Source organism: Porphyrobacter sp. HT-58-2 (assembly GCF_002952215.1).
Lineage (GTDB): Bacteria > Pseudomonadota > Alphaproteobacteria > Sphingomonadales > Sphingomonadaceae > Erythrobacter.
In genome coordinates, this window is sequence record NZ_CP022600.1 from 672,443 (window position 1) to 729,426 (window position 56,984).

Consider the following 56,984-nt stretch of genomic DNA (forward strand, 5'->3'; position numbering starts at 1 on the left):
CGCCGGGCGATCAGCCCACACCGCGTCGATCGGGTTGCTGTCGGCAGGCACCAGGGTGATGCCCCTGGGTTCGACCTTTTTCTCGACCGCCTCGACCCAGGCCCAGGTGTGGAGCCACGGATCATAGGCGATGCGCGCGCCGCGCTCGCACACTTCGGCCAGCCAGCCCGCGAGGGTATCGGCGGGGACGCTCTTGTAATCGAACAGGTTCCCGTCGACCTGCTCGCGCACCTGCACGGTATAGCGCCCGTCGACGAAGATCGCCGCGTGGGTCAGCGTGACGGCAGCAAACCCCGCCGAACCGCCGAACCCGGTCAGCCACTTGAGCCGCTGGGCATAGTCGCCGACATATTCGCTCGTGTGTTCATCGGAAATGGGGATGATGAAGCCGTCCACGCCCCGGCGCTTCAGTTCCTCGCGCAGGGCGGCAAGGCGGGCCTCATGGGTTTGCATCAGCATTTCGTCGATCCTCGGGTGAAGGCACAGGCACTTGCCGTGCAACAATGTCTCATTAGAACAAGCATCATAGGCCCAAGCACCGCGACTTTCCACCCGCAGGCGGCTTGGACGCCATCAGGAAGGGATCGCTTACGATGACCAGACTTGTCAGCGCCATGGCACTTGCTACCGCACTTGCCGCCACCAGTTTGGCGCCCGCCGCCGCGCTAGCCACCACCCGAGAGGATTCGACCCGCGTGACCACGTCTTCCGCATCCGAGATCAAGCCCCCCGTCGCTGCAAAGCGTCCGCACACCTACACCCATCACGGGATCACCATCGAAGACCCCTATGACTGGCTCTACGACAAGTCCTACCCGGTGGTGGACGACGAGGATGTGCTGAATCACGTCAAGGCCGAGAACGCCTATTTCGAAGCGCATATGGCCGCACAGGCCCCCTTCACCGAGGCGCTGTTCACCGAGATGCGGGCGCGCATCAAGGAAGACGATTCCACCGTTCCGCAAAAGGATGGCGATTACCTCTACTGGTCAGAGTTCGAGGAAGGCGCGCAATATCGCAAGCACTGGCGCAAGCCTGTCGCGGGCGGCGAGCCGCAGCTGCTGATCGACGAGAACGAACTGGCGAAGGATCTCGAATATTTCCGCCTCGGCGCGGCCTCGATCAGCCAGAACGGGCGCTATCTCGCCTTTTCGACCGACACCAACGGGTCGGAACGCTACACCGGGCGAATCAAGGACTTGCAGACCGGCGAGCTGCTGCCCGACGTGCTCGAAAACCTGCGCGGCGATCTGGTGTGGGTCGCGAATGATACCGCGCTGGTCTATGGCCCTTCGACCGAGGAATGGCGCACGCTGGAGGCGAAGCTCCATGTGATCGGCACCCCGAACGAACAGGACGTTACGCTCTACAAGGAGGAAGACCAGTCCTTCGGCGTCGGCACCGGGCTGACGGCGCAGGAAGACTGGCTGATCATCGCCACCGGCGACAACGAGACGAGCGAGGTGCGCCTTGTCCCCGCCGCCAACCCGACCGCCAAGCCGATCCTTGTGAAGGCGCGCAAGAAGGGCGTCGAATATGGCGTCGACGTGCGTGATGGCGAGCTGTGGGTGTGGACCAATGACGATCACATCAACTTCCGCCTCGCCAAGGCGAAGCTGGAAACGCCGGGCGATTGGCAGACTGTCATCCCCGGTTCGGACGATTTCTATCTGACGGGTTTCGACCTGTTCAAGGACTTCTTCGTGACGGAAGGTCGGCTGAACGGCCTCGATCAGATCCAGCTGCGGCAATACAGCGATCCGGCGAAGATCACGCCGATCACCTTCCCCGAGCCGAGCTATACCGCGGGCCTTTCGAACAACCCCGAATATGACATGAAGGTGCTGCGCCTGTCCTATCAGTCGATGGTGACGCCCAGCACGGTCTATGATTACGACGTTGCGACCGGCAAGCTCGCCACGCTGAAGACGCAGGAAATCCCGAGCGGTTATGACCCCTCGCTCTATGTCGCAGAGCGTCTGACGGTGCAGGCGCGCGACGGGACGATGGTGCCGGTCAGCATCATGATGCGCAAGGACCGCGCCGAACTGCTGAAGAAAGCGGGCATCGAGGGGCCGGGGCCACTCCATCTCTATGCCTATGGCGCCTATGGCTATGCCGTGCCGCCGAGCTTCTCGACCACGCGTTTGAGCCTCGTGGACCGCGGCTTTGCCTATGCCATCGCCCACATCCGCGGCGGCGACGATCTCGGGCGGCGCTGGTATCTGCAGGGCAAGCTGTTCGAGCGGATGAACACCTTCAACGATTTCGTCGATGTCGGCCGGGGGCTGATCGCCAAGGGCTATACCGCCGAGGGCAAGGTGACCGCCAGCGGCGGTTCGGCGGGCGGCGAGTTGATGGGGGCGATCATCAATCAGGACCCCAAGCAATATGGCGCGATCGTTGCCCATGTGCCGTTCGTCGACGTGGTCAACACCATGCTCAACGAAAAGCTGCCGCTGACCCCGGGCGAATGGCAGGAATGGGGCAACCCGATCACCGACAAGGCGGCGTTTGCCTATATGCTGGCCTATTCGCCCTATGATCAGGTGACCGCCAAGGCCTACCCGCCGATGCTGGTGACCGCAGGCCTCAACGATCCGCGCGTGACCTATTGGGAACCGGCCAAGTGGGTCGCCAAGCTGCGCGAGCTCAAGACCGACGACAACCTGCTGCTGATGAAGACCAACATGGGCGCAGGCCACGGCGGGCAGTCGGGCCGCTGGAACAGCCTCAAGGAGACGGCGGAGGAATACGCCTTCATCCTGTGGCAGATGGGCATGGCGCCGAAAGAGTGACCCACCGCTTCACCCGCACCTTCGTGGCCTCCCGTGAGCACATCGACGAACTCGGCCACGTCAACAACACCGTGTGGGTGCAGTGGATTCAGGATATGGCCACCGCCCACTGGGACGCGGTTGCGCGGCCCGAGGATCGTGCCGCGTTCTTCTGGGTCGTGGTGCGGCACGAGATCGACTATCGCGGCAACGTGTCCGAGGGCGCGGAAGTCCGCGCCGAGACATGGATCGAAGGCCCGGCGCAGGGCGCGAAATCGCTCCGCCGGGTGGAGTTCACCGACGCTTCCGGCAAGCGCCTCGTCAGCGCGGCGACGACATGGGCGATGCTCGACCGCGCGACCGGACGGCTGGCGCGGGTGCGACCCGAGGTGCTTGAGCCTTTCACCGCCGGTCAGGCGGCCTGATCTTCCTGCCGGCGGCGTTCCGGGGCCATGCCGAACACGGTCAGGCGTTCATAGGCGAGCCGGTTGCGCCCGCTCGCCTTGGCTTCGTACATCAGCGCATCGGCGCGGGCGTAGAATTCGGTGAAGGTCATCTTGTGATGGCCTGCATCCCCCAGCATCACCACGCCCATGCTCGCCGTTACCGGCAGATCGAGCCCCGGCACTTCCTTGGCGATGCGGATCGGGATCGCCTGCCGCAAGGCCTCGGCCCGCTCCAGCGTGCGCTGACCGCGCAGCAACACCACGAATTCCTCGCCGCCCAGCCGCACCGCCACCGCGTCGCGATCTCCGGTTGCGCGGATCGCGCTCGCGCAGGCAACCAGCGCGGCATCGCCGACCTGGTGGCCGTGAAGATCGTTGATCGCCTTGAACCGGTCGAGATCGACCAGCGCAAAGGTATCGAAGCCCTGCGCCAGCAGCTCCTCGAAACGCGCCTCGATGGCACGGCGGTTCATCAGCCCGGTGAGCGAATCGCGGGTCGATATCTGTTCCAGCATCCGCGCTTCCGTCAGCGCCGCATCGCGCTCGCGCCGCAGGGCAAGGAAGCGGTCTGCTATCGCGAGGCTGATCACCACCACTTCGATCCCGACCGCGATGTAGATCATCTGGTCGAGGCTGGCCGGGCCGACATGCCAGCCCAACCCGCGCAGCAGCCGTTCGACCGAAGCGATAATGATCGGCAGCCACGCCAGCGTGATGAAACGCGCCGACCGGCTGCCGCGCAGCACGGCTTCGAGCACCGCGGCAGAGATCACCGCGATATAGGGCAGGAACGTCACGAAATAGCCGATGTCGTCGAACGGCTGGGTCGCATCGAGCTGGAGCGCGAAGAAGCCCGGCACCAGCATGGTGAACCAGGCCGTGGCAAAGGTCATGCGCCGCATCACGCGTGACTGCGCGCCGCGTTCGAGGAAAGCGATCAGGAACAGGGCCGACAGCCCTGCGCCCATCGCATAGGACAGCGGCCCCAATACTGCCATCAGCGCAACCGGCAGAGTGACGAAGGCCGAAGCCAGCCCTCCGGCGGTCAGGACATAGACCATCATCGCCGCCACCATTGCGGCGTGCAGAACCACGAAGCGTTCGCGCAGCACCATGAAGAAGCTGATGTCGAACAGCATCGGTAGCACCAGCATCCCCATCACGAAGGCGAGCAGCATCAAGTCGATCTGGGGCCATGCTGCGGCTGCGGGGTCTTGGGCGATGCGCGCCTCGGTCAGCAGCGGCACCGAATGGGGCGCTTCGATCCGCACCAGCAGCAGGCGGGTGTCATCGGTGATCGCGGGCAAGGGCAGGCGGAACACCGGGCCGGAGGCGAAGGGTTCGGCGTCGGCCTCGGTATGGCGTGCGCTGCGAACCGTGCCATCGGCATCAATGGCGTGGAAGCTGATCGACTGGAACCGGGCGATGCGGGAGAAGAACTGGCGCGGCGGTGCCTCGTCACCCCGCCATCCGTCCGCCTCGAAGCGCAGCCACACCGCCGGCACGTTTGATCGCCAGTCGGTATTGCTGCACGTCCATCCGGCGCGGTCGTTCAGGTCGGTGGCGGAGCGATCAAGCGGCGTTGCGGCATGGCAGGTCGGGGCCTGTGCCGGGGGCAGGGCCGGCACGGCACCTGCATCCGTTTGCGCGCCAGCATAGGCCGGCCGCGCGGCGGACAGCGCCAGCAGCACAGCGGCCATGCAGAGCCGGATCATAAGGCGCATTCGTCCCATGGGCGGGGGCTACCATGAAAGCCCTTACGATGCTGTTAAGCCAGTTATCTCCACTATGGATGAAATGATGTGCGATCTCATGGTGTTACCTGCAAATGACCAAAGTGTTGCAGGAAGTTGGTGCGCACAGGCTTCCCTTTTTTTGCGTAACCTGCTTGTCACGAAAGCCGCCTAGCGCGCAAAGGCTGGGAATCCGCTGTTCCGGCCGATCAGGAATATTCATGCCACACCGTTTCACCGCCATTGCCCGGCTCGGCGCCATTTCTGCGCTGGCTGTTACCACGCTGACCGCCTGCGACCTTGGCGGCAGCACGCGCAGTTCGGTGCACGCGGTCGGTTCCTCGACCGTCTATCCCTTTGCCAAGCTGGTGGCGGAGAACTTCGCGCGCTCCAACCCCGGCAGCCGTTCGCCGCTGATCGAATCCACCGGCACCGGCAACGGGATCAAGCTGTTCTGTTCGGGCCTCGGCTCGCACACGCCCGATGTCGCCAATGCTTCGCGCCGGATGAAGGTTTCGGAATTCGAGGATTGCCTCAAGAACCGCGTGGACGAGGTGATCGAGGTGCAGGTCGGGCTTGACGGGATCGCCTTTGCCGCAAGGCGGGGCGGGATCATGCTGAACCTGTCGCCCAAGATCGTCTATGAGGCGCTGGCCGCGCGGCCCTACGGCAAGCCCCAGACGGCGAAGACATGGCAGGATGTCGATCCTGCGCTGCCGGATGATCCGATCCTCGTCTATGGCCCGCCCAGCACCTCCGGCACCCGCGATGCGCTCAAGGAACTGGTGCTGGAGGCGGGTTGCACCACCGATCCGGCGATGAAGGCGCTGAAGGACGCAGACGAGGCGAAATACAAGCAGATCTGCACCGAAGTGCGCGATGATGGCGGCTATGTCGATCAGGGCGAACAGGACAATCTGATCGTGCAGAAGATCGTCGGCAATCCGCGCGCCGTGGGCGTTTTCGGCTTTTCCTACATGGAAGAAAACGCCGACCGGGTGCAGGGCCTGCCGATGAACGGGGTTGAGCCGACCTACCAGAACATCGCCAGTTTCAAGTATCCCGGCGCACGGCCGCTCTACATCTACGTCAAGAAGGCGCACATGCGCGCGATCCCCGGCCTCAGGGATTTCATGCAGGAATGGGCCGACAGCTGGTCGCCCGGCGGGCCGCTGGCGCGGGTCGGGATGGTGACGATGCCGGCTGAAACGATGCGCGAAAATGCCGACCGGGTGGAAAAGCTGCGCCTGCTGACCGCCGAGGATCTCGCCGCGAAATAGCCCGCGCTGTCAGCGATTGCCGCAGCCTGCCGGGGCGGTTAGATTTGCGGCATGAGCGCGCGCAAGATCGCCGAATGGCACGATGCCGGATTGATCGACACGGCAACGCGTGATCGCCTTGTCGCCTATGAGGCCGATCACGCCCGCCCGCTGCTGTTGTGGGCGGTTTTCGGGATCGGGGCGCTGGCGATCGGGCTGGGGTTGGTGTCGGTGGTAGCCGCGAACTGGGAAGACATTCCCGGGCTGCTGCGCCTTACAATCCATCTGGCGTTGATTGCGGGGCTGCTGGCGGTGCTGTTCGCGCGCGAGGAACGGCTGGCGGAGAAATCCCCGTGGGCGATCGAGGCGCTGGTCTTCACCCTCGCCGCGCTGGGCCTCACCTTCTTTGGGCATATCGGGCAGGTCTATCAGACCTCATCGCCGCTGTGGCAGCCGCTGGCTGTGTGGCTGGCGCTGTTCGCGCCGCTGCTGTTGCTGACGGGCCGAAGCTGGCCCACCGCGCTGGCGCTGATGGGCGGGGCGGTATGGTGCGCGTGGGAATATGCTGGGGCAATGACCGACTATGGCAACGGCGGGCCGGGGCTGGGGCTGTTGTTGTGGCTGGCCTTCGTCACCGCGCTGCCGGTTGCCTTCGCGCCCCTCGCCGCGTGGATGCGCGCCCGTTCTGCCCGGCCCGATTTCTGGCGTCGGCTGGAGCAATTGGCGCTCGCCTATGCCGTTGCCGGGGCCTCGCTGGCGACCGCGCTCGCCGCTGTCGGAGCCTTTGGCGATGGCGGGCTGACAAAGGAATGGGCGAGCATGGCGACAAGCGGCGCGGTGGCGCTGGCGGCGGGGCTCGGCGTGGTGCTGGCGCGGCCCGGCACATCGGGCGCGATGGCGGGGGCGATCATCGCGGGCGCGGGGCTGGTGCTGCCGCTGGCCTATGCCGCCGACAACCTCACGCTGCCGCCCGCGCTGCTGTTCTTTGCGCTGTGGGGCGGTATCGGCGCCGCTGCGCTTGCGGCCCATTGGCGCGGCGTGTTCCAGCTGAGCGTCGGCGTGATTGCGCTGCGGCTCATCATCCTCAGCTTCGAACTGGCGGGTGATCTGTTGATGAGCGGCTTCGGGTTGATCCTGTCAGGCGTGATGATCCTCGGCGTGGCATGGGGCGCGGTGCGGGTGTCGAAGACCTTTGCTCCGGTAAAGGAGGACGCAGCATGAAGCGGCTCGCCCGTCTTGCTGCTCTCGCTTTGCCGGTTGCGGGGCTTGCCGCCCTGTGGCTCCAGAGCGACCGCACCTACCACTCCGGCACCGAATGGGAGGTGCCGATCATGGGCTACGACCCGCGCGATTACCTGCGCGGTCACTATGTCGAGTTCAGCTATGATTGGCCGGGCAGCGAGAGACTGGGCGATATCATTTACGATGCCCTGTGCCTTGAAGGCGAAGCTCCCGTGGTTGCCAATGTGGTATGGCTGAACGACGGGCAAAAGTGCGACCACCCGGTGCGTGCCGATGCAAGCGGGGTTTATCAAGGTGATGCGTTGTGGCGTGGCCGCCTCTACATCGGGCAGGACCGCGCGCGGACGCTTGAGGAGCAGCTTCAGAACCGCGACCAGCGCGGGATCGTTACCATCCGCCAGCGCGAGGACGGCAGCTTCACTCCCATCGGCATCCGCTTCCGCCCGCTCACCCCCGAGGAAATCGCCGCACGTGATCCGCCGGCGAACGAAGAGGCGGAGGACCAGCGCCCCCCGCCCCCGATCATGTCCGAATAACCGAACCTGCCTCAGAACTTGGCGGTTAGCTCCACCCCGAAGAAGCGCGGTTCGCCCGGGATGAAGGTGGGGATGGTGAAGGCCCCGCCGGTATTGCCCGCGTCCAGCAGGAAGTCCTTGCCAAAGGCATTGCGGATGAAGCCCGCGATTTCGTAGCGCCCGTCGGCAAAACTCACCCCGGCACGTGCGTTGACCAGCGTGATCGGGCCTTGCGAAATCAGCGGGTTGTTCGGAACCTCGAAAAAGATCGTGCTGCGGTGCGTCACGCTCGGCGTGGCGAAGAAGCGCATTCCATCGCCAAATTCGTGATCCACCGTGAACCCGCCCGAGGCCTGCCATTCCGGTTGCAGACGGAAGCGCGCACCCGAAAAGGCGGGCGAGAACGCGCCGTCACGGTCGATCCCGCCGTCGATAAAGCCGACATTGCCGAACACATTCAGCCAGTCGTTCACCTGAACCGCCAGTTCCGCCTCGACCCCGAGGTTGCTGGCGCGCCCGGCGCTCGCAGTGACGAAGGCCCCGGTCGGATTGCCATTGGCATCGAGCTGGGCGATCGACACCTGGAAGTCGTCATAGATCTGGTAATAGACCCCGATCGAGCCCGACACCCCGCCAGAGGCCAGCTTGAGCCCGCCTTCGTAGTTCCAGACGGTTTCTTCCGCGATGTTCTGGACATTGGGGACGACCTGCCCCGCGCTGCGCGCCGCGGCCACCTGCACCACCGGCGAACGGCGGCCCTTGGACACAGTGGCGAAGACGTTGAGATCATCGTTGATGCGGTAGAGCACGTTGAAGCGCGGCAGCCAGGCATCGAAGCTGCGCTGAGCGGTGAAGGTGCGCCCGCCGGTGTCGATCTGGCCGGGGATCAGGGGTGCGCCGCTGATCTGGCTGTTCGGCACATCGGCAAGGAAACCCGAACGGCGCGATTCGTTGAGGAAGCGGATGCCTGCGGTCAGCTCGAGCGCGTCGGTCGCGATCCAGGTGACATCGGCGAACACCGAATAGGCCTCGTTGCGGCCCTGGTTCTCGAACACCGAGGCATAGGGGATCGCCGCTGCCGCGCCGCCGGTGATCAGCCCGGTCGCGCCCGCTGCCGGAACGCTGCCATCGGGCGCAACGCAGGGAAGGCCGGGGATCAGCGGCGCGCCGAACAGGCTGGTAAGGCACTGCAGGAAGGTGCCTTCCTCGGTCGCGAAGGGGACGTTCTGGCGGCCATCCTCGATGAAGATGTTCCAACCCGCGCTCGCCCGCAGACGGTCACCGGCATAGGCAAAACGGCCTTCGTGGCTGAACTGCCAGCCATCGGCGATTTCGCTGAATTCGAGGAAGGGCGCCGCGCTGCCGTCTGCATCGAACACTTCGCGGCTGTCGAATTCGCGGTAGCCGTTGACGGTGGTGAAGCTCCAGCCATCACCGAAGCTGTATTCGGCAGTGAGGTTGAGGTCATAGACCTCGCGGTTGAGGCCAAGCTGATCATCACCCAGCGCCGCGGCCCCTGCCGGATTGCCGCCGAGATTGGCGTTCTCGAAGGCATTGGCCGGGCCGCCCGGTGCGCCCGCGAAGGCCGGGAAGCGGCCCGAGATGAAGGGCGTCCCGCCGTTCCTCTGCTGGTCATAGGTGGCGACCAGATCGAGCGTGAAATCGGCGCTCGGCGTGTAGCGCAGCGAACCGCGCAGGCCGAGCTGGTTCTGGGCGTAGAGATCCTTGTCCTGATTGGGGCTGAGGTTCCTGACATAGCCATCGCGCGTGCGCCATTCGCCCGCAAGGCGCGCCGCTATCACGTCCGAACCGATATTGATGTGGCCGCCCAGCATGGTCTGGTTGAAATTGCCGTAGCTGCCGCGCACTTCGCCCGAAAAGCCTTCGCGCGGTTTCGCCGAGACAAGGCTGATCGCGCCGATCGCGCTGGCGGTGCCGAACAGGGTCGCCTGCGGCCCCTTGATCACTTCGACACGCTCAAGGTCGTAGATCGCCTGATAGCTCCCGCGCGATCGCGAGATGTCGACGCCGTTGTAATAGAGTGTGACGCGCGGGCCTTGCTGTGCCGAGCCGCTGTCCGAGGTGATGCCGCGGATGACGATGCCGGGGTTGTTGGCGCTCTGCTCCTGAATCAGCAGGCCGGGGGTGTAGTAGGACAGCTCGTCGAGATCGGTGACGCCCAGCTCGCGGATGCGCTGCCCGCCAAGCGCCGAAATGGTGATCGGCACATCGAGCGCACGCTGTTCGATCTTCTGCGAGGTGACGATGATTTCGTTGCCGGAGAATTTCTCGTCCTCGGTGGCCGGGGCGGTGGTGTCCTGCGCGAAGGCGGCCTGCGGCACGGCGGCAAGGGTGCCTGAAAGAACGGTGGCGAGCGCGATCAGCGACACGCGGGTGAAAGGGGTGTGGGTCATCTCTGGGCTTCCCTGTTGCATGGAGAGAGGCCTTGCCCGTGGCACCGACAAGTGACGGGGAAACGACGATTGGATGAACCCTGCGTTACGGCGGATTTACAGTTTCGGGACGTTGCAGAAATGTATCTTTGTTGGCGGCCACCTCCGGTGGCGCAGACCACCCGCCGGCGGGTGGTCTGCATCGCGCGTTAGCGCGATCGCAAAGCTAAAGCGGATTCCCGTCCTTGTCTCGGTAGATCTCGCGCCGCCCGACGTGGTTGGCGGGGCCGACAAAGCCGTCTTCCTCCATCCGTTCGATCCACTTGGCGGCGGTGTTGTAGCCCACGCCCATCTGGCGCTGGAGCCAGCTTCCGGAGGCCTTCTGGTTCTCGAACACGATCTGGCAGGCCTGCCGGTACTTGCGTTCTTCCGGGTTGTCCGAGGCGGTGAGATCGTCATCGAAGCCGAAGCCGCCGAAGCCTTCTTCCGGCTCCTCGGTGACGGCATCGACATATTCGGGGCTGCCCTGGCCGCGCCAGAAATCGGCCACCGCCTCGACTTCCTCGTCCGAAACGAACGGGCCGTGGACACGCACCATCGCGCCGGTGTTGGGCTTGTAGAGCATGTCGCCCTTGCCCAGCAGCTGTTCGGCGCCCTGTTCGCCAAGGATGGTGCGGCTGTCGATCCGGCTCGTCACCTTGAAGCTGATGCGGGTGGGGAGGTTGGCCTTGATCACGCCGGTGATGACATCGACCGAAGGGCGCTGGGTCGCCATGATCAGGTGAATGCCCGCCGCGCGGCTCTTCTGCGAAAGGCGCTGGATCAGCACTTCGATTTCCTTGCCCACCGTCACCATCAGGTCAGCAAGTTCGTCGACGATCAGCACGATCTGCGGCAGGGGTTCGTAATCGAGCTGTTCCTCCTCGAACAATTGCTCGCCGGTTTCGGGATCGAAGCCGGTCTGCACCCGGCGGCCCAGTGGCTTGCCCTTGGCAATCGCGGCGGCGACCTTTTCGTTGAAGGAGTTGATGTTGCGCGAGCTGATGGCGCTCATCATCCGGTAGCGGCGCTCCATTTCCTCGACCGCCCATTTCAGGGCGCGCACCGACTTGGCAGGTTCGGTCACCACTGGCGAGAGCAGGTGGGGGATGTCGTCATAGGTCTTCAGTTCCAGCACCTTGGGATCGATCAGGATCAGGCGCAATTCGGCGGGCGTGAAGCGATAGAGCAGGCTCAGCAGGATCACGTTGAGCCCGACCGACTTGCCCGAACCTGTCGTCCCCGCCACCAGCAGGTGGGGCATGGCGGCAAGGTCAGCGATGATCGGCTCGCCCGCGATATCCTTGCCGAGGATGATCGGCAGGTTGCCCTTGGCCTCGGCAAAGGCGGCGCAGGCGGCGAGTTCCTTGAGCGCCACCATCTGGCGATCCTGATTGGGCAGTTCGATGCCCATCACCGTGCGCCCCGGAATGGGGGAGACGCGGGCGCTGATGGCGCTCATGTTGCGGGCGATGTCTTCGGCGAGGCCGATGACACGGCTGGCCTTGATACCGGGGGCGGGCTCAAGCTCGTACATCGTCACCACCGGGCCGGTACGCACGGCGGTGATTTCGCCCTTCACATTGAAATCGTCGAGCACGTTTTCGAGCAGCCGCGCGTTGCGTTCCAAAGCCAACTTGTCGAGCTTGGGCGCCTTGTCCTGCGGCGGTTCGGCGAGCAGGTCGAGGCTCGGCAGGTTGAAGGCGGCGAACATGTCGCGCTGGGCCGTCTTGACACTGGCCGCGCGCTTGGGCGGGGCGGAAGGGTCGGAGATTTCAGGCGCGCGGCGCGGGCGTTCATCCAGAGGAGCAGGAGCAGCCGTTCGGCGTGGTCGCGGCGTGAGGCTGTTGTCCTCGTCATCCTCGTCCTCCGCAAAGGCCATCGCAGGAGCGGATTTGCGCCCGACAAAGGGCAGCCGCCGCGCCAGACCCGCAAGCGAGCCGCCGCCGAGGAAATCGGGCAGGCTCATCAGCACCCGCCAGTCGATCGCGAAGATGCGCGTCAGCAGGCCCACGCTCACGGCGAGGCAGACCGTGCCGATGCCAAGGATCACCCAGCCCTGCGCATCGCCCGCGATCCACGCCGCCAACGACCGCACCGCACCAGCCCCGAGCAGCCCGGATAGCCCGCCTGCCTGCGCTGGCAACGTCCAGCCCGACCCTTCGAAGGCGAGGCTCAGCACTGTCGCGATCAATGTCATGGCGATCAGCAGCAGCGCGGTCGGCATCCACCAGGCGGTGGTCTCCGGCGCGTCACCGTTTTCCACATCGCGCCACAGCTTGCGCGCCGAGACATAGAGCAACGGCAGCAGCAGGGCGCCGGGCAGACCGAAGATCAGCAGCACACGGTCAGCCACCCAAGCGCCGCTCGCGCCCATCCAGTTTCGCACCATTGCCGGATCGGCTGCGGTCGATGGGCTGGGATCGGTCTGGGTATAGCTCATCAGCGCAAGCGCGAGGAACACGGCCGCACCCAGCAACGCCGCCGCGCCGGTCATCTGGGCGAGACGGCGCAAGCTGCGGCGCAGGCCTGCGCGCCACTCGGCATCGGTCTTGCGACCGGTCTTGACGGGGGTGACCGCGCGGCTGGCCATGTTCGTGTCTCCTAGGCGGAACACATCATGAATCCTCTACGGACTCCGGTCAAGGAAAGAGCGACGAGGCGTGAGTTCAGCTCAACCCGTCGATGGCGGCCCAGCGGGGCCAATCGAGCATGCGGGCGCGTTCCGCCGTCATGCCGCCCAGCGCGATGACCGGAATTGCGGAAAGCGCCGCAAGTCCGCGAAAGCGTTCCGCCCCAAGCGTCTCGGCACCCGGATGCGAGCGGGTCGGGAACACCGGGGAGAGCATCACCGCGCTGGCGCCGTTTGCATTGGCATCGGCGATCTCGGCTTCGTTGTGCGCGGTGGCGATCCAGTGAAACCCGGCCGGGGCGATCAAGCCACGTACCCCATAGACCCCGTCTGCCCCCCATGCTTCGGCAGTCCGCAAGCCGTCCGAGACAATCGCCCAATGCCCGGCACTTCGCAGCAGCGGCAGGAGTTGCGCGAACCGCGCCGCGCGCGCATCGACGTCGAGGTGGTAGTGCCTGAAAACGAAGCCAGACCCCGGCGGCAAGCGCCTGATTGCGTCTTCCAGCACCGCATCATTGCGTTGGTCGCTCAGCAACCACAAGGCAGGGAGGGTCTTTGCGTGCGTCACGCAGCCGCTATAGAGCGCGGCGATGGTAAATGCAGCAAGCCGCCTCGCCGAAGTCCGCAGCAACATCGCCCGCGTTTGCAAGCCCGCGCGGCGCGGGCCTGAGGATGTGACCCTGATTGCGGTCAGCAAGACCCACGCCGCCGACGTGATCCAGCCCTTGATCGACGTCGGCCAGCGGGTGTTCGGCGAAAACCGCGTGCAGGAAGCGCAGGGCAAGTGGCCCGCCCTGAAGGCCGCGCATCCCGATATCGAGCTCCACCTCATCGGCCAGCTGCAATCGAACAAGGCCGAGGAAGCGGTGGCGCTGTTCGACTGCATCCACTCGCTCGACCGCCCCAGCCTGCTGACGGCGCTGGCCAGGGCGATGGACAAGGCAGGGCGGCGTGTGCCGTGCTTCGTGCAGGTCAATATTGGCGACGAGGCGCAGAAGGGCGGCTGCCCGATTGGCGACTTGCCCGCGTTTCTGGAACAGGTGCGCGCTACCGATATTCCGCTTGCCGGGCTGATGTGCATTCCCCCCGCCGACATCGAGCCCGCGCCGTTCTTCGCGCTGCTCGCCAAGCTGGCGGCGGATCATGGCCTCACCGGCCTCAGCATGGGCATGAGCGGGGATTACGAGACCGCCGTGATGCTCGGCGCGACCCATGTCAGGGTTGGCACCGCGCTGTTTGGAACGCGGGGATAGGCCCGCCCGGCCTCAAGCAGCGAAGCGGTAGGCCAGCAAAAAGGGCGCCCCGTTGCCGGAGCGCCCCCTTTCTATCCTTGCTGTCCTCGGTCGCGTAGCGACCGCAAGCGCGACTGCGCGCCCGCAGCGACGCGACCTTCAGGTCGCGTGAGCGAGGAAATCGCACCCCGGATGGGGTGCGAAATCCAAACACTCATCAAAACTCAAACATCGCCTCGATGCCGACGTTCCGGCCGCGCATCAGCGGCGAGAAGGTGCCGAGACCCGGCTGGGCCTGGAACGGACGCTGCACGCCGGTCGAATTCGGACCGCGCGGACCGGTGGTCGGCGCGCCGCTGCCGAACGGCACCTGCGTATCGCCGCCTTCCTGCACCTGATCGAGCAGGTTGCGCCCGTAGATCGACAGCGACAGGCCGCGGATCGGGGTGTTCCAGGTGATGTTGGCTTCCAGATTGCTGAGGTCGTTCAGCCAGCCGAAGTTGTCGTCGGTATAGGCTGCACGGTCACGATACTGGTAGTTCACGCGGGTCAGGATGTTGCTGCTGCCCAGATCCCAGTCGTGGATCAGGCCCGCGCCCACGGTGATCGGGGGAACGCGCGGCAGGCTCAGCGCCAGGTCGGCATCGTTGATCTGGCCATCGCCGGAGATGTCGAACAGCACTTCATCATAACCGGCATCGATGATCCCGATGTTCGCGGTGAAGGCGAGCGAGGGCGAAACGCGCATCCGTGCTTCGGCTTCGACGCCCTTGATCGTGGCGTCGGCGGTATTGAGGATGTTCTGCACCACGCCTTCGCCAACGCCTGCGAGGTTCACTTCGCGCTGCATGTTGCCGACCTTGGTCACATAGCCTGCAACATTGAGCGTGAACGAGGCGTCGGCAGTCTGGAACTTGCCGCCGATCTCGAAGTTGTCGACCTGCTCTTCATCGAAGCCGAGCAGACCGGTTTCAGCGACCGCACGGTTGAAGATCCCGACGTTGGTGATGCGGAAGTTGTAACCGCCCGAACGGAAGCCGCGGCTCCAGTGGCCATAAAGCTGGCTGTCCGCGAATTCATATTGCAGACCCAGCTTGGGCGACAGGTTGCGGAACCGGATACGGTCTTCAAAGCCGTTGGGCTCGATCCCGGTCGGGAAGGGGATCGGGTTGTTGCCGGTGGTCGGGCAGGTGCCCTGCACCACGGAACAGGCCTGCAGACGCGGACGCACGAAGGTGACGGCTGCATCCTTGGTTTCCTGGTTCCAGCGGATCCCCGCGATCAGCGACAGGCTGTCGATGAATTCCCACTGGGCATTGGCGAACAGGCCGAGCACTTCGTGATCCTGACGGCCGCCGCCAAAGAAGGTCAGCGGCGTCGCGCGCGGCAGCTGGCGCACTTCGGTATAGGCGAGATCCTGATTGAAGTAGAACCCGCCGACCGTCAGATCGAGCTTGTCGAACGAGATCGCGTAACGCAGTTCGTTCGAGAACTGCTCCTGCGCGGTTTCCGTGGTCGAGTGGAACAGGAATTCCGGGGTCGCATCGATGTCGCCATCGGTGGTGGCGTCATACTTGCGCCAGCCGAACACGTTGGTCAGCGTGCCGCGGCCGATATCGACCGTTGCGGTCAGCGAGCCGGTCCAGATTTCGTTGGAATAGCCGCCGGGATTGTCGATCGCGATGTCGAAGCTGTTGCGGTCGAAGAACGCGCGGTTCTGCGCCGAGGGGCCATCGCCGTCGCTTTCGAAATAGTCGAGCTTGCCGAGCAGGGTGAGCCCGCCAAGACGAGCCTCAAGCGCACCGCGCAGGATCTTGGTTTCGGCCTTGCCGTGGTTTTCCGACAGGTTGGGGATGGTCTCAGCCGCAAGGTTGCGGAAGTAGCCTTCGTCCTTGTTGTAATAGGCGCCGACCTTGAACAGCAGCACGTCTTCGATGATCGGCCCGGAGACCACGCCGCTGACGGTGTAGTTGGCGCCGCCGCGGCCGCCATCCACCGGGCCGTCGACCGCAGCGCGGAACTTGCCGCGGAAGTCTTCGGTCGGGTTGCCGGTGTTGATCACCACCGCGCCGCCAGTCACGTTGCGGCCGAACAGCACGCCCTGCGGGCCGCGCAGGATTTCCACGCTGTCGAGGTCGAACAGGTCGAACACCACGCCGCCGTTGATGCCGAGATACACGCCGTCGACGAACACGCCGACGGTCGGGTCGATCGACGGGATCGAGGAGTTGATGCCAAGGCCGCGGACAGTGAAGTTGGCGGTGCCGCGGCTGGTGCCAACCTGATCGAGGCTGACCGTCGGCGCCTGGAACGACAGGCCGGAGATGTCGCGGATCTTGAAGGCTTCAAGCGTGCCGGCGTTGAACGCAGTCACGGCCAGCGGAATGTCCTGAACGTTCTCGGCATCCTTCTTCTTGGTGCCGGTAACGAGGATTTCGTTGATGTCGTCAAGCGCGCTGGCACGGACGTCGTCCTGCGGCTGCTCGGTGTCCTGCGCCTGCGCGGCGAAGGGGGCGAGGGTGGCGGCTGACACAAGCAGCGCCAGCTTGCCGAGCCGGAGGGGGCTGGCAGCGGGGGTTTTGGTGGTCATTATCGAACTCTCCCTGAGTTGAGGGCAGCCCCCCTAGGCAATACGTTCATGGATTGCAACCGATCGCGCCAGGGGCGCCGCAACCTTCACTTCTGCGATTCTTCAGCGGCTTGCAGCTATGCCTTTTCCAGCTGCTGCTGCCGCCGGTCGCTCGCCGCGTCGAGCAGTGCCGCTTCGATTTCCGCCAGACGGTCGGGCGCCTTGACCTTCGCGCTGGTCAGGTCGGTGACATAGAAGGTGTCCGCCGCCGCCTCGCCATAAGCTGTGATATGCGCCGAATGGACGATCAGGTTGGCCTTGTAGAGCGCATGGGCAAGGCGGTTGAGCAGCGCAGGCCGGTCGCGCGCGGTGACTTCGATAACGGTAAAATGGTTCGACGCGTCATTGTCGAAGCCGACCCGGGGGGCTACATCGAAGGCGCGGGCGCGGGAGTGCGCCAGCGGGCGGGCGGCCAGCTTCGGCACCAGTTCGACCTTGGCCAGCAAGGCGTCGCGGATGCCCTTTTCGATGCGCGCCATCTGCGCTTCTTCGCGGAAGGGCTGGGCGTTGTGATCCTGCACCAGAAAATTGTCGACCGCATAACCGCTCTTGGCGGTGTGGATGCGGGCATCAATGATGTTTGCGCCGGCAAGATGGATCCCGCCTGCCATGCGGTAGAACAGTCCGGGGTGATCCTGTGCGATCACGCTGACCCGCGTGGCGCCGCGGGTGTCGTCGACCTCGCAGTGGATCGAAAGCGCCTCGCCAGCGGCCTGGGCCTCGTCATATTGGGCAAGATTGCTGGCGATCACGTCTTCGGGCTCGGCAATCCAGTAGGCATCGCCCAGCAGCGCGCCGAGGCTGTCGACGAGATGTTCCTGATCGCCGAGCAGCCGCTGCACCGCATCCTTGCGCGCGGTGACGCGGGCCTTGCGCCCATTGCCCTTGTGACCGAGCCTTAGGCGTTCCTGCGCGGCATCGTAAAGCTCGCCGAGCAGCTGGCCCTTCCACGAATTCCACGTCCCCGGCCCGACCGCGCGGATATCGACCGCGGTCAGGATCGCAAGGTTGCGCAGGCGTTCCAGACTTTGCACCTCGGCGACGAAATCCTCGATCGTCTTGGGATCGGTGAGATCGCGCTTCTGCGCGGTGCGGCTCATGAGCAGGTGATGCAGCACCAGCCAGGCGACCAGATCGGTCTCCTTCTCGTCAAGCCCGAAGCGCGGCCCCAGCCGGTGCGCCACCTCTGCGCCCAGCACCGAATGGTCGCCCCCGCGGCCCTTGGCGATATCATGCAGCAGCACCGCCACGAACAGCGCGCGGCGCGAGCCGAGCTTGGGGAATTCGCGCGTGGCGCGCGGGTGATCGGCGACCAGCAACCCGCGCTCGATCTGGCTGAGCAGGCCGATCGCGCGGATGGTGTGTTCGTCGACCGTGTAGTGGTGATACATGTCGAACTGCATTTGCGCATTGACCCGGCCGAAGTCCGGCACAAAGCGCCCGAACACGCCCGCCTCGTTCATCCAGCGCAGGGCCGTTTCCGGGTCTTTGCGCCCTGCCAGCAGATCGAGGAACAGCGCGTTGGCGCGCTTGTCGCGGCGCAACTTGCCATCGATCAGCCGCGCATCGCGCCCCGCCTGACGCATGGTTTCGGGATGGACTTCCAGCCCCTCGGCCTCAGCCAGCTGGAACACCTCGATCAGGCGGACGGGGTCCTGTCGGAACCACTCGTCCCCCGGCGCGCGGATGCGACCGCCTTCGACGCTGTAGCCCTTGAACATCCGCGGACGCTGCGTCCATCCCGCGAAAAAGCCGGTGCGCGGGCGCTTGCGGGCAAATTCCTCGTCGAGGTGGGCAAGGAACACGCCGGTCAGGCTGCCGACGCGTTTCACCTGCAGGAAGTAATATTGCATGAACCGCTCGACCGCGCTCTTGCCCGGCCGGTCGGCGAACAGCATCCGTTCGGCCACCTGCCGTTGCAGATCGAAGGTCAGGCGGTCCTCGGCCCGCTCGGCGATCAGGTGCATGTGGCAGCGCGCTGCCAACAGGAACCCTTCAGCGCGGCGGAAGCTGCGATATTCGCTCGCCGTCAGCAGCCCGACATCCACCAGCTCGCTGGCGCTGCCGACGCGGTGGACATATTTGCCGATCCAGTAAAGCGTCTGGAGATCGCGCAAGCCCCCCTTGCCGTCCTTGATATTGGGTTCAACGACATAGCGGCTATCGCCCATGCGCTTGTGCCGCGCGTCGCGTTCGGCGAGCTTCTGCGTGAGGAACTGGCGCTCGCTGCCCTTGGCGACCTCGTTCCAGAACCGCGCCCGCAGCTCGTCGTAAAGCGCCTGTTCGCCCCAAACCAAGCGGCTTTCGAGCAGCGCGGTGCGGATCGTCAGATCCTCCCTGGCCATGCGGACCGTGTCGGACACGGTGCGGCTGGAATGGCCGACTTTCAGGCCAAGATCCCACAGCAGATAAAGCATCGCCTCGATCACCTGCTCGCACCACGGCGCGCGGCGCATCGGGGTGAGAAAGGCAATATCGACGTCCGAATGGGGCGCCATCTCCGCCCGCCCGTAACCGCCGACCGCAAGGATCGCGAGCCGTTCTGCCTGGGTGCGGTTGGGGACGGGATAGAGGTGCGTGGTGACGTGTTCGTGGATCACCCGCAGCAGCTGATCCATCAGGAAGCTGAAGCCGCTGGTGACGTCATGGCCAGCGGATGGCGTTTCGGCCAGCCTGTGCGCCAGCTCCGCGCGCCCGGCGTCGAGCGCATCGCGCAACGCCCTGACGATCGCAGGGCGCGCACGCTCCCCGCTTTCGTCATGCAGCGCGGCAATCCGCTCTGCCAGCGCGCGACGATCAATGATCGCGCGCTGGCCGGGGACGCGGCGTGGGCTCATGCGCCGTTCACGCGGCAACCGCCTCGCTGCCGAACTGCGCCTTGACGCTGCGCTTGTCGATCTTCTGGGTGCCGAGCCGCGGGAGCGGTTCCTCGGTGATCCAGATCTGGTGTTCCAGCGGCACCTTGAACGGCGCGATGCGCTCAAGCAGGAAGGCGCGCAGTTCGGCAGGGGTGATCGCCGCGCGGCCATCCTTCATGCGATACACCGCCGCCGGCACTTCGCCGAAACGTTCGTCGGCAAGGCCGAAGACCGAGCATTCGCCGACATCGTCATGGGCGTAGATCGCGTCCTCCACCTCGATGCAGGAGATATTCTCGCCGCCGCGGATGATGATGTCCTTCTTGCGGTCGACGATGAACAGGTAATCGTCTTCATCGAGATAGCCGAGATCGCCCGTGCGGAAATAGCCGTCCTTGGTGAAGGCAGCCTTGGTCGCTTCCTCGTTCTTCCAGTAGCCGCGGAAATTGGCGACCGAGCGGATGCAGACCTCGCCCACCTGGCCCTGCGGCAGCGGGTTTCCGGCATCGTCGAGGATCGCCATGTCGACCATCGGCTTGCTGGGGCGGCCGGTGGAGCCGGGCTTGGCGAGGTAGTTCTCGTTGAAATTGCCGCAGCCGACCGCGTTGGTTTCGGTGAGGCCATAGCCCAGCAGCGGGAAGCCGCCGGGGAAGGCCTCCTTGATCCGCGTGACATGCTCCACCGGACGTGGCGCGCCGCCAGCGGCAAAGCTCTTGCACGCCGACAGGTCATACTTCTCGCGGTCGGGGTGATTGGCGATTTCGTAGCTCATCAGCGGCACGCCGACGAAGTAGGAAACCTTTTCTTCCGCCATCAGCCGGATCGCAAGGCCTGCGTCCCACTTGGGCATCAGCACCAGCTTGCGCGCGATGGCGAAGCTCTGGAGGAACAGCGGCACTTCGCCTGTGACGTGGAACAGCGGCACGGCGACCAGCGCGCAGGGCTGATCGGTCAGCGGGCCTTCGACGCTTTCGACATGGACTTTGGCCATCGCCGACTGCGCGACATAGTTCATCACGCCGTGCACCACACCGCGATGATCGGAGAAGGCACCCTTCGATTTGCCGGTGGAACCGGAGGTGTAGAGGATCGTCGCGAGATCATCTGGCCCGATCTGGCCCAGCATCGCCATCGCCGCGCTGGTACCACTCGGTACCGCCCAGGTCGCCGAGAGGCCTTCAGCCGGGCTGTTGCCATGGCCGAACAGCACCACCTTGGCCGGGTGCGCATGGCCTTCGAGCCGCGCGGCGCGGCCTTCATCCGCCAACAGCACCTTGCATTCGGCAAGCTCGAGCCCGTAGGCCAGTTCCTCCCCGCTCGAAAAGCCGTTGAGCAAGGTCGCGCAGCCGCCCGCCATCAGGATGCCCATATAGGCGATCATCCAGTTGGCCGAATTGCGCGCCGCGATGCCGACCCGGTCGCCTTTCTCGATCCCGTGAAGGGTGGCAAGCCCTTCGGCCACGCAGGTCGCAGCGGCATAGGCGTCGCCAAAGGTCAGACGAATGTCGCCATCGACAAGGAAGGGCAGATCCTTGTTCTGGTTGCAGAAATGCGCGAAATAATGTGCCAGGCTCGGCGGCGCGCCAGCAAAGGCGGGCATGGTGATCCCGTCGCGGGTGAAGGGCACGGTGGCGAAGGGCTGGCCTTCGGCGGTGAGGCCGGTGATGATCGCTTCGAGCGCATTGTCCAGCTGGGTGGGCATGCTTCGTGTGTTCCTCTCTCAAATTATGGCACCCGGCCGGGCGCTTGCCCATGTCCGGTAAAATGCCTGTCCCATGGCGCCGCTGCGAACCCGTGCCCCTTCCCCTGCCCCGGTTGCTGTGCCAGAAGCGCCAGCGCGACCGGGGCCGTTCGGGCCCGCCGATACGGCATATCATTGTCAATAAGAGGTTCGCTCCGTGCTGTCACTACTTGCCGCAAGCGGCGCTGCCGATCCGATCTACTGGACCGATCTGGGGCTGAAACCGGGGATCGATCTGGGGTTCTTCACCCTGCGCTACTACTCGCTGGCCTACCTGATCGGGGTGATCTTCGCCTATTGGCACACCTCGAAGATGCTCAAGGCCCCCGGCGCGCCGATGGCGCAGCGCCATGCCGATGATCTGTTCTTCTACTGCACGCTCGGCGTGATTCTCGGCGGGCGGCTGGGCTACGCGGCGTTCTACACCGGCGGGGAGACCGGCATTCCGTCGGCTTTCACCGATTTCTCGGGCGAGGGCTTCGTCTCGTGGAAGCTGCTGCGGCTGTGGGACGGGGGGATGAGCTTCCACGGCGGGCTGGCGGGCGTCACGGCGGCGATGGCTTACGTCGCCTGGCGCGACAAGCTGAACTTCATTCGCGTGGTCGATTACGTTGCAGTCGGCGTGCCGATGGGAATGCTGCTCGGACGCCTTGCCAATTTCGTCAATGGCGAGCTGTGGGGCCGGGCCACCGATGTGGCGTGGGGCATGATCTTCCCCACCGCCGATGATCTGCCGCGCCATCCCAGCCAGTTGTATCAGGCCGGGCTTGAAGGGTTGGCGCTGCTGGTGGTGATGATGCTGCTGTTCTGGAAGACCGGCGCGCGCTATCGTCCGGGTCTGCTGGCCGGGGTGTTCACCCTCGGCATGGGGTGCGCGCGGTTCGTCAACGAATTTTTCCGTGAGCCGGACGCACAATTGGCTGACTTTGCGGCCCGCACCGGGCTATCGATGGGGCAATGGCTGACCATACCGCTTATCCTGACTGGGTTGATTGTCGTGCTCTTCGCGCTGCGGAAGAAGCCGCTCGCGGCGAAGACGACGCTGACGGCCTGAACCACGCCGGGGTCTGGCGCAGCCGGCTGCGCCTGATCGATCCGGGTGAGGAGGCTGTCATCCTTGCGTCCCCGACTCCGGCGACACCGGCCCCTGCGTCGGAGCCGTCGGCGCGCGAACGCGCCAAGGCTGAGGCCCGTGCGCGGACGGAAGCTGCTGCGCGCGAGAAGGCGGAGGCACTTGCCCGCGCCAAGGCCGAAGCCGAGGAACGCGCCCGGCTGCTCAAGGAAACCCGCGCCCGCGAAAAGGCCGAAGCCGCGGCCCGCGCCGCCGCCGAACGCGAAGCGCGCGAGAAGGCCGCTGCCGAGGCGCGCGCCCGCAAGCAGGCCGAAATCGAAGCGCGCCAGCGCGCCGAGGCCGAAGCGCGTGCCAGGGCCGCCGAGGAAGCGCGGTTGCGCAAGGAAGCCAAGGCTCGCGAAATCGCCGAGGCCAAGGCCCGCGCCGAAGCCGAGGCTCGGGCCAAGCGCGAGGCTGAAGCCGCTGCCGCTGCTGCCAAGGCCGCCGCTGAGGAAGCCGCCCGCCGCGAAGCCGAGGAACGCGCCCGCGCCGAAGCCGAAGCCAAGGCCAGGGCCGCAGAAGAAGCGCGCCTGAAGAAGGAAGCCGAAGCCCGCGCCCGCGCCGAAGCCAAGGCCCGTGCCAAGGCCGAAGCCGAAGCCCGCGCCAAGGCTGCGGCGGAAGAAAAGGCGAGGCTGGCCGCCGAGGAGAAGGCACGCCGCGAGGCCGAGGCCAAGGCCAGGAAAGAGGCAGAGGAACAGGCGCGCCGCGAGGCTGAAGAAGCCGCAAGGCTGGCGGCAGAGGAACAGGCCCGGCGTGAAGCCGAAGAAGCCGCCCGTCAGGCCGCCGAGGCGGAAGCCGCCCGCATCGCCGCTGAAGAACAGGCGCGGCGCGAAGCCGAGGAAGCTGCTGCCGCCGAACAGGCCCGGCTCGAAGCGGAAATGCTCGCCCGCGCCAATGTCGATGTCCCGGCAACCTTGCGTCGCCTGATCCGCGAGACCGGCCCCATCAGCCTCGCGCAGTATATGGGCGAAAGCAACGCGCGCTATTACGCCAGCCGCGATCCGCTGGGGGAGCAGGGCGACTTCATCACTGCCCCCGAAATCAGCCAGATGTTCGGCGAGCTGATCGGGCTGTGGCTGGCCGATCTGTGGGTGCGCATGGGCAGCCGCAAGCGCATCCACTATGTCGAGCTGGGGCCGGGGCGCGGCACGCTGGCGAAAGACGCGCTCACCGCGGCGCGGCGTTACGAATTCGCTCCGGAAATTCACTTCGTCGAAACCTCGGCGAGCCTGCGCAAGCTCCAGCGCGAGGCGTTTCCCGATTGCCACCATCACCACGACATCTCGACCTTGCCCGACGATGCCCCCTTGCTGATTGTCGCCAATGAATTCTTCGATGCCCTGCCGATTCACCAGCTCGTGCGTTCGGCAGACGGGTGGTTCGACCGGCTGATCGGGCTTGATGGCGATGCTTTCACTTTCTTGGCGGGCAAGGAGCGGATGGATCATCTGGTGCCACGCAGCTGGGTGACGGCAGCGCAGGGCGCGATGATCGAGACCAGCCCTGCGGCAGTGGCGCTGATGGCCGAAATTGCCCGGCGGTTGCGCGAACAGGGCGGTGCGGCGCTGATCGTCGATTATGGTCACATGGAGCTGCGTTCGGGCTCGACGCTTCAGGCGCTCAAGGCGCATCAGAAGGTCGATGCCTTCGCCCATCCCGGCGATGCCGATCTCACCGCCCATGTCGATTTCGAACTGCTCAAGCAGGTCGCCGAGGATAACGGCGCGGATGTGATGGGCCTGACCTATCAGGGCGAATGGCTGCGGCAGATGGGGATCGACACCCGCACCGAGGCGCTCCAGCGGCGCAACCCCTATGACAAGGACAAGATCCAGCGCCAGCGCGATCGGCTGGTTGAGGACAACCAGATGGGTACCTTGTTCAAGGTGCTGGGCATCTGCGGGCGGCGCTGGCCGTTCGGGGCGGGGTTCGAATGAGCATGAGGGTTGCAGGTATGCGGATTTTTGCCTTGTTTGTCGGGCTTGCCGCCGCAGCCCCGCTGGCGGCAGCAGAACCGATCACCGGACGCTGGGTGACGGCGGAAAAGGACGCGGTGGTGGCGATTGCCAAGTGCGGCAAGGCGCTTTGCGGGCGGATCGAGAAGTTCCTGATCCCTCCGCCGGGCGGTGACAATCAGCGCGACGTCAACAATGCCGATCCCGCCAAGCGCGAGCGCAAGCTGATCGGCACAGCGATCCTCTCCGGCCTGACTGCGGAAGGCGGGACGTGGCGCGGCGAGGTCTATGACCCCAAGACCGGGCGCACCTACTCCTCCGAAGTGCGCCGCGGCGCCAACGGCACGCTCGAGGTCAAGGGCTGCTTTGGCCCCCTGTGCCAGACGCAGGTCTGGAGGAAGGTTTCCTGATTGGCGCGGGCCCTCCGGCCCGCGAAATCCTCGCTCACACGGCCTGACGGCCGCGTCGCTGCGGGCGGCCGGTCGGCCTTGCGGGCCTGCGGCCCGTTGCGGCGCGATAATCCCCCTTCCGCTTGCGGGAGGGGTCAGGGGTGGGCAGGGGCTAAAGGCCCGTCGCTTTCGCCAATGCCTCCGCCGCCTGCTTCGGCGTCTGCTTCTGCGCATCCTCGCGGTCGACGGCAAGGTTCGCCTCGCGCATCGCTTCGACGCTGATGGCGCCCAGCAACGGTTTCAGCGCCGCCACCACGCCTTCATCCTCGGCAATGCGGGGGGACAGCATCAGCATCGCATCATAGCTCGGCAATGCGCCTTCGGGGTCTTCGAGCACCACCAGCTTGTCGGCCGCGATCCGCCCGTCCGATGTGTAGGCGCTGATCACGTCGGCCTCGCCCGACGCCAGCGCGTTGTACATGAAGGTCGGCGCGAAATTGCGCGTGCCTGCAAACCGCAGCCCATAGGCATCGCGCACCGCGATCCATTCGGGTCGCTCGAAGAATTCGGGATCGCCGCCCACCGTCAGATTGGGGGCGACAGCGGCCAGATCGGTGAGCGAGGCCACGCCCAGTTCGCGCGCCCGGTCGCCCCGCATGGCGAAGGCATAGGCGTTTTCGAACCCCAGCCTTCCGAGCACCCTGACCCCGTTTTCGCGCCACTCCCATTCGCGGATCGTCTCGTACATCGCCTCGCGCCCCGGATTGTCCTTGCGCCCGAGGTAGTTGGTCCAGATCGTGCCGGTATAGTCGACCGAGATGTCGATGCTCGATGAAGCCACCGCGCCATGCACCACCGCGCTGCCCAGCCCGTCGCGATACTCGACAGCATAGCCGGCGGCTTCGAGCCGCGATCCGATCAACTGGGCGAGGATGTACTGTTCGGAGAACTGCTTGGCGGCGATGACGATGCGGCGTTCCTCGGAGCCGGTGCTCTGCGCCCATAGCGCGGCACTCACGCCCGCCACCACCGCCAGCAACGCACCCGCCCATTTCCAGCGCTTTCGCTCGTCGATACCGCGCTCGACCCACCACAGCAGCCAGTCGGCCACCAGCGCCAGCCCCGCGCTGACAAGGCAACCGGCGACGACCAGCGCCCAGTTCTGGGTTTGCAGCCCGGCAAAGATCGGATCGCCAAGGCTCGGCTGGCCGATGGTGGTGGCAAGCGTTGCCGCGCCGATGGTCCACACCGATGCCGTGCGGATGCCCGCCATGATGAAGGGGGCGGAAAGCGGCGCTTCGACCAGCACCAGCTTCTGCCAGCGGGTCATCCCCACGCCGTCGGCGGCTTCGAGCACGCCGGGATCGAGATTGGCCTGCGCCGTCACCGCATTCCTCAGGATCGGCAGCAGCGCATAGAGCGTCAGCGCCATCAGCGCCGGCAGAAAGCCCAATGTCGGCAGCCCCTCGCCAAACACCGCGCGCAGGGACAGCAGCAGCGGGAAGAACAGCGCCAGCAGCGCCAGCGCGGGAATGGTCTGGACAAGGCTGGCAAGGCTCAGGGCGAGGCGCGCGACGATCTGCGAACGGCTCGCCCACACGGCCAGCGGCAGGGCAATCAGCATCGCAAGGCCGATCGCGCTGGCCGAGAGCACCACGTGCGCGGCGAGCTTGTCGCTGAGGCCGGGGAGAATGCCCCAGACTTCCGCCATCAGGCCGACCCTTCCATCGCGGCGAGGCGTTCGGCCTGTTCGCGCGGGACGCTGACCAGGCGCTGCGCCACCGTGCCGCCCTCGCCCGCCAGCAGGGCGTTGGGCGTAGCGTCGGCCACCAGCGCGCCGGTGTCCATCACCAGCACCCGGTCCGCCAGCAGCAGCGCCTCGGCCATGTCGTGCGTCACCATCACCGTGGTGAGGCCGAGGCGTTCGTGCAGCTCGCGCACCTTGCGCCCCAGCGCGTCGCGGGTGATCGGATCGAGCGCGCCGAAGGGCTCGTCCATGATCAGCAGCTCAGGTTCCCCCGCCAGCGCCCGCGCCACGCCGACCCGCTGGCGCTGCCCGCCGGAGAGTTCATCGGGCATCCGGCTCGCCAGCGCCGGATCAAGTTCGACCAGTTCGAGCAGGGCGGCGATCCGTTCGGGCGGGAGCCTCTCGCCCGTCAGACGCGGGCCGATGGCGATGTTCTCGGCCACGCTCATGTGCGGAAACAGGCCCACGCCCTGAAACACATAACCCACGCGGCGGCGCAGCTGTGCGGGCTTCAGGGCGCTGACATCCTCGCCGCCGAACAGCACGCGGCCTTCCGTAAGCGTGACTAGCGTGTTGACCGTCTTGAGCAGCGTCGACTTGCCCGATCCCGAGGCCCCCACCAGCGCCACGAAACTGCCTCCCGCGATGTCGCAGGTGACCCCGTCTGCTTGCGTGCCGACTGCCGTGACCGTGCCGAAGCGGCAGATCACCGCCTCGAAGCGGAGCAGGGGCGGCGGTTTGATCATCACCGTCGATTAGCGATTGTGGCACGGCTGCGCCAGCACCAGCCGTTGGCGTTTGCCCACGGCCTTGCTATGCGGGTTTGCAGAACATCATTTCAATCGCAGGACATAAAATGCGCGCCACCCCCGATTTCGACTTCCAGCTTGGTGAAGCGGCCGAGATGATCCGCGAAAGCACCGCCCGTTTCGCCGACGAGCAGATCGCGCCGCTGGCCGATCGCACCGACCGCGAAGACCGCTTCCCGCGCGAGCTGTGGGAGCCGATGGGCGCGCTGGGCCTGCACGGCATCACCGTCGAGGAGGAATGGGGCGGGCTGGGGCTCGGCTATCTGGAGCACGTGATCGCGGTCGAGGAAGTGTCACGGGCCAGTGCCTCTGTGGGCCTGTCCTATGGCGCGCATTCGAACCTTTGCCTCAACCAGATTCGCCGCTGGGGGAATGACGAGCAGAAGGCCAAGTATCTGCCCAAGCTGATCAGCGGCGAACACGTCGGCAGCCTCGCCATGTCCGAAGCGGGCGCGGGGTCGGACGTGGTCTCGATGAAACTGAAGGCGGATGCGGTGCAGGGTGGCTATGTCCTTAACGGCACCAAGTTCTGGATCACCAATGCGCCCGAGGCCGACACGCTGGTAGTCTATGCCAAGACCGATGGCCACGCGGGATCGCGCGGCATCACTGCCTTCCTGATCGAGAAGGGCGACGAGGGCTTCGCCATCGGCCAGAAGATTTCCAAGGTCGGCATGAAGGGCTCGCCCACCGCCGAGCTGGTGTTCACCGACTGCTTCGTGCCCGAAGAGCGCGTGATGGGGCCGGTCAACGGCGGGGTCGGCGTGCTGATGAGCGGGCTCGATTACGAGCGCGTGGTGCTCGCCGGGTTGCAGCTCGGCATCATGCAGGCGTGCCTCGACACGGTGATCCCCTATCTGCGCGAGAGGAAGCAGTTCGGAAAGCCGATTGGCTCGTTCCAGCTGATGCAGGCCAAGGTCGCCGACATGTATGTCGCCCTGCAATCTGCCCGCGCCTACACCTATGCGGTGGCCAAGGCGTGCGACGCGGGGCAGACGACGCGCTTCGATGCGGCGGGGGTGATTTTGCTGGCGTCGGAGAATGCCTTCAAGGTCGCTGCGGAGAGCGTGCAGGCACTGGGCGGCGCGGGCTACACCACCGATTGGCCGGTGGAACGCTACATGCGCGACGCGAAGCTGCTCGATATCGGCGCAGGCACGAACGAAATCCGCCGGATGCTGATCGGGCGCGAACTGATCGGGGCGGCGGGGTAAGGCCATGACCGCCCCCACCCTCACCACCAAACTCGACCGCGAGAGCCCTGAGGCCAAGGCCCGCTTCGCGCATAACCACGCCCTTGCGCAGGAACTTCGCGCCCGCGTCGCCGAGGCAGCCCTCGGCGGGCCGGAGAAGCATCGCGAGCGGCATGTCTCGCGCGGCAAGCTGCTTCCGCGCGAGCGGGTGGAGCGGCTGCTCGATCCGGGGTCACCCTTCCTCGAAATCGGGCAGTTGGCGGCGAACGGGATGTACGAAGGCGACGTCAACGGCGCCTCGATCATCTGCGGGGTGGGCCGCGTCTCGGGCCGCCAGTGCATGATCGTGTGCAACGATGCGACGGTGAAGGGCGGCACCTACTACCCGATGACGGTCAAGAAGCACCTGCGCGCGCAGGAGATCGCGCAGGAGAACCGCCTGCCATGTATCTATCTGGTGGACTCCGGCGGGGCGAACCTGCCGCATCAGGCCGAGGTCTTCCCCGACCGCGACCATTTCGGGCGGATTTTCTTCAATCAGGCCAATATGTCCGCGCTCGGCATCCCGCAGATCGCCTGCGTGATGGGGAGCTGCACCGCGGGCGGCGCCTACGTCCCCGCCATGTCCGACGAGACGGTGATCGTCCGCAATCAGGGCACGATCTTCCTCGCCGGGCCGCCGCTGGTGAAGGCCGCGACGGGCGAGGAGATCAGCGCCGAGGACTTGGGCGGCGGCGACTTGCACGCCAGGAAATCGGGCGTGGTCGATCACCTCGCGGAGAATGACGAGCACGCGCTGACCATCGTGCGCGATATCGTCAGCCACCTCAATTCCCCGTTCGGTTCGAGCGCAGTCGAGAACCGTGGCTTGGGGTGTGTCTCGACTTCGCTCGACACGAACGGGTTGAAAGACCCGCGCCCGCCCAAGTTCGACGCCGAAGACCTCTACGCCCTCATCCCCGAGGATGTGCGCGCGCCCTATGATGTGAAGGAAGTGATCGCGCGGCTGGTGGACGGCAGCGAGTTCCACGAGTTCAAGGCGCATTACGGCGCGACGCTGGTCTGCGGTTTCGCGCATATCTGGGGAATGCCGGTCGCGATCCTCGCCAATAACGGCGTGCTCTTCTCCGAAAGCGCGCAGAAGGGCGCGCATTTCATCGAACTGGCCTGCCAGCGTCGCATCCCGCTGCTGTTCCTCCAGAATATCAGCGGCTTCATGGTCGGCGGGAAGTATGAGGCGGAAGGCATCGCCAAGCACGGGGCGAAGCTGGTCACCGCCGTCGCCACCGCGACCGTGCCAAAGGTCACCGTGGTGATCGGCGGCAGCTTCGGCGCGGGCAATTACGGGATGTGCGGCCGCGCCTACTCGCCCCGCTTCCTCTTCACCTGGCCCAATGCCCGCATCTCGGTGATGGGCGGCGAGCAGGCGGCCAGCGTCCTCGCCACCGTCCACCGCGACGCCGACAGCTGGACCCCGGAGCAGGCCGAGGCCTTCAAGGCCCCGATCCGCCAGAAATACGAGGACGAAGGCAACCCCTACTACGCCACAGCGCGCCTGTGGGACGACGGCGTGGTCGATCCGGTGCAGACCCGCGATGTGCTGGGGCTGGCGTTTGCGGCGTGTCTTGAAGCCCCCATCGCCGAGCGTCCGGCGTTCGGCGTGTTCCGGATGTAGTCGATGCGTTCACTCAAATCAGTTGACGGTCTGGAAGAATTCGGGCGCGTCAGGCTGTCAAAGAGCTTCTTCATGCGCGACTTCCTGTTTTCGGATATCGCGGCGGTCCATGGACTGCTCAATGTGCCAAACGACCCTGCACTTGCCATCGCAGCCGGAACGAAGCTTTGCGAGGAATTGCTCGAACCTTTGCAGGATCGGTTTGGCCGTATTGCCGTCCGTTCCGCCTATCGCTCAGAGGAAGTGAACGCGCTGGGAAATTCACTTGGCCAGAACTGCGCGCGCAATGAGGCCAATTTTGCCAAGCATATCTGGGATCGCCGGGATGCAAACGGTCACATGGGGGCGACTGCGTGCATCGTCATTCCGGCATTCTATGACGCATTCTCCAACGACGGGGACTGGAAAAAACTGGCATGGTGGATTCACGACCATCTCCCCTACAGTGAAATGTTTTTCTTCAAGAAGTATTGGGCGTTCAACCTCACGTGGAGTGAATGTCCCAAACGCACGATCCATACTTGGACTGAACCGCAGCGGGTGCTCACCAAGCCTGGCATGGCCAATAACTCTTTCGGTCATGAGGCTGATTGGGCTGGGATTGAGCGTCTGTTCCGGAAGTAGTCTGAAACCTCCACTCTCCCCCTTGCGTAACTCCCCCGATTGCGGGCAAACACCAAGGCGAGAGAGGGATCACACTTTGCCGGAAAAATACGCTCGCAAGCCGACGCTCGCCTCGCGCATCGTGCGCCGGATCATTCTGGCGATCTGGTATATCCGGGGCTGGAAGATCGATAGCCCCCTGCCCAAGCATCTGAAGAAATACGTGATCGCGGGTGCGCCGCATACCACCAACTGGGACTTTGTGTTCTTCACCGGCGCGACCCATGAAGAGGGCATCCGCCCCAATTTCATGGGCAAGCACACGCTGTTTCAGGGGATCATGAAGAACTTCATGCTCGACATGGGCGGCATCCCGGTCGACCGCCGCAAGAGCGCGAATGCCACCGAACAGGTCGCCGCCGAATTCGCCGCGCGTGACCATCTGGCGCTGGTGATCGCCTGCGAGGGGACGCGCAAGACCGACGGCAAGTGGAAATCGGGCTTCTACCACATCGCCCGCGCCGCCGATGTGCCGATCGTCCCCGCCTTTGCCGACAACGCCCGCAAGATCATCAGCTTTGGCGAGCCACTGATGCCGAGCGGCAATTATGGCGAGGACCTGCTGAAAATCGCCGAGTGGTTCCGTTCCAAGCTGCCCGATTACGAGCGATTCAAGGTGCTGGAACAGCAGGCGCGCGACATTATCGCTGGGAAGAACGATGTTTGAACTGCTGCTTTTGAATGCCGGCATCCTGCTGGCGCTGGTGCTGATCCAGTGGGCGATTTCGGTAAAGATCGACGACGTGTCCTTCATCGACGCCTTCTGGGGCGCAGGCATGGCGATTCTTGCCGTTGCGAGCTGGCTGCATGTGCCGGGCGGGCCGGGCGCGCTTGCCACGCTGATCATGGGCATGACAGCGGCGTGGGGCTTCCGGCTGGGCATCTATCTGTTCCTGCGCTGGCGCAAGGAAGGCGAGGACAAGCGGTACAAGCTGATTCTCAAGAAAGACCGCGAGGCGGGCCGCTTTGCGCAGGCCGCGCTCACCCGCGTGTGGTTGATGCAGGCGGTGCTGCTGTTCATGGTGTCCAGCCCGGCGCAGGTCGGTATCCTTGCCAGCCCCGAACCCGCGCCGATCCCGCCTCTGGCGTGGGTGGGCTTTGGCGTGTGGTGCGTTGGCGTGTTCTTCGAATGGGTGGGCGACTGGCAGCTTGCCCGGTTCAAGGCGAATCCGGCGAACCACGGCACGGTCTTGGATACCGGCCTGTGGCGCTACACCCGCCATCCCAACTACTTCGGCGATTTCGCTGCATGGTGGGGCATCTGGCTGGCCTGTGCGGCGGCGGGTTGGGGCTATGCGGCGGCGACCGTCATCGGCCCGCTGTTTCTCAGCTTCACGCTCACCAAATGGTCGGGCGTGGCCCTGCTGGAGCGCGGGCTCGACAAGTCCAAGGGTGACAAATACGCCGATTACAAGCGGCGCACCTCGGCCTTTTTCCCGCTGCCGCCCAAGCGCTGAGGCGCGACTATTCGACCAACGACCTTGCTGCGACGCACAAAAAGCGTGGCCCCCGCCCTTTAAGCTTGCGCCGCTTTGGCCTATGTTGCGCAAGATCAAGGAGACGCGCTTGCCCATGGCTCTCAACCCCACCCTGCGTGAGCAGGAGCGCGAACGCGTCGCGCGGCACGTGCTCGAGCTCGTCAAGGAACGCGGATCGGAAATCCCTTGGACTCTGGCCATGGCCGAAAGCGGTCTGACCCGCGCGCGGTTCGAGGCGCTGTTCGAGGATTATGACGATCTGTTCGATGCCGTCGCGCAGTTGTGGCTCGCGCCGCATCTGGCGGTGATGGAAGAAGTGCTCGCGACCAACTTGCCGCCGCAGCGCAAGATGTACGAATTCTTCCGGCGCCGTTTCGCAATCTCGCAAGAGCGGTTCCGCGCCGATCCGCAGTTCTTCAACATCCTGTGCGAGATGGGCGCGGCCAATTTCGAAAAGGTGCGCAGCTATGTCGATCTGGCCGATCACTACCTGTGCGAACTCATCGCCGAAGCCCAGGCCGAGGGCTTTTTCGCGGGGCTTGAGATTGACGAGGCGCTATCGCTGATCAACCAGATGATCAGCAACTACACCCTGCCCGACGCGCTGATCTATCTCGGCGACAAGCTGACCGAACAGAAGCTCGCGCGGATCGTGGACACCATGTTCATCGGCCTGTCGGGCGAGGCCGGAGCGGATGCTTCAGGTGTGAACACGCTGAAGGTCGCCTCGTAGTTTTATGCCACTTGAAGTGGCTCAGACCTCCCGTCGGGAGGTCTGTATCGCGCGTCAGCGCGATTGTGACATCAAACCCCTTCCCACCACGCCGATGCAGGGTCATCGCTGCCCCGTGCGCCGCGGCGCCTGAGCCCGTTCAGCAAACCGCCTTCCAGCGCCATTGTCGAAGGGCTCGTGCGGTTCCAGTCCATCACGTAAAGCCGCTCGGCAATGCGCCAGCGCCCTTCATGCTTTTCCAGCCGGTCGAGATAACGCCCACCGACGACAAGCTCGATCTCGCCATCGGGCGAGGGGATGAGGTGGAGCGCGACGCAATTGGTCTCGGCCTTCGCGGTCTCGCCGCTTACGCGTATCACGGTGTTGCTGATGTTGTGCTGGGTGAGACGCATTGCGCCGAGGCCCGCCATCAGGCTGGGAATCACCTCGGCAACCGGCCTTGCCCCGTCGCCATAGTCGATCATCGCGTCGGGCGTGAAAACAGCGGTGAGTTGCGCGGCATCGCAGCGGTCTATCCCCCGGCAATAGAGCGCCAGCGTTTCGGCGATGGCGAGCCGGTCGGCAAGTTCGGTGCTGTCCATCACCGCCTCATCAGTCGCGGCGGAACTGCAGCACGTTGGCGGGCAGCTTGCGCGGCGGCGGTCGCAGGCGGTGTTCGGCCAACGCATATTTCAGCGCGGCACCCACCATCGCGGCCGACAGCAGCAGGATCACCCCGGCCCAGAACCAGTAGGGCAGGCCGATTGTCGCCGCGATCTGGCCAGTGTCCGAAAGCATCGCCTGCCCATCGATCACGGCCTGCTCGCTGAACAGGTAACCCCAGTCACGCAAGGCACTCATCGCGCCCAGCACGCCGAGGAATTGCAGGGCAAAGCGTGTCAGCGCGGGCCCGGCACGCCAGGCAATCAGTGCCAGGATCGCAGCGACCAGCGGCAGTGTCCAATAGCCCACCGCGGAGCGCACCCAGATCAGGACGCTGGCGACAATCGCCGCCGCCATCAGCCACAGCGCCGGGCGCCACAGGCGGGGATGAGCGCTCGCCACGATCAGCAGCGCGCCCACCATGCTCGGCGCGAGCGGGCCGCCCGCGGCAATCGCGGCAAAGGTGAAGCGCGAGGCATCGGGGGCCATCAGGTTCTGCGCCACGCCCGAACCATTGGCGAAGATCATCAACTGCTCGAACTGCTGGCCCAGCAGCAGCGCGGTCAGGCCATGCCCCATTTCGTGAAACCACGTCGTGAGGATCGCGAAAGGATAGATCACGTAGGAACCGAACGGCAGCGCGGGCAGCATCACCACCAGCAGCCCCGCCAGCACCAGCCGGCCGATCGCTTCACCCTGCGAGCCTGGGGTGACGAGCGACTGCACGCGCGCGCCTAGTCCGCGCCGACGATGTCAGGCGTGCGGCCTGATGCATCGACGTTGATCCGGTCGAAGTCCTCGGCCGCGCGGGCATCCTCGTCACGGTATTCCTGCAGGATCGACCAGCTGGCAAGGAACAGGCCGGCCACCAGCGGGCCCAGCACGATCCCCGAAAAGCCGAGGAAGCTGATCCCGCCCAAGGTGGTGACAAGGATGATCCAGTCCGGAATGCCAGTGTCGCGGCCGACCAGAATGGGGCGCAGCACGTTATCGGCCGAGGAGATGATCACCACGCCCACGACCAGCACGAACAACCCCTGCCACACCGCGCCTGTCACCAGCAGCCACAGGCCGACCGGGATATAGACCGCACCGGCACCGATCACCGGCACCAGCGCGAAAATCGTCGTCAGCACCCCGAACAGCAGCGCGGATTCAAGCCCGACAATGACAAAGCTGATCCCGGCCAGCACGCCCTGCACCAACCCGACCACGCCGGATCCCTTGATCGTCGCGCGCACGATGCCGAGAAAGCGTTCCGCCAACCGTTCGGAAATCGAACGCTCCACCGGGATCGTGCGAAGCACTGTGCGTCCGATCCGCTCGCCGTCGCGCAGCAGGAAGAACATCACGTAAAGTCCCACGCCAAACGACAGGATGAAGCCCAGTGCGCCCGAACCGATCGAGACCGCCTGACTGGCGATCATCCCGGCGCTTTCGGCCAGCAGTTCCTGCAGCTTGGTCTGCGCGGTCGATACATCGGCCCAGCCTGAGCGGTCGACTGCTTCCTGTGCGGCCTCAGGCAACATCCCGTAGACCTGATCGAAGGTGGCGGCGAGATCGATGGGGTTGGCCTGCAACGCGCTGACCAGCACCAGCGCCTCCTCAAGCACCAGCGTCGCAAGCCAGGCGGCCGGCACCAGCACGGCGAAGAAAATCACCCCGAGCGAGCTGAGCGCCGCCGGATTGCGTCGCCCGCGCATCTTGCGCAGCATCCAGCGATAGAGCGGCTGGAACATGATCGCCGCCAGCGCCGCCCACAGCAGCGCAGTGGCGAAGGGCCAGATGATAACCGCCATCAACAGGCTCACCACCGCAAGGATCAGCAGAAAGCTTGCCTGCTGCAATTCGTCGGTGCGGTGGGGCTGCTGGGCCATCGGTGTCTTTCGCGAGGGGGCTAGATGTCGAGATTCGCCACGTTGAGGGCATTATCCTGAATGAATTCCCGTCGCGGCTCGACGATGTCGCCCATCAGGCGGGTGAAGATCTCGTCCGTCACGTCGGCATCCTCGACCTTGACCTGCAGCAGCGCCCGGTTTTCGGGATCGAGCGTGGTCTCCCACAGCTGCTCGGCATTCATTTCGCCAAGGCCCTTGTAACGCTGGATCGACAGGCCCTTGCGCCCGGCGGCGAAGATCGCCTCAAGCAATTGCGTCGGGCGGCTGATCGCGCCGTCCACCGGGATCGCGGTGACCGGCGGCGTGTCTTCCACCTCACCGGCGAGCGGATCGGTGGTGGCAACGGGTTCGGGCTCCGTCTCCTCGGCGGCCGCGTCCCCGCGCACCAGACTGACCGGCGCGGCATAGGTTTCGGCCTGCGCGGCGGCGAGGCTGTGAAGCTTGTGCGCCTCGGTGCTGGCGAGGAAACGCGCGTCGATTTCGTGGACGTCGGTGACGCCGCGCCACAGGCGTTCGAACACCACCGTGCCGTCTTCGCGCTGCGAGGCGCTCCAGCGGGCTTCGCGGTCGCCCGCGCCCAGCCGTCCGGCGGCCCGTTCCAGCGCAGCCGCAAGCCCCGCGCCCGACAGGCCGGGTTCGAGCACACCGGTCAGCGCCATCTGCTCGACAATGCCCATGTCATAGCGGCGCGGCACGAAGCCGAGCAGGTTCTTGAGGCGCAGCGCCCCGTCGACGATCTCGCGCAGGTCGGCGCCCGAACGCGAGCCGCCCGCCGTTTCCAGCACCCGGCCCTGCAGCCCGGCATCGACGAGATAGCGATCAAGCGCCGCCTGATCCTTGAGGTAGACCTCGCTCCGCCCCTTGGCGACCTTGAACAGCGGCGGCTGGGCGATGAACAGGTGTCCGGCCTTGATGATCTCGGGCATCTGGCGGTGGAAGAAGGTCAGCAGCAGCGTGCGGATATGCGCCCCGTCCACGTCCGCGTCGGTCATGATGACGATCTTGTGGTAGCGCAGCTTTTCGAGGTTGAATTCGTCGCGGATGCCGGTGCCCATCGCCTGGATGAGAGTGCCGACTTCCTTGGACGAGATGATCCGGTCGAACCGCGCGCGTTCGACGTTCAGGATCTTGCCCTTGAGCGGCAGGATCGCCTGCGTCTTGCGGTCGCGGCCCTGTTTGGCCGAACCGCCTGCGGAATCGCCCTCGACCAGGAACAGTTCGGACTTGGCCGGATCGCGCTCCTGACAGTCCGCCAGCTTGCCGGGCAGCGAGGCCACGCTCATTGCGCCCTTGCGGCTCATTTCGCGGGCGCGGCGCGCGGCTTCGCGAGCGGCAGCGGCGTCGATCACCTTCTGGATGATCGCGCGGGCATCATTGGGGTTTTCCTCCAGCCACTCGGTCATCTTCTCGCCCATCAGGGTTTCGAGCGGTGAGCGCACTTCGGAAGAAACCAGCTTGTCCTTGGTCTGGCTGGAGAACTTGGGATCGGGCAGTTTGACGCTGACGATCGCGGTCAGGCCTTCGCGCATATCTTCGCCCGACAGGCTGACCTTTTCCTTCTTCAGCATCCCCGAGCGCTCGGCATAATTGTTGAGCGTGCGGGTCAGCGCGGCGCGGAAGGCAGCAAGGTGCGTGCCGCCGTCGCGCTGGGGGATGTTGTTGGTGAAGGCGAGCACGTTCTCGTAATAGGAATCGTTCCATTCGAGCGCGACGTCGATCCCGATACCGTCCTTTTCCGCGCTGACAGCAATGGGTTCGGGGATCAGCGCCTGCTTGTTGCGGTCGAGATATTTGACGAAGGCGGCAATCCCGCCTTCGTAATAGAGATCATGCTCGACAACCTCCTCGTGGCGCAGGTCACGCAGCTTGATGCGCACGCCGGAATTGAGGAAGGCCAGCTCGCGGTAGCGGTGCTCAAGCTTCTCGAAATCGAATTCGGTGACGTTCTTGAAGGTATCGTGGCTGGCCTTGAAGGTGACGCGGGTGCCTTTCTTGAAGCCGTTGGGGTCGGCATTGCCGCTGGCCTTGGGCGCATCACCCTTCACCACCAGCGGGGCGACGGCATCGCCATGCTCGAAGCGCATCCAGTGCTCCTTGCCTTCGCGCCAGATGGTGAGTTCAAGCCATTCGGAAAGTGCGTTGACCACCGACACGCCCACGCCGTGCAGGCCGCCCGAAACCTTGTAGGCATTATCGTCCGAGGTGTTCTCGAACTTACCCCCCGCGTGCAGCTGGGTCATGATGACTTCGGCGGCCGAGACGCCTTCTTCGGGGTGCATGCCGGTGGGGATGCCGCGCCCGTTATCCTCGACGGAAACCGAGCCATCAGGGTTCAATTCGATCAGAACAAGGTCGCAATGCCCCGCCAGCGCCTCGTCGATCGCGTTGTCGCTGACTTCGAACACCATGTGGTGCAGGCCAGAGCCGTCGTCGGTGTCGCCGATATACATCCCCGGCCGCTTGCGCACGGCATCGAGGCCCTTGAGAACCTTGATCGAATCCGCGCCATATTCGTTGGCGTTGGGCAGCTTTGCGGGGGGTTGCTCAGAAGCGTTGGAATTGTTGTCGTCCATGCAACACCATATAGGCGTTCAGGACGGGAAACCCAACTGCGGGAGGGCCGCAACAGGCGCTTTTCCACGGGTGTTCAGGGCGGTTCGTCGAGCCTTTCAGAAGGCGGGGCGGAAATGGACACGCCCGCGCCACATGGTCGCATCGAACAGCGCCATCATCCCGGCTCGCGTGGCTGCGTCGAACTGGGTGACATGGCACTGCGCGGCGGCTGTCGCAGCGGCGAGATCGGCGGGGGTATAGGCGATGGTCTCGGTCAGCAGCGCGGGATCGGTGGTGGCCCAGGCGACCATTTCCGGCACGGGCGGAAGGCTGCCTGTGGGGATGCCGACATAGAGCAGCTTCGGACGCTCGGCAGCGGGCCGGGCCTGCGCGATCTGGGTGACGATCGCGCTCACCATGCGGTGATCGGCATGGCCGTAGCCGCCGTCCGGCCCCCAGGTGAGGACGAGGTCCATGTCTCCAAGCCAGTTTGCCAGCGCCTCTGCCAGACCGCGCGCCGCGCTGTTATCGTGGTGTGCGCCTGTACCGAGCGTTCCATCTCCGAACCGGAAATCGACCGCCGCTTTTGCGCTGAGCGCCCGCATCGCGCAGTTGGCTTCTTCAAAGCGCACCGCACCCAGCTCCTGTCCCGGCGGAAGGTCGCTCACTCCCGGACCGGCATCGCCATTGGTGGCATAGATCAGAGTCACCTCTGCCCCCTGCCGCGCCAGTGCGGCAAGGGCCGGGGCCATCGGCAATTCGTCATCGGGATGGGCGAGCACCACCGTTACCTGCAAGGGCTGACTGCGCGGCTCCTCCGCCGCTACGGGCGCGAAGGCCGTCGCGCCGAGCATGGCGAGGCTTATGGTGCGGATCATGGTCAGGCCCCCTCAATTACGTTGCACATGGCAACGCTCCGATTATGCAAGGCCGTCATGGATAGCGCAATGATGACCGCCCGCCTTGCTGAACCCTTCGGCTCCTTCCCGGATATCCTGATGGAATGGTCGCGCATCAAGGGCGACGACCTCGCCCTGCGTGATGACAGGCGGGAGGTTTACTGGGCAGAGCTCGTCGGCCTGGTCGAGCGGCTGGCGGCGCGGCTGGTGGAGACGGGGCTTCAGCGCGGGCAGTCGGTGGCGATCCTCGGCACGTCGAGCGTCGAATATGCGCTGGTGTTTCTCGCCGCGGTGCGCGCCGGGGGCGTGGCCGCGCCGCTCACCACCAGCGCCTCGCCCGAACAGCTCGAAGGCATGGCGCGGGATTCGGGCGCGATCCACCTGTTCATAGACAGCGCCAAGGCGGCGGAGCTGGGGGCGGATTTCATGGCGCATCTGATCCGCGTGCCGCTCGAATCCATCGACCACTGGATGGCCCCTCCCGGCTCCCGCGCACCGGACTTCGTTCCGGAGCCCAAAGACCCGTTCAACATCATCTATTCCAGCGGCACCACGGGCATTCCCAAGGGCATCGTCCATTCGCACCAGATGCGCTGGCGGCAGTTTGCAGCAACCGCCCTGTCCTATCTCGGCGCGGGGCTGGAGGTGCGCTCGCTCGCTTCCACGCCGCTCTATTCGAACACCACGATGGTCGCCTTCCTGCCCGTGCTGCTCGCGGGTGGCTGCGTGCGGGTGATGGGCAAGTTCGATTGCGGCAAGTGGCTCGCCCACGCGCAGGCTGACCGCACCACCATCACCATGCTGGTGCCGGTGCAATATCAGCGGTTGATGGATTTTGCGGGGTTCGATGACTTCGACCTGTCGAGCCTCAAGCTCAAATATTGCACCTCCGCGCCCTTCTCTGCGGAACTCAAGCGCGAAGTGCTGAAGCGGATGCCCGGCGGGCTGATCGAGATCTATTCGATGACCGAAGGCGGCGTCGTCTGTTTGCTGCCGTGCCACGAATTCCCCGACAAGCTGCACACCGTCGGCCGCCCCGCACCGGGGAGCGAATTGAAGGTATTGGACGATGAAGACCGCGAGGTGCTGCCCGGCACCCCCGGCAACCTGATCGGCCGCAGCCTCACCATGATGAGCGGCTACAAGAACCGCCCCGACAAGACCGCTGAAGCCCAGTGGATCGACCCTGTGACGGGCGAGGCGTGGATGCGCATGGGCGATATTGGCCGGGTCGATGCGGAAGGCTTTGTCGAACTGGTCGGCCGCGCCAAGGACATGATCATCTCGGGCGGGTTCAACATCTATCCGAGCGATCTGGAGGCCGAACTGCTGAAGGAGCCGGGCGTGGCAGAAGCGGCCGTGGTCGGCGTGCCCTCGCGCGCATGGGGCGAGACGCCGGTGGGGTTCGTGGTGCTGAAGGACGGAGCCGACCCGGCAGCGATCATGGCGGCGGTCAACACGCGGCTTGGCAAGACCCAGCGCCTCGCCGCGCTCCATATGATCGACGAAATGCCGCGCAGCCATATCGGCAAATTGCTCAAGACCGAGCTTCGCGCCGAGGCCGAGCGGCTGGGAGGCATTGACTAGAAACAGCTCGGCCCGGCCCCTCGCGTGAGGAACCGGGCCGGACTTGGTGTCGCTATGCCTCGCGCGATTTACACGATATCAGAGGCTTGAGGCCCTACACGATAAACGTGTTGAACGCGGTGCCGCTGATGGCGACGGCGAGCAGGAAGGCGACAGCCTTTTCGCTGATCATGCGCATGGTTTTTTCCCTGTTCTGTTGTGGTTGGGAGCCCGGCCGACCAGAGGGGGAGAGGGGGATGATCGCCCGGGCTTGCGCATCATATACACTGCGACGCGTAATTTTCAATCTTTAAGAAGACTGAAAATAATTCATCAGCGCAATCGAAAAAGGCAATCACAGCGCCTTCCGCCGAGCTGATCGAGGGGCTTTGCTGCTTGCAAGGACAGCTCGAGGCGCGGCCACCTGTTCAGGGGGGGGGAGGGTGGTGGCCGCGCCTCTTTCGCTGCGTGTCCGCCCTTGGGCAGACCATGACAGGGCAGGATGCAGCCGCGCGAGGGGGGAGAGCTGGCTGCTCCTGCCGGTCAGCAGGCTGGCAGGTGAGCCGTATTCGGCCTTTCACTGCCTGACGATGGCTTCCGCAAGGAAGAAGGCCGGGATGGAGAGAGGAGCCCGGCACCGCATCGTTCGAAAACAGAAGTGGTGTTCGACAGAACCGAATTCAAATGCGAAAACGCCAATTTTAGTTGCACGTTTTGCAATTAATGGCGCCCACGCCTTGCATGAAAAAGGCCGCCAGATCGCTCTGACGGCCTTTTCTTTCAAGAGATTATCGGTGCTCAGTTGGCAGCGACGCTGCGACCATTGCTGGTCTGGGCCGAGGCCAGGCGCTCGACTTCGGCCATCGCCGTGGTGCGGGCATCGGCGATGCACTTGGCGTCGATCGGAGCGCGGCCATAGGTGTAGCGGGTCGCGCCTTCGACGGTGCAGGCCTTGCGCAGCTTGGCGTCGATGCGCGCTTCGAGCGCGGCGCGGCCTTCGGCGGTGGTCACGTCGACATCGCCATAGCCGATGCGGACGGTGACGGTCTCGTCAGCCGCAGGGGCAGCAGCGACCGGAGCAGCAAGGACAGCGAGAGCAATCAGGGGCAGAGTGAAACGCATTGGGGAATCTCCGGGATCTTGAGAGGGTGTCAGGGGGAATCGATGCCGTTGACCGGCATTCAGTTGCTGTTTGAAACTCTGGTGCAGCGCACAAGAGAACTGTGCAAATGCGAAAAGTGCGAAAATCGTTCCAAAGATTGCAACCGAATTTTCGCACAAAGGCGGGAACCCGCTGCAAAAACGACGGAAAAAATTGTTGCAGCGCAAAATCGCCGGATTGCCGTGCGCGGATGCTGGACAGGGCGGGGTGCGCTCCTTAATCCGCCGCCATGAGCGCGCACCCTGTGAGCGGCGAGTCCGCTGTCCCCGATTCCATCCTCATCGTCGATTTCGGGTCGCAGGTGACCCAATTGATCGCGCGCCGGGTGCGCGAAGCGGGGGTCTATTCCGAGATCGCGCCCTTCACGCAGGCCGAAGCCGCCTTCCACCGTCTGAAGCCCAAGGGCATCATCCTGTCAGGCTCGCCCGCCAGCGTGCCGGAAGACGGCAGCCCGCGCGCGCCGCAGGCCTTGTTCGAGGCCGGCTTGCCGATCCTCGGCATCTGTTATGGCCAGCAGGTGATGACCCACCAACTCGGCGGCGAAGTGCGCCCCGGACACGAGACCGGGGAGGGCGGCGAATTCGGCCGCGCCTTCCTTACCGTCACCGGCGAATGCGCGCTGTTCGACGGGCTATGGCAGGTCGGCGAGCGGCATCAGGTATGGATGAGCCACGGCGACAAGGTCACGCAGTTCGCCCCCGGCTTCGAAATCGTCGCCACCTCCGACGGCGCGCCCTTTGCGGTGATCGCCGACGAAGCCCGCAAGTTCTACGGTACCCAGTTCCACCCCGAAGTGGTTCACACCCCCGATGGCGGCAAGCTGATCGCCAATTTCGTGCGCCATGTCTGCGGCCTTGCGGGCGACTGGACCATGGCCGAGTTCCGCAAGACCAAGATCGCCGAAATCCGCGCACAGGTGGGTGACAAGCGGGTGATCTGCGGCCTCAGCGGCGGGGTCGATTCGGCGGTCGCGGCGGTGCTGATCCACGAGGCGATCGGCGACCAGCTGACCTGCGTCTTCGTCGACCATGGCCTCATGCGCATGAACGAGGCCGAGCAGGTCGTCACCCTGTTCCGCGATCATTACAACATCCCGCTGGTGCATGTGGAAGCCGAGGAGCTGTTCCTCGGGGGCCTCAAGGGTCTCACCGACCCGGAAGCCAAGCGCAAGTTCATCGGCAAGACCTTCATCGACGTGTTCGAAGCCGAGGCCAACAAGATCGGCGGGGCGGATTTCCTCGCGCAGGGCACGCTTTACCCGGACGTGATCGAGTCGGTCTCCTTCACCGGCGGGCCTTCGGTGACGATCAAGAGCCACCACAATGTCGGCGGGCTCCCGGAACGCATGAACATGGCGCTGGTCGAACCCTTGCGCGAGCTGTTCAAGGACGAGGTGCGCGATCTGGGGCGGGAACTCGGCCTGCCCGATGCCTTCGTTGGCCGCCACCCCTTCCCCGGCCCCGGCCTTGCGATCCGCATCCCCGGCGAAGTGACCAAGGAACGCTGCGACATCCTGCGCAAGGCCGATGCGATCTACCTTGAGGAAATCCGCAACGCCGGCCTCTACGACGCGATCTGGCAGGCCTTCGCGGTGTTGCTGCCGGTCAAGACCGTGGGCGTGATGGGCGACGGGCGAACCTATGACAGCGTCTGCGCCCTGCGCGCCGTCACCTCGACCGACGGGATGACGGCGGATGTCTACCCCTATGACGCCGGGTTCCTGACCCGCGTGGCGACCCGCATCGTCAACGAGGTCAAGGGCATCAACCGGGTGGTCTACGACTACACCAGCAAGCCGCCTGGAACGATCGAGTGGGAGTAAGGCAAGCGCCCCCTTCCGGCGGCGCGGCAAATCGCCTATTCATCGCGCCGATCCATCCGTATCAAGGGTACTGCCTGTGACCAACCTGCGCCGTTTCGCTCCTCTCGCCGCCGCGCTTGCGCTGGGCCTTGGTGCCTGCGCTGAGCCCGCTGGTGATCCCGCCACTGATGCGGCGGCGGACGCAGCGCCGGTGAATGAAGGCGACTGGACGCTCGATCCGGCGACTTCGCGGCTCAGCTATGTCAGCATCAAGGCGGGCGAAGTGGCCGAAGCCAACCGCTTCGACGCCCTCAGCGGCAGCGTCGCGGCGGATGGCACGGCGAGCCTCGACATTGACCTTTCCTCGGTCGAAACCGGGGTCGACATCCGCAACGAACGGATGCGCGAGATCTTCTTTGCCGTGACTGAAAACCCGAAGGCGAGTGTCACGGCCAAACTCGATCCGGCAGCCTTTGCGGGCCTCGCAGTGGGCCAGTCGCTGACCCGCCCGCTCAAGGCCAATGTCACGATCAAGGGCGCGTCGAGCGATGTCGAAACCGAAGTGCTCGTCACCCGGGTTGCCGAGGGCCGCGTGACCGTGGTGCCTACGGCACCGGTGATCATCACCACCGACATGTTCGAACTGACCGACGAGCTGGGCGAGTTGCGCGCGCTGGCGCAGCTGCCCTCGATCACGCCTGCCGTGCCGGTGACCTTCAGCCTCGCCTTTACGCGCAGTTAAGCGCGCGGCCTTATCCTGCCTGCCGGGCCAAGAGCGCCTGCGCAGGAGATTGGGACATGCCCGAATTTCGCTTCCTTGCCCCCAGCTTGATCGACCGGGGCGCAACGGTCGAAGCGGCCACCGACGCTTTCCATGACGCGCCCGGCGCGGGCGACAGAAATGCGCCTTACAAGCGCTTCGCCAGCTGGCTGGCGACACGGCTGCAGCAAAGTGGCTACCGCGTTGACGGTCCCGAGCCGGACGAGAATGGCTGGATCCTCGCTATCCCCTCAAATGGCGCCTCGGCGCAGCTGGTGATCTACACCGGGCTGGGCGGCCCGGACGAGATCGTGCTCGACCTGCTGCTGCTGGGCCCTGCCGATCCGGCGATTGCCGATGCGTGCGCAACGATCCTGAGGGCATCGCCCGAGATCCGCGAGCTGACCATCGAGGACTAGCGCCGCATCGCAAACCGCGTTTTTCAGGGCCGTGCGCCAGTTTGCGCGCGATCAATGTGCCAAGTGCGCGATTCGGGCAGAAGGATCGGGCCGGGTGGAAGGGGAGCGAACCGATCCCACCGCATCCCCGCCGCCCGGCATCCCCTGAAAACTTTGCATCAGGTGTGACGCTACGGCGCGCGGCGCTCGGCTGCGGCCTCCCCAAAAGCGGGCTTGAAAGCATGCGCCAACTCGGCTTGTCTCCCGCGCAAACACGGCTTTGCACGGGAGAACACAGGCCATGAAGACCGCGATCACCGAAATGTTCGGCATCCAGCACCCGATCATTCAGGGGGGCATGCACTATGTCGGGTTCGCCGAGATGGCGGCGGCGGTCTCCAACGCCGGGGGCCTCGGGATCATCACCGGGCTGACGCAGGGGACGCCCGAGAAGCTCGCCAATGAAATCGCGCGCTGCAAGGACATGACCGACAAGCCCTTCGGCGTGAACCTCACCATCCTGCCGACCCTGACTCCGCCCGATTATCCCGGGCTGGTGAAGGCGGTGATCGACGGGGGGGTCAAGGTGGTCGAGACCGCGGGACGCAACCCGGTCGAACTGCTGCCGCCCCTCAAGGACGCCGGCATCAAGGTGATCCACAAGTGCACCAGCGTGCGCCACTCGCTGAAGGCGCAGGAAATCGGCTGCGACGCGGTGAGCGTCGACGGGTTCGAATGCGGCGGCCATCCGGGTGAGGATGACGTGCCGAACTTCATCCTGCTCCCGCGCGCGGCGGACGAACTGGAAATCCCCTTCGTCTCCAGCGGCGGCATGGCCGACGGGCGCAGTCTGGTGGCGAGCCTCGCCATGGGCGCGCAGGGGATGAACATGGGCACCCGCTTCATCGCCACCAAGGAAGCCCCGGTGCACGACAACGTGAAGCAGGCGATCCTCGCCGCGAGCGAGCTCGACACCCGGTTGGTGATGCGCCCGCTCAGGAACACCGAGCGCGTGCTCAACAATGCCGCGGTCGAGCGCCTGATCCAGAAGGAGAAGGACCTGGGCGATGCGATCACCATTCAGGACATCCTGCCCGAGGTCGCCGGGGTCTACCCCAAGATCATGACCGAAGGCGCGATGGACGAAGGCGCGTGGAGCTGCGGCATGGTCGCGGGCCTGATCCACGACATCCCGACCTGCCAGGAACTGATCGACCGCATCATGCTCCAGGCCGAGGAGATCATCGCCCGGATGCAGGCCATGGCCCGCGCATGATGCCGCGCACCTGAGCCATGATGCCGCATACGGACTAGGTGTCCGCCCGCATATTCGCATCCCTCCCAGTATGGGATCATGCCGGGGTCACGCCGATTCTGGAGGGGGTCGGCGTGGTTTAACGCGCTGATTTGCTTCGGACGGCTAAGGGAGGCTGCCCCGAGGATGTGGACGGGGAGAGACCGATGGATATTCTTTTCGCCTATCCGGCAACGCTTGCGGGAATCATCGGCTGCGTTGCGCTTGGCGCATGGACGCTCGGTCGTGGCCAGCGGGCTGGCGCGACTGAGTTTACCTTGCGGCCTTCGCAACCCGCGCCGCCGCACCCGCCGTTCGAATGGGCCTCCACCGCCCCGCTTCATGCTGGCGCAGCGGCGTCGTGCCGAAACCCGGCCCCCACCGGGCGCGACGCTGAACTGGATGAGACGCTTTCGCTCGGGGAGCTTCATGCCGAAGTCAGCGCCTACAGGCAGCGGGAACAGGTGCTGTCGCGGATCGGGAACGCGTGTCTGTGGGCCGAGATCCGGGAGCCTGTCGGCAATCACGAATGCCGCAACGCCGGTCTGATCGGTGCGCTGACCGGCCCCGCGCCCGACGCGGCGATGGCGGCTTGCGGCTGTGATCGGAACGCTGTTTCAGGCAGTAATTCCGAACGGGCGCAGGCTGCGGCTCAGCCCTCGCCCTTGACCTTCGTGTAAGGCACGAAGTCTTCAAAGAACACGACCCCGGTGAAAAAACCCAGCACCGGGTCGAAGGTGGTGATCACGTCCATCCGGCACAGCTGCGTCCCGTTGAAGCGGTTGGTAAGCAGCGCATTGGTGCGCTTGATATCCGCCGGGTTCCTGGTGCGCTGGACATAGATCGTGCTGCCCGAGCCATAGACATAGGCTGTGCCATCGATTGTCTGGACGCGCTGATTGGGGATCGTGCGGATACAGTCCTGCGGGGTTCCCGCCTCGCGCCCCTCCAGCAGCTTGGCGAGACGCTGCTCGCCTTCGGTTGGAGCGGTGGATTCTGCGCCGGCCGTGATATCGGGCGCACCCTGATCCTGAGCGGAAGCGGGTGCGGCCAGCGCCAGGGCGATCCCGGCGAAGGTTCCAGCGAACAATCCACGCGAGGCAACCGGCTGTGATCTCATGGTGCGATCTCCTGACAAACGCAGTGGTGCAGCCATGCCACCCTGCGCCTTAACCGGCGCTGAGCGCGATCAGGCGCGCGCCGGGCTCGCACCGGAGGCGATATCGGGCAGGGCGGCCTGATCCGCGCCGTCGGCCGGGCCGCCGCGCAGCACGAAGCGCCGGTCGCAATAGCCGCAATCGACATAGCCATGCTCGTCGATTTCGAGGAAGACGCGCGGATGGCCAAGCGCGGCCGGGCGATAGCCCGCGCCGCCACGGATGCCGCTGGCACCGTCGCAGGAAACGCGCCGCGTATCGACCAGCAGGACTTCGGGAGGGGCAATGCTCATGGCCCCTGCCGATACAATCCCTGCTGGCCAAGTGCAATTGCCTTCGCGGCATCGCTTGCCTAGGGCTGACGGCATGACCAGCGCACCGGCGATCCGCATCGACAACCTCGTGAAACGCTATGCCCCGGCCAAGGGTGCCAAGGGAACTGTGACAGAAGGCAAGCTGGCACTGGGCGGGGTCAGCTTCGATGTGCCGGAAGGCTCGATCTTCGGCCTGCTCGGCCCCAATGGCGCGGGCAAATCGACGCTGATCAACATTCTGGCGGGACTGGTCAACAAGACCTCAGGCACAGCGGAGATCTGGGGCTTCGACATTGATCGCGACCGCCGCAACGCCAGCCGTTCGATCGGGATCGTGCCGCAGGAAATCGTGTTCGACCCCTTCTTCACGCCCTTCGAAGTGCTGGAGAATCAGGCCGGGTTCTACGGCATCCCCGCGGCGCTCCGGCGCAGCACCGAATTGCTGGAGGCCGTGCGCCTCGCCGACAAGCGCAACGCCTATGCCCGCACGCTGTCGGGCGGCATGAAGCGGCGGCTGCTGGTGGCCAAGGCGATGGTGCATTCCCCGCCGATCCTCGTGCTGGATGAACCCACCGCCGGGGTCGATGTCGACCTGCGCCGCCAATTGTGGGAGCTGGTCAGCGAACTCAACCGCGAAGGCGTGACCGTGGTGCTCACCACCCATTACCTCGAAGAGGCCGAGGAGCTGTGCGACCGCATCGCCATCATCAACCATGGCCAGATGATCGCCAACAAACCGACCCGCGAACTGGTCGACATGGCGCGCGAGAAGATCGTCGCTGTCACCGCCGCTGCCGATCTCGCCGCTGCACCGGCGCATGACGCCTTCGTGCGGGTGGAGTGGGACGGTGCGCGCGGGGTCGAGGTGACCTATGACAAGGACAAGCTCAGCGCGGGACAGGTGCTTGGCATCTTGCAGGAACAGGGCGTCCGCGTCGAGGACGTCACCACCCGCGAGGCTGATCTGGAAGACGTGTTCGTCCAGCTGACGGCGGCCTAGAGCTTTCACACGCCGGACGGGATCACGCTGCTCCGGAATGGGCGGAGAACCGCAGGCTGCTTCAGTGCAGGACGCCAGCCCGATCACGTCGGGGTTGGTGCCTCTTCCTGCCTGCGCGCCTGATCTTCACGCTTGCGCCAGCTGCCCCGCCGTCGCCGTTCGATCGCGATGCCGCAATGGCGGCAATGGCCGACATAGGTTCGCCCATCCCACGTCACCTCGCGGCGCTTGGGCTTGTGCTGGTTCAGGAGGCATCGCAGGGCGGAGAATACAGACATGGAGGCAGCGTCCCGGCAGAGAGGGTTTCAAGGCAGCTTCGCGTTTTTGACCCTCCCGCGGCGGCAGTTGCGCTCGAATCGCGGTGTGCGGATGCTAACACCATGCTGCACTGCAACCTAGGGGTGGTTCCTAAGTCATTCGCCTTAAGAGAGTGTAACGCGCATGACACTTGCCGCCACTGCGATTGCGCGGCATGGCGCGTGGATGGCGAGAGAGGATGCAATGGCTGAGACGCATAACGTTCTGGTCATCGGCTCGGGTGCCGCAGGGCTGACGGCGGCGCTGGCGCTGGCCGAAACGCGGCGGGTGCTGGTGCTGGCCAAGGGTTCGCTCACCGGCGGATCGACCGCCTGGGCGCAGGGCGGGATCGCCGCTGTGCTGGATGCGGGCGACACCTTCGAGAACCATGTGCGCGACACGATGGTGGCCGGAGCGGGCCTCAACGACCGCGAGACGGTGGAATTCGTGATCGGGGCCGCACCCAAGTCCATTGACCGGCTGTGCGCGCTTGGCGTGCCGTTCAACCGCGAGGCGGAGGCCCTGCACCTCACCCGCGAGGGCGGCCATTCGCACCGCCGCATCGTCCATGTCGATGACGCGACCGGCTGGGCGGTGCAATCGGCGCTGCTCAAGGCCGCCGAGGCCAATCCCAACATCACCCTGCTGCCCGGGCGCACCTGCATCGACTTCATCACCGACCGCCACCGTGAGCAGTTCTCGGCTGCCGGCCGCGTGTGGGGCGTCTATGCGCTCGATGAAGTCACGGGCCGGGTCGAACGCCATGTCGCGCGCGCCACCATCCTTGCGAGCGGCGGGGCGGGGCGCGTCTACCAGTTCTCCACCGCCCCGCGCGGCGCGACCGGCGATGGTATCGCGATGGCGTGGCGGGCGGGTGCGCGGGTCTCCAACATGGAGATGATGCAGTTCCACCCGACCTGCCTCTACAACCTCGACGTCAAGAACTTCCTCATCACCGAGGCGGTGCGCGGCGAGGGCGGGCATCTGCTCCACCCTGAAACCGGCCGCCGGTTCATGGTCGATTACGATCCTGAACGGATGGAACTGGCCCCGCGCGATGTGGTCGCCCGCGCGATCGACGACCAGATCAAGCGGTTTGGCCTCGATTACGTCCACTTGGATATCAGCCACCAGCCTGCGGACTTCGTGAAGGGCCATTTCCCGACGATCTATGACAAGCTGATGGGTCTGGGCATCGACATGACGCGGGAGCCGATCCCGGTCGTGCCTGCGCAGCACTATACCTGCGGCGGCGTGGTGGTGGATCTGGCTGCGCGCACCGATGTGCCGGGGCTGTGGGCGGCGGGCGAATGCACCGAAAGCGGGCTGCACGGCGCCAACCGCTTGGCGTCGAACTCGCTGCTCGAATGCTTCGTCTTCGGCGAGGCGGCGGCGCAGGATATCCTCGCGCGCTGGGACAGTTTGGAAGCCCCGCCCGCAATCCTGCCGTGGGACGAAAGCCGCGTGACCGATTCGGATGAAGAGGTGGTCATCAAGCAGAACTGGACCGAAATCCGCCGCTTCATGTGGAACTATGTCGGCATCGTGCGCACCACCAAGCGGCTGGAACGCGCCGCGAGCCGGATCGAACTGCTGAAACGCGAGGTCGAGGATTATTACGGCGCTTTCCGCGTGACGACCGACCTGATCGAACTGCGCAACCTGCTGCAATCAGCCGAACTGATCGTGCAGAGCGCCCTCAAGCGCAAGGAGAGCCGGGGGCTGCACTACACGCTCGATTATCCCGAGCTGGCGGATGAGGCCAAGGACACGGTGCTGGTGCCTTAGGCGGAACTTGCGGGTTCGGGCGCGGTTCATCTGGTGGCGCATAGCCATCCGCGCATCGTCTCAAGGGTCTGCATCAATGAGAAACCTTCCGCTCGCTTTCGGTCTCGCTGCGTTGCTTGCCACCCCCCTCGCCGCCCAGGACCCCGCCCCGACCGAGTCCGAAAATTCCATCGTCGTCACCGCCCAGCGTTCCGGCGCGCCGATGTGGGTCATCGATACGCCCAGCGGCACCATCATCCTCGTCGGCGAGATTCGCGCTATCCCTGAAACCACGCCGTGGCAGCCCGACCGGCTCAGGGAAGCCACCGCCGAGGCTGACCGGGTGATCCTCGGCGCGCGGCCCAAGGTTTCGCCCGGTGATGTGCTGCGGTTGATGTTTTCGGGAAGCAAGTTCACCAAGCTGCCCGACAAGACCGTGGCAAGCGACTATCTCCCGCCCCAGGAATGGGCGCGGCTTCAGGCCATAGGCGAAGCGACCAAGGACGATTATGCGCGCCAGAGCTTCCTGCTCACCGCGTTCCAGATGCTCAGGAAGGGATTGCGCTTCAACCGCGATACCACCGACGATGCCTCCGACGTTGTCAGGAAGGCCGCCGACAAGGCCAAGGTGCCGACCACCCGTGCGGCCACTCTGCGCGGTGAGGATGTGCTCGACACGCTCGCTGAAGCACCCCCTTCCGCCCATGTGCCCTGCATGATTGCCGCCATGGATGCGGTCGAGGCCGGGCCGGAGATCGTCGAACAGCGCGGGGCCGACTGGCGGCGCTATGCGATCCCGGCGGTGATGGCGAACCCGCTTGAAGTGGCGCTCGGCAAGTGCTGGCCCTGGGCTGACGATCTGCTCGGCAGCGAGTTGCGCGGCATCTGGGTGGAACGCATCGCCGAAGCCAGCACCGCGACCGGCACGACTTTGGCGGTTGTCCCCTTGCGGGTGTTGGCGGAAGAAGGCGGGGTGCTTGACCAATTGGACGCGCGCGGCTTCGATATCGGCGGACCCGTCTGGAGATAAGCTGCGCGGGCCGCAACAGAGGATCACCCGCCCATGCCCAGCCTGACCACCCCCACCACCGGTATCGAAATCTTCTACGAAGATCACGGAGACCCTGCGCACGAGGTGATCCTGCTGGTGATGGGCCTTGGCGCGCAACTGACCCTGTGGCCGGATGAACTGGTCGCGGCGCTGGTGGGCGAGGGATTCCGCGTGATCCGCTACGACAACCGCGACATCGGCCTGTCGCAGAAGATGGAAGGCGCCCGCGCGCCCTCATTGCCAATGCAGGTGCTGCGCAAGAAGATCGGCTTTCCGGCGAAGGTGCCTTACACCCTCACCGACATGGCGCATGACGGGATCGGGGTGCTGGATGCGCTGGGAATCGAGAGCGCGCATGTGGTCGGCGCGTCGATGGGCGGGATGATCGTGCAGTTGATGGCGGTGCATCACGGCCACCGGTTGATGAGCATGACCTCGATCATGTCGACCACCGGCAACGCCAAGCTGCCTCAGGCGGAAAAGCACGCGATCGAGGCGCTGACCGCGCCGATCACCAGCATGGAGGAGGAGGCTCTGATCGCCCACGGGCTCAACATTGCACGCAATATCGGCAGCCCCGACAGCCCGGAGTTTCCCTTCGACGTCGACGCCCAGCGCGAACGGGTGATCAGGAACGTGCGCCGCTCGGTCTATCCGGCGGGCCTGCCGCGCCAGCTGGCTGCGATCATCGACGATGGCTGCCGCCGCGCGCGCCTTGCGCAGGTCAGCACGCCGACACTGGTGCTGCACGGCGAGGCCGATCCGCTCGTCAGGCTGGAGGCGGGCGAGGATACCGCGCGGCACATCTCCGGCGCGCGGCTGGTGACGATCCCCGGCTGGGGCCATGATCTCCCGATCCCGCTGGTGCCGCGCATAGCCGAGGAAATCGTCACCCACGCCCGCGGCGGGTAGCCCGGCTTCGGCCTGCCCGGCGGTTACAAAGACACGCCGCTCCTGCTATACCTGCCGCTTGCCGCTCAGGGATCACGCGGAAAGGAGAATCGGGTCGCGCTGACTGGAGGGCAAAGACATGAAGATCGCACACGGCACGCTGGTGATGGTGGCTGACGGCGCCAAGCTGCTGTTGTTCCGCAATGAAGGGGACGAGAAGTTCGCTGTCCTGCAAACGCTCGACCATGCGCGGCAGGACAACCCTTCGACCGCCGAACAGGGTGACGATTCGCCCGGACGCAGCTTTGCGCGCTTCGGCGAAAGTCGCAGCAGCTACGAAGAGACCGATCTGCACCAGCAGCGCGAAGATGCCTTTGCGCGTCATGCGGCCGGGTTGCTCGAAGACACGGCGCAGGCGCACCCCGGAGCCGGGATCGTGGTGATCGCCGCGCCGCGCACGCTGGGCGAGTTGCGCCGGAATTATGGGCGAGCGACGAACGAAAGCCTGGTCGCGGAAATCGACAAGGTGCTGACCGATCACACCACCGACGATATCGCGGCGGCCATTGCCGCCCATTGAACCGGCGGGCGGCGATCCCGCCGCCTACCCCATGGCTTCCAGCACATCTTCGAGCCGCGCCGGGTCGCCGATGGCTATCACTGTGCCGTCGCTGCCGGCATCCAGCGGGTTGCCCTGCCAGTCGCTCATCATCCCGCCCGCGCCTTCGACCACCGGGACAAGCGCGGCATAGTCGTAGAGCTTGAGGCCCGCCTCGATCACCACGTCGACATGCCCGCTCGCGAGCAGGGCGTAATTGTAGCAGTCCCCGCCGAACACGATCTTTTTCTCGGCGACCGTCTTGGCGACCGACATGAAGGCGTCGGCTTCGAGATTGGTGAAGAGGTGCGGGCTGGTGGTGGCGAGCACCGCGTCGGAGAGTTCCTTGAGCGGGCGCGCTTTGGCGGGCTTGCCGTTGAACAGGGTCGGCTGGCCGATGCGTCCGACCCAGCGTTCGCCTGCAATCGGCTGGTCGATGATGCCGAGCACCGGCCAGCCATCCTGAAGCAGCGCGATCAGCGTGCCGAAGATCGGGCGCCCGGCGATGAAGCTGGTGGTGCCGTCGATCGGATCGAGCACCCATTGCCGGCCCGCGCTGTCGTTGCGGGTGCCGTATTCCTCGCCGATGATCCCGTCGGCGGGGAAGGTGTCCTCGATCAACTTGCGCATCGCTGCTTCGGCAGCGCGGTCGGCTTCGGTGACGAAGCTGCGGTCAGCCTTGCGTTCATGATCCCATTGCCCGCGAAACAGCGGGCGGATGGCGGCTCCGGCAGCATCGGCTAGCGCCAAGGCGAGGGCGAGGTCTTTATCGGTCATCACAGGGCTCCGTTCGCCTCGAGCGAAGTCGAGAGGCCGCGCGCAGGTGTCTCGACTTCGCTCGACACGAACGGCGGGGGTTACGCGTTGCTCCAATAATCAAACGCCTCGGCCTGTCGAGCCTCAGTGTAGCGCCGCGCTTCCGGGCCTTCCCATTCCAGCGGCAGATCATCGTGGACGCCGGAGCGGGCAACGAACCAGCCCTGGCCCGGCAGCCCGTCCGACTGGCGCACCACCAGCACCGCAAGGCCGGGTTCGCCGCAAGCCCGCCCATCCTCGTCGATCCGGTCGAGCACCTTGCACAGCTGGCGCATCAGGGGTCGCGTGAAGGCATGGCCGAGAATGCCCAGCAGCGCGCCGTAGGTGAAGACCTGCCGCGCGCGGGCGGCTTCGATCAGCAGCAGGCGGACTTCGACGGGGTCGAACCTCATGACCTCATTCCGTTCGCCTCGAGCGACGTCGAGAGGCCTTTGCGCTGTGTCTCGACTGCGCGCAGCACGAACGGCTTTGGGGTCAATCAAACAGGCTCGACACCGAGCTTTCGTCTGCAATGCGCCGGATCGCTTCGCCCACCAGCGGGGCAATCGGCAGGATGCGGATGCGGTCGGAGGCTTCGGCGGCTTCGGTCGGGCGGATCGAATCGGTGATGACGAGCTCCTTGAGGCTCGACCCGTTGATCCGCGCCACCGCACCGCCCGACAGCACCCCGTGGGTGATATAGGCCGCGACCGACTTCGCACCATTCTCCAGCAGCGCCTCGGCGGCGTTGCACAGGGTGCCGCCCGAATCCACGATGTCGTCGATCAGGATGCAGTGGCGATCCTGCACGTCGCCGATGATGTTCATCACCTCACTCTCGCCGGGCCGGTCGCGGCGCTTGTCGACGATGGCGAGGGGCGCGTTGTCGAGCCGCTTGGCCAGCGCCCGGGCGCGCACCACCCCGCCGACGTCGGGCGAAACCACCATCAACTGCTGATCGCCATAGCGCGCCTGAATATCGGCGGCCATGACAGGGGCGGCGTAAAGATTGTCGGTCGGGATGTCGAAAAAGCCCTGGATCTGCCCGGCGTGAAGATCGACCGCCAGCACGCGGTCAGCCCCGGCCTCGGTGATGAGGTTCGCCACCAGCTTGGCGCTGATCGGCGTGCGCGGGCCGGGTTTGCGATCCTGTCGGGCATAGCCGAAGTACGGCACCACTGCGGTAATCCGCTTGGCCGAGGCGCGGCGCAGCGCATCGATGCAGATCAGCAGCTCCATCAGATTGTCGTTTGCCGGGAAGTTCGTCGGCTGGACGACGAACACGTCCTCGCCGCGCACATTCTCGTGGATCTCGACGAACACTTCCTCGTCCGAGAAGCGCCGCACGCTTGCATCGGTGAGCGGGATTTCGAGATAGGCCGCAATGGCCCGCGCGAGCGGCAGGTTCGAGTTGCCGGACATGATTTTCATGGATGCGAATCCCCGTTGGCGCGTGACCCGTCCCGCCTAGCGCGGCGTCATGGAATTGCAACGCATCGCGGCGGCGTTCTCGTCAGCTTATGCCAACGGTGCGCCAGGAGATCATCCGGGGCGCGTGCAGCCCTGTGTTGCGGACAGGGACCGCAGAGACCGGCCGTGCCAAGGTCATGACGGCGGATGCCAGACCAGCTTCCTGCCGCGCGCGACCTGCTTGATCCGGGACATATCGCGCAGCCAGCTTGCCCAAGTAATCGTTGTTAATCAGGTAGTCAGCTTGTGCAGCGCACTAATCCTGCGGCTCGATGAGAACATCGCCGCGGGACTGAAATCCGTGACGGGATGCCCCCGGTCGGTGCCTTGGTGCTGTGTTGAGGACACCCGCGATGGGATCGCCCCCCCTGTTGACGTCTGCCCGCTTGCTTGATCCGGCCATGTTGTTCCATGCCCCCGGCACCATGCCCGCGCACAAGCGCGTGGCGATGGTGCTTTCGATCTGCATCACGGCAGCATTGTTCAGCCTGATCCTGTTCATCTCCTCGGCGCGGTCGGTCGATCGGGGCGCCGATGCGTTTGCGGCGATCGTTACAATCGCGGTCGGCGGCGGCAGCCCGGGCGATCAGGCGCAAGACAGCAAGGCACAGGATTCCGGTGCGCCTGTCGCCAGTCCGACAAGGGCCGCGACCGACAGCCCGGCGCCTGCCAGGGTTCCGCCGGCGGAGCCTGCGCCGGTCCCGGTTCCGCTGCCGCTGCCGCTGCCGTTGCCGGACACGGCGGCCAGCGCGCCCCCGTCACCGGTGTCTCCGGTGGTTTCAGCCCCGCCGGCGCAAGTGACCGGAGAGGGCGCCGGTGCTGCGCCCGGCCCGGTGTCAGGCTCTCCCGGCAAGGCGGGCGGGCAGGGTGAAGGCATGGCGGCTGGCAGATTTGGCAACGCCTTCGGTGATGGCGACGGATACACGGTCAGCACGTGGTACCGGCGCGGCTATTTCAAGGACCCGCCACCGGGCCGTGAACATCCGCCGGCGGCCTTGGATGCCAATATCGAGGGCATCGTGCTGATGCGATGCAAGATGCTGCCCCGCGACCGGGTCAGCGATTGCACGATGGTTCTCGAAAGCCCGAAGGGGTGGGGCTTCGGCAAGGCCATCACCTTCGAGTTCGAGAAGCATACGCGGGCTCGCCTGCTCGACCCGTCGGGGCGGCGGGTGCACGGTGAGTGGGCTATCATCGGCGAGTGTTATGTGATCGAGGACGAACGGCCGCGGCGACCGCGCAGCGCTGTCATGGTCGAATGGTGCCCGCTTTAATGACGTAAGGGAGAGCCCCTGTCCCCAGGCCCGATGCGCCGATGGAGCAGATCGCTTCGGCCTTGTTCGCCGCCAGTGCTGCACACCCGATCCGCGCAACATTCGTGCCGCCATCCGTGCAAAAGATTCACGGCTGGATTCGAATGAT

51 protein-coding genes (1 of these 51 cut by a window edge) are annotated in these 56,984 nt (G+C 65.3%); 28 read left to right on the forward strand and 23 right to left on the reverse strand.

The annotated features are described in order from the left end of the window. On the reverse strand, nt 1–459 hold the beginning of the coding sequence (locus tag CHX26_RS03325) for an aminopeptidase P family protein (protein WP_104941146.1). 1,350 nt of this gene lie to the left of the window's left edge; only the first 459 of its 1,809 coding nucleotides appear in the window; it begins with the start codon at nt 457–459; its stop codon lies beyond the left edge, outside the window. A 134-nt stretch (nt 460–593) separates the two neighbouring features. Here CHX26_RS03325 and CHX26_RS03330 point away from each other — a divergent pair, with 134 nt between their 5' ends. Together CHX26_RS03330 and CHX26_RS03335 are read left to right on the forward strand one after the other, a co-directional pair. Next, complete coding sequence (locus CHX26_RS03330) at nt 594–2,798, forward strand: S9 family peptidase (RefSeq protein ID WP_104943227.1); 2,205 nt, start codon at nt 594–596, stop codon at nt 2,796–2,798. Next, nucleotides 2,795–3,202 (forward strand): acyl-CoA thioesterase, encoded by a 408-nt coding sequence (locus CHX26_RS03335; protein WP_104941147.1) that lies wholly within the window; start codon nt 2,795–2,797, stop codon nt 3,200–3,202. The genes CHX26_RS03330 and CHX26_RS03335 overlap by 4 nt, the downstream gene beginning before the upstream one ends. Here CHX26_RS03335 and CHX26_RS03340 read toward each other — a convergent pair. Beyond that, on the reverse strand, nt 3,190–4,938 hold the full coding sequence (locus tag CHX26_RS03340) for a sensor domain-containing diguanylate cyclase (RefSeq protein ID WP_233997252.1): 1,749 nt from the start codon (nt 4,936–4,938) through the stop codon (nt 3,190–3,192). The two genes, CHX26_RS03335 and CHX26_RS03340, sit on opposite strands and share 13 nt — an antisense overlap. A 239-nt stretch (nt 4,939–5,177) precedes the next feature. On the opposite strand from CHX26_RS03340, the gene CHX26_RS03345 reads away from it, so the two are divergent. The 3 genes from CHX26_RS03345 to CHX26_RS03355 are packed head-to-tail and all read left to right on the forward strand — an operon-like array spanning nt 5,178 to nt 7,993. Further along, complete coding sequence (locus CHX26_RS03345) at nt 5,178–6,236, forward strand: substrate-binding domain-containing protein (protein ID WP_104941149.1); 1,059 nt, start codon at nt 5,178–5,180, stop codon at nt 6,234–6,236. 51 nt (nt 6,237–6,287) lie between these two features. Next, nucleotides 6,288–7,436, forward strand: coding sequence for a DUF2157 domain-containing protein (locus tag CHX26_RS03350; protein ID WP_104941150.1), 1,149 nt, complete (start codon nt 6,288–6,290; stop codon nt 7,434–7,436). Further along, nucleotides 7,433–7,993 (forward strand): GDYXXLXY domain-containing protein, encoded by a 561-nt coding sequence (locus CHX26_RS03355; protein WP_172449666.1) that lies wholly within the window; start codon nt 7,433–7,435, stop codon nt 7,991–7,993. Before CHX26_RS03350 ends, CHX26_RS03355 begins: the two co-directional genes overlap by 4 nt. A gap of 11 nt (nt 7,994–8,004) precedes the next feature. On the opposite strand, the gene CHX26_RS03360 is transcribed toward CHX26_RS03355, so the two are convergent. The 3 genes from CHX26_RS03360 to CHX26_RS03370 form a co-directional block, all read right to left on the reverse strand. Further along, nucleotides 8,005–10,386, reverse strand: coding sequence for a TonB-dependent receptor (locus tag CHX26_RS03360; RefSeq protein ID WP_104941152.1), 2,382 nt, complete (start codon nt 10,384–10,386; stop codon nt 8,005–8,007). A gap of 205 nt (nt 10,387–10,591) precedes the next feature. Next, nucleotides 10,592–12,997: an FtsK/SpoIIIE family DNA translocase gene (locus CHX26_RS03365; protein WP_104941153.1), complete on the reverse strand. Its 2,406-nt coding sequence runs from the start codon at nt 12,995–12,997 to the stop codon at nt 10,592–10,594. 76 nt (nt 12,998–13,073) lie between these two features. Further along, complete coding sequence (locus CHX26_RS03370; RefSeq protein ID WP_233997253.1) at nt 13,074–13,604, reverse strand: thiamine phosphate synthase; 531 nt, start codon at nt 13,602–13,604, stop codon at nt 13,074–13,076. A gap of 22 nt (nt 13,605–13,626) precedes the next feature. Here CHX26_RS03370 and CHX26_RS03375 point away from each other — a divergent pair, with 22 nt between their 5' ends. Further along, nucleotides 13,627–14,289: a YggS family pyridoxal phosphate-dependent enzyme gene (locus CHX26_RS03375; RefSeq protein ID WP_104941154.1), complete on the forward strand. Its 663-nt coding sequence runs from the start codon at nt 13,627–13,629 to the stop codon at nt 14,287–14,289. A gap of 196 nt (nt 14,290–14,485) precedes the next feature. Here the strand turns inward: CHX26_RS03375 and CHX26_RS03380 are convergent, their stop codons facing one another. The 3 genes from CHX26_RS03380 to CHX26_RS03390 all read right to left on the reverse strand — a co-directional run bounded on the left by CHX26_RS03380 (nt 14,486) and on the right by CHX26_RS03390 (nt 21,457). Then, nucleotides 14,486–16,858 (reverse strand): TonB-dependent receptor, encoded by a 2,373-nt coding sequence (locus tag CHX26_RS03380; protein ID WP_104941155.1) that lies wholly within the window; start codon nt 16,856–16,858, stop codon nt 14,486–14,488. A gap of 116 nt (nt 16,859–16,974) precedes the next feature. Further along, a complete protein-coding gene (locus tag CHX26_RS03385) occupies nt 16,975–19,734 on the reverse strand; it encodes a [protein-PII] uridylyltransferase (RefSeq protein ID WP_104941156.1) in 2,760 nt (919 codons plus the stop codon). A 7-nt stretch (nt 19,735–19,741) separates the two neighbouring features. Beyond that, complete coding sequence (locus CHX26_RS03390) at nt 19,742–21,457, reverse strand: class I adenylate-forming enzyme family protein (RefSeq protein ID WP_104941157.1); 1,716 nt, start codon at nt 21,455–21,457, stop codon at nt 19,742–19,744. A 196-nt stretch (nt 21,458–21,653) separates the two neighbouring features. Between CHX26_RS03390 and lgt the strand changes: the two genes are divergently transcribed. From lgt to CHX26_RS03405, 3 genes are read left to right on the forward strand one after another with little or no spacing between them, the layout of a single operon-like run. Then, nucleotides 21,654–22,550 carry a prolipoprotein diacylglyceryl transferase gene (gene lgt, locus CHX26_RS03395; RefSeq protein WP_104941158.1) on the forward strand — a complete coding sequence of 299 codons (897 nt, stop codon included), beginning with the start codon at nt 21,654–21,656 and terminating at the stop codon, nt 22,548–22,550. After that, complete coding sequence (locus CHX26_RS16185) at nt 22,454–24,544, forward strand: class I SAM-dependent methyltransferase (RefSeq protein WP_335682315.1); 2,091 nt, start codon at nt 22,454–22,456, stop codon at nt 24,542–24,544. The genes lgt and CHX26_RS16185 overlap by 97 nt, the downstream gene beginning before the upstream one ends. A 17-nt stretch (nt 24,545–24,561) precedes the next feature. Next, a complete protein-coding gene (locus tag CHX26_RS03405; RefSeq protein ID WP_233997254.1) occupies nt 24,562–24,972 on the forward strand; it encodes a DUF2147 domain-containing protein in 411 nt (136 codons plus the stop codon). A 151-nt stretch (nt 24,973–25,123) separates the two neighbouring features. Here CHX26_RS03405 and CHX26_RS03410 read toward each other — a convergent pair whose 3' ends face one another. Both CHX26_RS03410 and CHX26_RS03415 read right to left on the reverse strand, forming a co-directional pair. Then, on the reverse strand, nt 25,124–26,662 hold the full coding sequence (locus CHX26_RS03410; protein ID WP_104941159.1) for an ABC transporter permease/substrate-binding protein: 1,539 nt from the start codon (nt 26,660–26,662) through the stop codon (nt 25,124–25,126). Beyond that, a complete protein-coding gene (locus tag CHX26_RS03415; protein ID WP_104941160.1) occupies nt 26,662–27,444 on the reverse strand; it encodes an ATP-binding cassette domain-containing protein in 783 nt (260 codons plus the stop codon). The genes CHX26_RS03410 and CHX26_RS03415 overlap by 1 nt, the downstream gene beginning before the upstream one ends. Before the next feature lie 110 nt (nt 27,445–27,554). On the opposite strand from CHX26_RS03415, the gene CHX26_RS03420 reads away from it, so the two are divergent. From CHX26_RS03420 to CHX26_RS03445, 6 genes are all read left to right on the forward strand, one after another. Beyond that, on the forward strand, nt 27,555–28,721 hold the full coding sequence (locus CHX26_RS03420) for an isovaleryl-CoA dehydrogenase (RefSeq protein WP_104941161.1): 1,167 nt from the start codon (nt 27,555–27,557) through the stop codon (nt 28,719–28,721). Nucleotides 28,722–28,725: 4 nt separating this feature from the next. Then, nucleotides 28,726–30,375: a carboxyl transferase domain-containing protein gene (locus CHX26_RS03425; RefSeq protein WP_104941162.1), complete on the forward strand. Its 1,650-nt coding sequence runs from the start codon at nt 28,726–28,728 to the stop codon at nt 30,373–30,375. Between the two features lie 3 nt (nt 30,376–30,378). Further along, nucleotides 30,379–30,999: a hypothetical protein gene (locus CHX26_RS03430; protein WP_104941163.1), complete on the forward strand. Its 621-nt coding sequence runs from the start codon at nt 30,379–30,381 to the stop codon at nt 30,997–30,999. 76 nt (nt 31,000–31,075) lie between these two features. After that, a complete protein-coding gene (locus tag CHX26_RS03435; RefSeq protein ID WP_233997255.1) occupies nt 31,076–31,705 on the forward strand; it encodes a 1-acyl-sn-glycerol-3-phosphate acyltransferase in 630 nt (209 codons plus the stop codon). Further along, on the forward strand, nt 31,698–32,495 hold the full coding sequence (locus tag CHX26_RS03440) for a DUF1295 domain-containing protein (protein ID WP_104941165.1): 798 nt from the start codon (nt 31,698–31,700) through the stop codon (nt 32,493–32,495). Before CHX26_RS03435 ends, CHX26_RS03440 begins: the two co-directional genes overlap by 8 nt. Nucleotides 32,496–32,610: 115 nt before the next feature. Beyond that, nucleotides 32,611–33,249 (forward strand): hypothetical protein, encoded by a 639-nt coding sequence (locus CHX26_RS03445; protein ID WP_104943231.1) that lies wholly within the window; start codon nt 32,611–32,613, stop codon nt 33,247–33,249. A gap of 71 nt (nt 33,250–33,320) precedes the next feature. Here CHX26_RS03445 and CHX26_RS03450 read toward each other — a convergent pair whose 3' ends face one another. From CHX26_RS03450 to CHX26_RS03470, 5 genes are all read right to left on the reverse strand, one after another. Beyond that, nucleotides 33,321–33,830 (reverse strand): nuclear transport factor 2 family protein, encoded by a 510-nt coding sequence (locus tag CHX26_RS03450; RefSeq protein ID WP_172449668.1) that lies wholly within the window; start codon nt 33,828–33,830, stop codon nt 33,321–33,323. Between the two features lie 10 nt (nt 33,831–33,840). Beyond that, on the reverse strand, nt 33,841–34,617 hold the full coding sequence (locus CHX26_RS03455) for a M50 family metallopeptidase (protein WP_104941167.1): 777 nt from the start codon (nt 34,615–34,617) through the stop codon (nt 33,841–33,843). Between the two features lie 8 nt (nt 34,618–34,625). Continuing rightward, nucleotides 34,626–35,768, reverse strand: coding sequence for an AI-2E family transporter (locus tag CHX26_RS03460; protein WP_104941168.1), 1,143 nt, complete (start codon nt 35,766–35,768; stop codon nt 34,626–34,628). Between the two features lie 20 nt (nt 35,769–35,788). Beyond that, on the reverse strand, nt 35,789–38,362 hold the full coding sequence (gyrB, locus tag CHX26_RS03465; protein ID WP_172449670.1) for a DNA topoisomerase (ATP-hydrolyzing) subunit B: 2,574 nt from the start codon (nt 38,360–38,362) through the stop codon (nt 35,789–35,791). 96 nt (nt 38,363–38,458) lie between these two features. After that, on the reverse strand, nt 38,459–39,220 hold the full coding sequence (locus CHX26_RS03470; protein WP_104941169.1) for a PIG-L family deacetylase: 762 nt from the start codon (nt 39,218–39,220) through the stop codon (nt 38,459–38,461). A gap of 57 nt (nt 39,221–39,277) precedes the next feature. Here CHX26_RS03470 and CHX26_RS03475 point away from each other — a divergent pair, with 57 nt between their 5' ends. Next, entirely contained in the window at nt 39,278–40,828 is a 1,551-nt protein-coding gene (locus CHX26_RS03475) for a class I adenylate-forming enzyme family protein (protein ID WP_233997256.1), read from the forward strand. 94 nt (nt 40,829–40,922) lie between these two features. Here CHX26_RS03475 and CHX26_RS15560 read toward each other — a convergent pair whose 3' ends face one another. Then, nucleotides 40,923–41,114 (reverse strand): hypothetical protein, encoded by a 192-nt coding sequence (locus CHX26_RS15560; protein ID WP_146107636.1) that lies wholly within the window; start codon nt 41,112–41,114, stop codon nt 40,923–40,925. 491 nt (nt 41,115–41,605) lie between these two features. Further along, nucleotides 41,606–41,929 (reverse strand): UrcA family protein, encoded by a 324-nt coding sequence (locus CHX26_RS03480; RefSeq protein ID WP_104941170.1) that lies wholly within the window; start codon nt 41,927–41,929, stop codon nt 41,606–41,608. 42 nt (nt 41,930–41,971) lie between these two features. Between CHX26_RS03480 and CHX26_RS15565 the strand changes: the two genes are divergently transcribed. From CHX26_RS15565 to CHX26_RS03505, 6 genes are all read left to right on the forward strand, one after another. Then, nucleotides 41,972–42,202, forward strand: a complete 231-nt coding sequence (locus CHX26_RS15565) for a hypothetical protein (protein ID WP_146107637.1) — start codon at nt 41,972–41,974, stop codon at nt 42,200–42,202. Further along, entirely contained in the window at nt 42,199–43,791 is a 1,593-nt protein-coding gene (gene guaA, locus CHX26_RS03485) for a glutamine-hydrolyzing GMP synthase (protein WP_104941171.1), read from the forward strand. The genes CHX26_RS15565 and guaA overlap by 4 nt, the downstream gene beginning before the upstream one ends. Before the next feature lie 76 nt (nt 43,792–43,867). Beyond that, a complete protein-coding gene (locus CHX26_RS03490; protein WP_233997258.1) occupies nt 43,868–44,512 on the forward strand; it encodes a YceI family protein in 645 nt (214 codons plus the stop codon). Nucleotides 44,513–44,568: 56 nt separating this feature from the next. Then, nucleotides 44,569–44,949, forward strand: coding sequence for a hypothetical protein (locus CHX26_RS03495; protein WP_104941172.1), 381 nt, complete (start codon nt 44,569–44,571; stop codon nt 44,947–44,949). Between the two features lie 280 nt (nt 44,950–45,229). After that, nucleotides 45,230–46,204: an NAD(P)H-dependent flavin oxidoreductase gene (locus CHX26_RS03500; protein WP_104941173.1), complete on the forward strand. Its 975-nt coding sequence runs from the start codon at nt 45,230–45,232 to the stop codon at nt 46,202–46,204. A 185-nt stretch (nt 46,205–46,389) separates the two neighbouring features. Beyond that, nucleotides 46,390–46,902, forward strand: a complete 513-nt coding sequence (locus CHX26_RS03505) for a hypothetical protein (RefSeq protein WP_104941174.1) — start codon at nt 46,390–46,392, stop codon at nt 46,900–46,902. On the opposite strand, the gene CHX26_RS03510 is transcribed toward CHX26_RS03505, so the two are convergent. Next, nucleotides 46,875–47,342, reverse strand: coding sequence for a hypothetical protein (locus CHX26_RS03510; protein WP_146107638.1), 468 nt, complete (start codon nt 47,340–47,342; stop codon nt 46,875–46,877). The two genes, CHX26_RS03505 and CHX26_RS03510, sit on opposite strands and share 28 nt — an antisense overlap. Before the next feature lie 69 nt (nt 47,343–47,411). After that, nucleotides 47,412–47,672, reverse strand: a complete 261-nt coding sequence (locus CHX26_RS03515) for a zinc-finger domain-containing protein (RefSeq protein WP_104941176.1) — start codon at nt 47,670–47,672, stop codon at nt 47,412–47,414. A 73-nt stretch (nt 47,673–47,745) separates the two neighbouring features. Here CHX26_RS03515 and CHX26_RS03520 point away from each other — a divergent pair, with 73 nt between their 5' ends. Next, a complete protein-coding gene (locus CHX26_RS03520; RefSeq protein WP_104941177.1) occupies nt 47,746–48,693 on the forward strand; it encodes an ABC transporter ATP-binding protein in 948 nt (315 codons plus the stop codon). An 83-nt stretch (nt 48,694–48,776) separates the two neighbouring features. Here CHX26_RS03520 and CHX26_RS15570 read toward each other — a convergent pair whose 3' ends face one another. Continuing rightward, nucleotides 48,777–48,971, reverse strand: a complete 195-nt coding sequence (locus tag CHX26_RS15570; RefSeq protein ID WP_146107639.1) for a hypothetical protein — start codon at nt 48,969–48,971, stop codon at nt 48,777–48,779. 223 nt (nt 48,972–49,194) lie between these two features. Here CHX26_RS15570 and nadB point away from each other — a divergent pair, with 223 nt between their 5' ends. From nadB to CHX26_RS03540, 4 genes are all read left to right on the forward strand, one after another. Further along, nucleotides 49,195–50,778, forward strand: coding sequence for an L-aspartate oxidase (gene nadB / locus CHX26_RS03525; protein ID WP_104941178.1), 1,584 nt, complete (start codon nt 49,195–49,197; stop codon nt 50,776–50,778). Nucleotides 50,779–50,854: 76 nt separating this feature from the next. Further along, complete coding sequence (locus tag CHX26_RS03530) at nt 50,855–51,787, forward strand: TraB/GumN family protein (protein WP_104941179.1); 933 nt, start codon at nt 50,855–50,857, stop codon at nt 51,785–51,787. A gap of 33 nt (nt 51,788–51,820) precedes the next feature. Next, on the forward strand, nt 51,821–52,720 hold the full coding sequence (locus CHX26_RS03535) for an alpha/beta fold hydrolase (protein ID WP_104941180.1): 900 nt from the start codon (nt 51,821–51,823) through the stop codon (nt 52,718–52,720). 118 nt (nt 52,721–52,838) lie between these two features. Beyond that, nucleotides 52,839–53,279: a host attachment family protein gene (locus tag CHX26_RS03540; RefSeq protein ID WP_104941181.1), complete on the forward strand. Its 441-nt coding sequence runs from the start codon at nt 52,839–52,841 to the stop codon at nt 53,277–53,279. A 24-nt stretch (nt 53,280–53,303) separates the two neighbouring features. Here CHX26_RS03540 and hisN read toward each other — a convergent pair whose 3' ends face one another. The 3 genes from hisN to CHX26_RS03555 all read right to left on the reverse strand — a co-directional run bounded on the left by hisN (nt 53,304) and on the right by CHX26_RS03555 (nt 55,523). Then, nucleotides 53,304–54,074, reverse strand: a complete 771-nt coding sequence (hisN, locus tag CHX26_RS03545; protein ID WP_104941182.1) for a histidinol-phosphatase — start codon at nt 54,072–54,074, stop codon at nt 53,304–53,306. 80 nt (nt 54,075–54,154) lie between these two features. Further along, nucleotides 54,155–54,505 (reverse strand): ribose-phosphate pyrophosphokinase, encoded by a 351-nt coding sequence (locus CHX26_RS03550; protein WP_104941183.1) that lies wholly within the window; start codon nt 54,503–54,505, stop codon nt 54,155–54,157. An 82-nt stretch (nt 54,506–54,587) separates the two neighbouring features. Continuing rightward, the gene (locus CHX26_RS03555; RefSeq protein WP_104941184.1) at nt 54,588–55,523 is read right to left on the reverse strand and encodes a ribose-phosphate pyrophosphokinase; all 936 of its coding nucleotides are present in this window, start codon (nt 55,521–55,523) and stop codon (nt 54,588–54,590) included. Between the two features lie 392 nt (nt 55,524–55,915). Between CHX26_RS03555 and CHX26_RS03560 the strand changes: the two genes are divergently transcribed. After that, complete coding sequence (locus CHX26_RS03560) at nt 55,916–56,836, forward strand: hypothetical protein (protein WP_146107640.1); 921 nt, start codon at nt 55,916–55,918, stop codon at nt 56,834–56,836. Nucleotides 56,837–56,984: the final 148 nt, after the last annotated feature.

Coding starts and splice junctions, on each gene's coding strand:
- CHX26_RS03415 (WP_104941160.1), bottom strand. CDS start 27,444: ATGATCAAACCGCCGCCCCTGCTCCGCTTCGAGGCGGTGATCTGCCGC.
- CHX26_RS03460 (WP_104941168.1), bottom strand. CDS start 35,768: ATGGCCCAGCAGCCCCACCGCACCGACGAATTGCAGCAGGCAAGCTTT.
- CHX26_RS03380 (WP_104941155.1), bottom strand. CDS start 16,858: ATGACCACCAAAACCCCCGCTGCCAGCCCCCTCCGGCTCGGCAAGCTG.
- CHX26_RS16185 (WP_335682315.1), top strand. CDS start 22,454: ATGGCTGACCATACCGCTTATCCTGACTGGGTTGATTGTCGTGCTCTT.
- CHX26_RS03360 (WP_104941152.1), bottom strand. CDS start 10,386: ATGACCCACACCCCTTTCACCCGCGTGTCGCTGATCGCGCTCGCCACC.
- CHX26_RS15565 (WP_146107637.1), top strand. CDS start 41,972: ATGCCGTTGACCGGCATTCAGTTGCTGTTTGAAACTCTGGTGCAGCGC.
- nadB (WP_104941178.1), top strand. CDS start 49,195: ATGGCTGAGACGCATAACGTTCTGGTCATCGGCTCGGGTGCCGCAGGG.
- CHX26_RS03410 (WP_104941159.1), bottom strand. CDS start 26,662: ATGGCGGAAGTCTGGGGCATTCTCCCCGGCCTCAGCGACAAGCTCGCC.
- guaA (WP_104941171.1), top strand. CDS start 42,199: ATGAGCGCGCACCCTGTGAGCGGCGAGTCCGCTGTCCCCGATTCCATC.
- CHX26_RS03510 (WP_146107638.1), bottom strand. CDS start 47,342: ATGAGATCACAGCCGGTTGCCTCGCGTGGATTGTTCGCTGGAACCTTC.
- CHX26_RS03365 (WP_104941153.1), bottom strand. CDS start 12,997: ATGGCCAGCCGCGCGGTCACCCCCGTCAAGACCGGTCGCAAGACCGAT.
- CHX26_RS15570 (WP_146107639.1), bottom strand. CDS start 48,971: ATGTCTGTATTCTCCGCCCTGCGATGCCTCCTGAACCAGCACAAGCCC.
- CHX26_RS03425 (WP_104941162.1), top strand. CDS start 28,726: ATGACCGCCCCCACCCTCACCACCAAACTCGACCGCGAGAGCCCTGAG.
- CHX26_RS03445 (WP_104943231.1), top strand. CDS start 32,611: ATGGCTCTCAACCCCACCCTGCGTGAGCAGGAGCGCGAACGCGTCGCG.
- CHX26_RS03340 (WP_233997252.1), bottom strand. CDS start 4,938: ATGATCCGGCTCTGCATGGCCGCTGTGCTGCTGGCGCTGTCCGCCGCG.
- CHX26_RS03560 (WP_146107640.1), top strand. CDS start 55,916: ATGGGATCGCCCCCCCTGTTGACGTCTGCCCGCTTGCTTGATCCGGCC.
- CHX26_RS03470 (WP_104941169.1), bottom strand. CDS start 39,220: ATGATCCGCACCATAAGCCTCGCCATGCTCGGCGCGACGGCCTTCGCG.
- CHX26_RS03555 (WP_104941184.1), bottom strand. CDS start 55,523: ATGAAAATCATGTCCGGCAACTCGAACCTGCCGCTCGCGCGGGCCATT.
- CHX26_RS03535 (WP_104941180.1), top strand. CDS start 51,821: ATGCCCAGCCTGACCACCCCCACCACCGGTATCGAAATCTTCTACGAA.
- CHX26_RS03390 (WP_104941157.1), bottom strand. CDS start 21,457: ATGCCCACCCAGCTGGACAATGCGCTCGAAGCGATCATCACCGGCCTC.
- CHX26_RS03405 (WP_233997254.1), top strand. CDS start 24,562: ATGCGGATTTTTGCCTTGTTTGTCGGGCTTGCCGCCGCAGCCCCGCTG.
- gyrB (WP_172449670.1), bottom strand. CDS start 38,362: ATGGACGACAACAATTCCAACGCTTCTGAGCAACCCCCCGCAAAGCTG.
- hisN (WP_104941182.1), bottom strand. CDS start 54,074: ATGACCGATAAAGACCTCGCCCTCGCCTTGGCGCTAGCCGATGCTGCC.
- CHX26_RS03495 (WP_104941172.1), top strand. CDS start 44,569: ATGCCCGAATTTCGCTTCCTTGCCCCCAGCTTGATCGACCGGGGCGCA.
- CHX26_RS03345 (WP_104941149.1), top strand. CDS start 5,178: ATGCCACACCGTTTCACCGCCATTGCCCGGCTCGGCGCCATTTCTGCG.
- CHX26_RS03350 (WP_104941150.1), top strand. CDS start 6,288: ATGAGCGCGCGCAAGATCGCCGAATGGCACGATGCCGGATTGATCGAC.
- CHX26_RS03330 (WP_104943227.1), top strand. CDS start 594: ATGACCAGACTTGTCAGCGCCATGGCACTTGCTACCGCACTTGCCGCC.
- CHX26_RS03355 (WP_172449666.1), top strand. CDS start 7,433: ATGAAGCGGCTCGCCCGTCTTGCTGCTCTCGCTTTGCCGGTTGCGGGG.
- CHX26_RS03505 (WP_104941174.1), top strand. CDS start 46,390: ATGGATATTCTTTTCGCCTATCCGGCAACGCTTGCGGGAATCATCGGC.
- CHX26_RS03450 (WP_172449668.1), bottom strand. CDS start 33,830: ATGGACAGCACCGAACTTGCCGACCGGCTCGCCATCGCCGAAACGCTG.
- CHX26_RS03515 (WP_104941176.1), bottom strand. CDS start 47,672: ATGAGCATTGCCCCTCCCGAAGTCCTGCTGGTCGATACGCGGCGCGTT.
- CHX26_RS03550 (WP_104941183.1), bottom strand. CDS start 54,505: ATGAGGTTCGACCCCGTCGAAGTCCGCCTGCTGCTGATCGAAGCCGCC.
- CHX26_RS03475 (WP_233997256.1), top strand. CDS start 39,278: ATGGATAGCGCAATGATGACCGCCCGCCTTGCTGAACCCTTCGGCTCC.
- CHX26_RS03500 (WP_104941173.1), top strand. CDS start 45,230: ATGAAGACCGCGATCACCGAAATGTTCGGCATCCAGCACCCGATCATT.
- CHX26_RS03430 (WP_104941163.1), top strand. CDS start 30,379: ATGCGTTCACTCAAATCAGTTGACGGTCTGGAAGAATTCGGGCGCGTC.
- CHX26_RS03540 (WP_104941181.1), top strand. CDS start 52,839: ATGAAGATCGCACACGGCACGCTGGTGATGGTGGCTGACGGCGCCAAG.
- CHX26_RS03420 (WP_104941161.1), top strand. CDS start 27,555: ATGCGCGCCACCCCCGATTTCGACTTCCAGCTTGGTGAAGCGGCCGAG.
- CHX26_RS03385 (WP_104941156.1), bottom strand. CDS start 19,734: ATGAGCCCACGCCGCGTCCCCGGCCAGCGCGCGATCATTGATCGTCGC.
- CHX26_RS03440 (WP_104941165.1), top strand. CDS start 31,698: ATGTTTGAACTGCTGCTTTTGAATGCCGGCATCCTGCTGGCGCTGGTG.
- CHX26_RS03375 (WP_104941154.1), top strand. CDS start 13,627: ATGGTAAATGCAGCAAGCCGCCTCGCCGAAGTCCGCAGCAACATCGCC.
- CHX26_RS03530 (WP_104941179.1), top strand. CDS start 50,855: ATGAGAAACCTTCCGCTCGCTTTCGGTCTCGCTGCGTTGCTTGCCACC.
- CHX26_RS03480 (WP_104941170.1), bottom strand. CDS start 41,929: ATGCGTTTCACTCTGCCCCTGATTGCTCTCGCTGTCCTTGCTGCTCCG.
- CHX26_RS03520 (WP_104941177.1), top strand. CDS start 47,746: ATGACCAGCGCACCGGCGATCCGCATCGACAACCTCGTGAAACGCTAT.